The 57,671-nt window shown below is 44.9% G+C and carries 43 protein-coding genes (2 of these 43 cut by a window edge); 16 read left to right on the top strand and 27 right to left on the bottom strand.

From position 1 onward, the window contains the following. A protein-coding gene (locus tag VK179_17800; protein HLO60609.1) for an alpha-amylase family glycosyl hydrolase crosses the window boundary here: on the top strand, positions 1-1,686 show its 3' portion. 42 nt of this gene lie to the left of the window's left edge; 1,686 of the gene's 1,728 nt are visible here — the last part of the coding sequence; its start codon lies off the left edge, out of view; it ends in the stop codon at positions 1,684-1,686. Here the strand turns inward: VK179_17800 and VK179_17805 are convergent. The 10 genes from VK179_17805 to VK179_17850 all read right to left on the bottom strand — a co-directional run bounded on the left by VK179_17805 (position 1,674) and on the right by VK179_17850 (position 16,114). Beyond that, positions 1,674-2,192, bottom strand: a complete 519-nt coding sequence (locus VK179_17805) for a YfiR family protein (GenBank protein ID HLO60610.1) — start codon at positions 2,190-2,192, stop codon at positions 1,674-1,676. The genes VK179_17800 and VK179_17805 overlap by 13 nt on opposite strands. Positions 2,193-2,276: 84 nt before the next feature. Further along, positions 2,277-2,786: a YfiR family protein gene (locus VK179_17810; GenBank protein ID HLO60611.1), complete on the bottom strand. Its 510-nt coding sequence runs from the start codon at positions 2,784-2,786 to the stop codon at positions 2,277-2,279. A 349-nt stretch (positions 2,787-3,135) separates the two neighbouring features. Next, positions 3,136-3,993: an alpha/beta hydrolase family protein gene (locus tag VK179_17815; protein HLO60612.1), complete on the bottom strand. Its 858-nt coding sequence runs from the start codon at positions 3,991-3,993 to the stop codon at positions 3,136-3,138. 43 nt (positions 3,994-4,036) lie between these two features. After that, complete coding sequence (locus VK179_17820; GenBank protein HLO60613.1) at positions 4,037-7,258, bottom strand: M4 family metallopeptidase; 3,222 nt, start codon at positions 7,256-7,258, stop codon at positions 4,037-4,039. A gap of 137 nt (positions 7,259-7,395) precedes the next feature. Then, the gene (locus tag VK179_17825; protein HLO60614.1) at positions 7,396-10,611 is read right to left on the bottom strand and encodes a M4 family metallopeptidase; all 3,216 of its coding nucleotides are present in this window, start codon (positions 10,609-10,611) and stop codon (positions 7,396-7,398) included. A gap of 3 nt (positions 10,612-10,614) precedes the next feature. After that, a complete protein-coding gene (locus tag VK179_17830) occupies positions 10,615-11,028 on the bottom strand; it encodes a hypothetical protein (GenBank protein ID HLO60615.1) in 414 nt (137 codons plus the stop codon). A gap of 191 nt (positions 11,029-11,219) precedes the next feature. After that, on the bottom strand, positions 11,220-12,317 hold the full coding sequence (locus tag VK179_17835) for a VIT1/CCC1 transporter family protein (protein HLO60616.1): 1,098 nt from the start codon (positions 12,315-12,317) through the stop codon (positions 11,220-11,222). 22 nt (positions 12,318-12,339) lie between these two features. Beyond that, entirely contained in the window at positions 12,340-14,127 is a 1,788-nt protein-coding gene (locus tag VK179_17840; protein HLO60617.1) for a cellulase family glycosylhydrolase, read from the bottom strand. Between the two features lie 31 nt (positions 14,128-14,158). Next, on the bottom strand, positions 14,159-14,701 hold the full coding sequence (locus VK179_17845) for a GNAT family protein (GenBank protein HLO60618.1): 543 nt from the start codon (positions 14,699-14,701) through the stop codon (positions 14,159-14,161). A gap of 3 nt (positions 14,702-14,704) precedes the next feature. Then, complete coding sequence (locus VK179_17850) at positions 14,705-16,114, bottom strand: hypothetical protein (GenBank protein ID HLO60619.1); 1,410 nt, start codon at positions 16,112-16,114, stop codon at positions 14,705-14,707. Between the two features lie 172 nt (positions 16,115-16,286). Between VK179_17850 and VK179_17855 the strand changes: the two genes are divergently transcribed. Further along, positions 16,287-17,690 (top strand): Gfo/Idh/MocA family oxidoreductase, encoded by a 1,404-nt coding sequence (locus tag VK179_17855; protein ID HLO60620.1) that lies wholly within the window; start codon positions 16,287-16,289, stop codon positions 17,688-17,690. 109 nt (positions 17,691-17,799) lie between these two features. On the opposite strand, the gene VK179_17860 is transcribed toward VK179_17855, so the two are convergent. Beyond that, on the bottom strand, positions 17,800-18,834 hold the full coding sequence (locus VK179_17860) for an alcohol dehydrogenase catalytic domain-containing protein (protein ID HLO60621.1): 1,035 nt from the start codon (positions 18,832-18,834) through the stop codon (positions 17,800-17,802). Positions 18,835-18,909: 75 nt separating this feature from the next. Between VK179_17860 and VK179_17865 the strand changes: the two genes are divergently transcribed. The 7 genes from VK179_17865 (at position 18,910) to VK179_17895 (ending at position 28,013) form a co-directional block, all read left to right on the top strand. Then, positions 18,910-19,743: a class I SAM-dependent methyltransferase gene (locus VK179_17865; protein HLO60622.1), complete on the top strand. Its 834-nt coding sequence runs from the start codon at positions 18,910-18,912 to the stop codon at positions 19,741-19,743. A gap of 12 nt (positions 19,744-19,755) precedes the next feature. After that, a complete protein-coding gene (locus VK179_17870) occupies positions 19,756-20,982 on the top strand; it encodes a lactate racemase domain-containing protein (GenBank protein HLO60623.1) in 1,227 nt (408 codons plus the stop codon). Between the two features lie 76 nt (positions 20,983-21,058). After that, complete coding sequence (locus VK179_17875; protein ID HLO60624.1) at positions 21,059-22,603, top strand: serine hydrolase; 1,545 nt, start codon at positions 21,059-21,061, stop codon at positions 22,601-22,603. A 137-nt stretch (positions 22,604-22,740) separates the two neighbouring features. Next, entirely contained in the window at positions 22,741-23,883 is a 1,143-nt protein-coding gene (locus VK179_17880; protein HLO60625.1) for a metallophosphoesterase, read from the top strand. Positions 23,884-23,932: 49 nt separating this feature from the next. Further along, positions 23,933-25,387, top strand: a complete 1,455-nt coding sequence (gene cls, locus VK179_17885) for a cardiolipin synthase (GenBank protein HLO60626.1) — start codon at positions 23,933-23,935, stop codon at positions 25,385-25,387. Between the two features lie 9 nt (positions 25,388-25,396). Beyond that, positions 25,397-26,392: a zinc-binding dehydrogenase gene (locus VK179_17890; protein HLO60627.1), complete on the top strand. Its 996-nt coding sequence runs from the start codon at positions 25,397-25,399 to the stop codon at positions 26,390-26,392. Between the two features lie 67 nt (positions 26,393-26,459). After that, positions 26,460-28,013 carry a T9SS type A sorting domain-containing protein gene (locus VK179_17895; protein ID HLO60628.1) on the top strand — a complete coding sequence of 518 codons (1,554 nt, stop codon included), beginning with the start codon at positions 26,460-26,462 and terminating at the stop codon, positions 28,011-28,013. Between the two features lie 25 nt (positions 28,014-28,038). Here the strand turns inward: VK179_17895 and VK179_17900 are convergent, their stop codons facing one another. Together VK179_17900 and VK179_17905 are read right to left on the bottom strand one after the other, a co-directional pair. After that, complete coding sequence (locus VK179_17900; GenBank protein ID HLO60629.1) at positions 28,039-30,825, bottom strand: glycoside hydrolase family 9 protein; 2,787 nt, start codon at positions 30,823-30,825, stop codon at positions 28,039-28,041. Positions 30,826-30,867: 42 nt separating this feature from the next. Then, entirely contained in the window at positions 30,868-31,686 is an 819-nt protein-coding gene (locus VK179_17905; protein HLO60630.1) for a GNAT family N-acetyltransferase, read from the bottom strand. A 91-nt stretch (positions 31,687-31,777) separates the two neighbouring features. Between VK179_17905 and ftcD the strand changes: the two genes are divergently transcribed. Then, a complete protein-coding gene (gene ftcD, locus VK179_17910; GenBank protein ID HLO60631.1) occupies positions 31,778-33,484 on the top strand; it encodes a glutamate formimidoyltransferase in 1,707 nt (568 codons plus the stop codon). Positions 33,485-33,534: 50 nt separating this feature from the next. On the opposite strand, the gene hutI is transcribed toward ftcD, so the two are convergent. From hutI to hutH, 3 genes are read right to left on the bottom strand one after another with little or no spacing between them, the layout of a single operon-like run. Beyond that, the gene (hutI, locus tag VK179_17915) at positions 33,535-34,773 is read right to left on the bottom strand and encodes an imidazolonepropionase (protein HLO60632.1); all 1,239 of its coding nucleotides are present in this window, start codon (positions 34,771-34,773) and stop codon (positions 33,535-33,537) included. After that, on the bottom strand, positions 34,770-36,437 hold the full coding sequence (locus VK179_17920; GenBank protein ID HLO60633.1) for a urocanate hydratase: 1,668 nt from the start codon (positions 36,435-36,437) through the stop codon (positions 34,770-34,772). Before VK179_17920 ends, hutI begins: the two co-directional genes overlap by 4 nt. After that, on the bottom strand, positions 36,415-37,983 hold the full coding sequence (hutH, locus tag VK179_17925; protein ID HLO60634.1) for a histidine ammonia-lyase: 1,569 nt from the start codon (positions 37,981-37,983) through the stop codon (positions 36,415-36,417). The genes VK179_17920 and hutH overlap by 23 nt, the downstream gene beginning before the upstream one ends. A 153-nt stretch (positions 37,984-38,136) precedes the next feature. Between hutH and VK179_17930 the strand changes: the two genes are divergently transcribed. Further along, positions 38,137-39,474, top strand: coding sequence for a cyclic 2,3-diphosphoglycerate synthase (locus tag VK179_17930; protein HLO60635.1), 1,338 nt, complete (start codon positions 38,137-38,139; stop codon positions 39,472-39,474). A 4-nt stretch (positions 39,475-39,478) separates the two neighbouring features. Here the strand turns inward: VK179_17930 and VK179_17935 are convergent, their stop codons facing one another. Continuing rightward, positions 39,479-41,827 carry an ATP-binding protein gene (locus VK179_17935; protein ID HLO60636.1) on the bottom strand — a complete coding sequence of 783 codons (2,349 nt, stop codon included), beginning with the start codon at positions 41,825-41,827 and terminating at the stop codon, positions 39,479-39,481. Positions 41,828-41,938: 111 nt separating this feature from the next. On the opposite strand from VK179_17935, the gene VK179_17940 reads away from it, so the two are divergent. From VK179_17940 to VK179_17955, 4 genes are all read left to right on the top strand, one after another. Further along, positions 41,939-43,054: a glycoside hydrolase family 88 protein gene (locus VK179_17940; protein HLO60637.1), complete on the top strand. Its 1,116-nt coding sequence runs from the start codon at positions 41,939-41,941 to the stop codon at positions 43,052-43,054. A gap of 10 nt (positions 43,055-43,064) precedes the next feature. Further along, positions 43,065-43,901 carry a 5-dehydro-4-deoxy-D-glucuronate isomerase gene (gene kduI / locus VK179_17945; GenBank protein HLO60638.1) on the top strand — a complete coding sequence of 279 codons (837 nt, stop codon included), beginning with the start codon at positions 43,065-43,067 and terminating at the stop codon, positions 43,899-43,901. A gap of 5 nt (positions 43,902-43,906) precedes the next feature. Beyond that, positions 43,907-44,701 (top strand): gluconate 5-dehydrogenase, encoded by a 795-nt coding sequence (locus VK179_17950; protein ID HLO60639.1) that lies wholly within the window; start codon positions 43,907-43,909, stop codon positions 44,699-44,701. A 324-nt stretch (positions 44,702-45,025) separates the two neighbouring features. Further along, the gene (locus VK179_17955; GenBank protein HLO60640.1) at positions 45,026-46,207 is read left to right on the top strand and encodes a DUF4861 domain-containing protein; all 1,182 of its coding nucleotides are present in this window, start codon (positions 45,026-45,028) and stop codon (positions 46,205-46,207) included. Positions 46,208-46,350: 143 nt separating this feature from the next. On the opposite strand, the gene priA is transcribed toward VK179_17955, so the two are convergent. The 5 genes from priA to porQ are packed head-to-tail and all read right to left on the bottom strand — an operon-like array spanning position 46,351 to position 52,059. Next, a complete protein-coding gene (gene priA / locus VK179_17960) occupies positions 46,351-48,372 on the bottom strand; it encodes a primosomal protein N' (protein ID HLO60641.1) in 2,022 nt (673 codons plus the stop codon). After that, on the bottom strand, positions 48,369-49,343 hold the full coding sequence (gene pfkA / locus VK179_17965) for a 6-phosphofructokinase (protein HLO60642.1): 975 nt from the start codon (positions 49,341-49,343) through the stop codon (positions 48,369-48,371). The genes priA and pfkA overlap by 4 nt, the downstream gene beginning before the upstream one ends. 53 nt (positions 49,344-49,396) lie before the next feature. Then, positions 49,397-50,269 carry a 4-hydroxy-3-methylbut-2-enyl diphosphate reductase gene (locus VK179_17970; protein HLO60643.1) on the bottom strand — a complete coding sequence of 291 codons (873 nt, stop codon included), beginning with the start codon at positions 50,267-50,269 and terminating at the stop codon, positions 49,397-49,399. Then, entirely contained in the window at positions 50,253-50,957 is a 705-nt protein-coding gene (gene cmk, locus VK179_17975; protein ID HLO60644.1) for a (d)CMP kinase, read from the bottom strand. The genes VK179_17970 and cmk overlap by 17 nt, the downstream gene beginning before the upstream one ends. 1 nt (position 50,958) lies before the next feature. Beyond that, a complete protein-coding gene (gene porQ, locus VK179_17980) occupies positions 50,959-52,059 on the bottom strand; it encodes a type IX secretion system protein PorQ (protein HLO60645.1) in 1,101 nt (366 codons plus the stop codon). 59 nt (positions 52,060-52,118) lie between these two features. Between porQ and VK179_17985 the strand changes: the two genes are divergently transcribed. Beyond that, positions 52,119-53,066 carry a diacylglycerol kinase family protein gene (locus VK179_17985; protein ID HLO60646.1) on the top strand — a complete coding sequence of 316 codons (948 nt, stop codon included), beginning with the start codon at positions 52,119-52,121 and terminating at the stop codon, positions 53,064-53,066. 2 nt (positions 53,067-53,068) lie between these two features. On the opposite strand, the gene lipB is transcribed toward VK179_17985, so the two are convergent. The 5 genes from lipB to VK179_18010 all read right to left on the bottom strand — a co-directional run. Further along, the gene (gene lipB / locus VK179_17990; protein HLO60647.1) at positions 53,069-53,779 is read right to left on the bottom strand and encodes a lipoyl(octanoyl) transferase LipB; all 711 of its coding nucleotides are present in this window, start codon (positions 53,777-53,779) and stop codon (positions 53,069-53,071) included. 15 nt (positions 53,780-53,794) lie between these two features. Then, a complete protein-coding gene (locus tag VK179_17995) occupies positions 53,795-54,706 on the bottom strand; it encodes a sugar phosphate isomerase/epimerase family protein (GenBank protein ID HLO60648.1) in 912 nt (303 codons plus the stop codon). Between the two features lie 130 nt (positions 54,707-54,836). Further along, on the bottom strand, positions 54,837-55,628 hold the full coding sequence (locus VK179_18000) for a DUF1080 domain-containing protein (protein HLO60649.1): 792 nt from the start codon (positions 55,626-55,628) through the stop codon (positions 54,837-54,839). Between the two features lie 38 nt (positions 55,629-55,666). After that, a complete protein-coding gene (locus tag VK179_18005; GenBank protein HLO60650.1) occupies positions 55,667-57,157 on the bottom strand; it encodes a Gfo/Idh/MocA family oxidoreductase in 1,491 nt (496 codons plus the stop codon). A gap of 154 nt (positions 57,158-57,311) precedes the next feature. Further along, on the bottom strand, positions 57,312-57,671 hold the 3' portion of the coding sequence (locus VK179_18010; protein HLO60651.1) for a Gfo/Idh/MocA family oxidoreductase. It continues 1,224 nt past the right edge of the window; the window shows 360 of its 1,584 coding nt (coding positions 1,225-1,584); the start codon falls outside the window, past its right edge; it ends in the stop codon at positions 57,312-57,314.

The raw sequence follows: 57,671 nt of genomic DNA on the forward strand, positions 1-57,671 counted from the left end.
GCTTCGTTTTCAAGTGTTATCGGCCAACGATTACAGCGGATCTATAAGGAAGAGTTCAGTGAGATTCTTGTAAACAGAATTATGGCCCTCTCTGCTGAACGGTATCCTTCATGGTCACATTGGGACGAAAGGGATATCATGCTTATTACCTATGGCAACAGTGTCCGGAGTGAACAGGAACTGCCTCTGGAGACGCTCAGCCGTTTTGTTTACAGTCATCTCAGGGAAACAATCAATTGTATCCATATTCTACCTTTCTTTCCATATACTTCCGATGATGGTTTTGCAGTAAGCGATTATGAAAAGGTAAACCCGACACTGGGATCGTGGGAACATATCGAAGTGTTGTCTCGCAATTATTACCTGATGGCCGATCTGGTGATCAATCATGTTTCCTCGGCTCATCCCTGGTTTATAAACTACCTGAAACAGGTATCTCCCGGCAGGGATTATTTTATTGAAAATAAAACAGGTTTTGATTACAGTATGGTGGCCAGGCCGAGAACTTCCGCACTTTTTACCGAATTTGAAACCGCTGCGGGACCGAAACAGGTATGGACCACATTCGGACCGGACCAGGTGGATCTTAACTTTTCAAACCCTGATGTGCTTATCGAAATGATAAGGATCATGATCCTTTACATCAGCAAGGGAGTGAGGTTTATACGCCTCGATGCCATTGCATACCTCTGGAAATGCCTTGGTACGGTATGTCTGCATATGGATGAAACACATGAGATTGTAAAGCTTTTAAGAGATGTGGCATCCTATGTGCGTCCCGGCACGATTATCATCACAGAAACCAATGTTCCGAACCGTGAAAACTGGAGCTATTTCGGGAATAACGATGAAGCCCACATGGTGTACCAGTTCAGTCTTCCGCCCCTGTTGCTTCATTCAGTTTTCTTTGGGAATTCGCGGTTTCTTACAGCATGGGCGCAGCAAATTCCTGAGATACCTGCTGATCAAACATTTTTGAATTACACATCATCACATGATGGAATAGGCGTCAGGCCACTTGAAGGACTCGTTCCGGCAAATGAAATTTCAGCTTTGGTTTCCGGAATGGCTTCGTTTGGCGGGTTAACAGGAATGAAAATGAACACGAACGGATCACGGAGCCCTTATGAACTGAACATAACCTGGTACGATGCCATGCAGGGCACTTTCAGGGGCAGGGATGATTATGGCGAACAACGATTTTTGACCACACAGGCCATCATGATGTCAATGAAAGGCATCCCTGCTTTTTACATTCACAGCCTGCTGGCTACGCCGAATAATCTTAAGGGAGTGGCTGTAACGGGCCATCCGCGGACAATAAACAGGGCGGTTCTTGAAGAAAAAGAAGTGCTCCTGGGATGGGAAACCGATTCTCCTCAAAGACGAATATTTTTCGAACTTGTGCGTTTGATAAAAATACGCAGGAATATCAGGGCATTTCATCCCGATTGCCGTCAGGAGATCCTGGAAACGAATAGTAATGCGCTGTTCGGGTTTAGGAGAGCTGATGGTGATTCTAAAGAAATTTACTGCGTATCTAACCTTGGAAGTAAGGAAGTTTCAATGCCTTTCCCTGCAAAGAAAATTAAAAAAGGATATGACCTTATTTCAGAAGAGAAAATAGCTCCCGGGGATCATATCCTTTTCAAACCTTATCAGACCAGGTGGATTCAGTTTCTGTAAGCCATATCTTCGAGCGATTTGCTTACCGTAAGATTGTATTTTTGTGCATTCATCGAATTGATCATAAACTTAAGTTTATTCTGATCCATAAAGAAATCGATCGCCGATCCGAAATTTACCATTCCCTTCTTTTCAGTTATAATCAGGCTGTTTGATCCCTGGCACCGGAGAAGTACATCTTCGAATGCAGAAACTTTACTATTGCCGACAAAAATAATATGGCAGCGTGTAAGACTTTCAGGATTGTCAAATTTCCGGATCACAATGGGCTGTGAACCCACTTTCTTGTTAGAAACATAGGTAATTAGACTGTTGTAAAGTTCATCATTACCAATTACACCAATCACGAAGTCGCCGCTCTGATTGCCTGCCGGCCATTGAATCAACCTTGAAAAATTATAGATGTAAAGCGATTGTGCCTGGTTTACATTAGTAATCTGTGAATATCCATTAACCAGGCAAACACTAAACAAAGTGAAAACAAGTGTAAAAATTCTCTTCCTCATTCCTCAGATTTTTATTTGCTATACTTTACGCAAAGCAGGGCATTTAGGTTTTTTGTGAAGGCATGATTTTTATCACAAAGCCTTTTACATAGCCATATCCATCAACCCTTTGCTAACTGTAAGATCGTATTTTTCAGCGTTTGACGTGTTAAGTACAAACTTTAATTTTGATTGATCGAGGTCAAGATAAAGATCAATAGCCGCACCTGAATTGATCATGCCTTTCTTTTCAGTGATAATAAGGCTGTTGGATCCCTGTAACCGGCTCACTATCTCGGAGAAGTGTTGAACTTTGCTGTTACCTATATAGATAATATTGCACTGGCTGAGCCCTGATGCATCATCAAATTTTTTAACCGTGATAGGCAGGTTACCAACTTTCTTGTTTTTAACGTATGGAACAAGGTATGAATAAACCTCATTTGCCCCGATTACACCGATTGTAAAGCCATTTGAATAACTTTCGGTCGGCCACTGAACCATTCTTGAGAAATTGTAGATATAAATACTTTTCGCCTCGGCAACGGAGTTGATCTGAGAAAAAGCAAAAACGTTCACGAGCAGCAATGCTGCAATAAATAATCCTTTCTTCATTGAGTTTAAGTAGTTATGAAAGTGGTATATACGAAAAATAGGCTAAAAGGTTACCACTGGTACACCAGAAGGGGGTATGGTAAATAAATGGGGGTATTGCAGGATATCTGCCCGTTTTTTTAGGCTATAAAAAGAAAAAAAGGGATTTTTTATCCCTTTTTTTCTTTTTTTTCTTTTTTAGCAGCCCTTTTTTCTTTTAAGCTCAATTTGGGTGCTTTTTTTTCCTTTTCCTTTGACGGTGATTTTTCCTTAGACATCGCTCATTGGTTTTAGTTGTACAAATTTATTAAATGAACGAAAATTCACGAAGCATAGTATAAAAAGTTTTCACCGCAGGTTGTTGATAACCCTAATACTGATGGAAAGCATCGGAGATGAATGCTAAAACCTCCGGAAGTGAAGCTCTCCAGTAAGTCCATGTATGGCCGCCATCACGTATCCTGAATTCATGGGGAATTTCCTTTTTCCTCAATGCAATGTGCACAAGAGAATTCCCTTCATAAAGAAAATCATCATCCCCGCAATCGATATACCATCTGACAGCTTTCCTTTGATCGTCCGTCATTTTGTCGATTAAAGGAAGCACGCTGTATTTATTGTAGTATTCCTGCAGATCCTGGTCAGTTAAGCCCTGGACATCTTTTTGACGTTGTCTTTGTTCTTCAACCGTTAGGGGTCCGACATAGGCGCTCAGCGGACATGCGGATGAGAAAAGTTCGGGATGGTGCAGGGCATAAACAAATGTTCCGCCTCCTCCCATGCTTAATCCTGAAATGGCCCTGTACCGCTTTTCACTCTTAATCCTGTACTGTTTTTCAATAAAGGGCATGAACTCCTGGAAAAAGAAATCCTCATACCGCCATTTGCCCCTGATGTCGTTGAAGTATCCAACCTGGCCGGTATTGGCATCAGGCATCACAATGATCATAGGAGTGGCTTTTCCTGATTTGATTGCTTCATCAGCTATGCGCAGCACTTCACCAAACTGCACCCAACCGGTCTGATCATCACCCATTCCGTGAAGAAGGTACAAAACCGGGTAACTGCGTTGAGATGTTTCATAATCAGGAGGAAGATAAATGGCATATTTCCGGTCCATGTTCAGGACCTTGCTTGTAAGCGAAAGATTGTCCATTACTTTGCCGGTTTGTGCCGGTATGCTCCCTGATAAAAGCATACAGGCAAGAGGAAAAAGTAGTTTTTTCATTCTTGAAATGGAGATTTTAAACATTAAAAATAAGAAAACTTCTCTATTGTTTTACCAGTTTATGCCGTGTAATTGAATTTTCAGATTTAAGCTCCATGATGTATAACCCGGGAACTAACGAAGAGACGTCAATAACAGGGTTGTCGGAAACCCGCACTACAGTATTGCCTCCTGAATCAAATATACTTACAGTATAATGGTTTGCAGAAGACGACACATTCAACTGGTCTGTTACAGGATTCGGATAAATCGCAACGAATCCGGGTTCATAATCCGATGCCTTTACAGGATCAATGGCATGGATGTACTGATACCGTACAAGAGTGTCGGACCCGTATTGATTTGAAGTGATAAGCGTTACATCGTACCATCCGGGATTTTCATAATATACAACAGGATTTTCTGCGGTTGATGAATCCGGTTCGCCTCCTTCAAATAGCCATTGCAGGCTATCCGGTTCATTGGAAGAAAGACTCATAAACCGGGTTTCCAGTGGAAATTTACCGTATTTGTAATCAACTGTAAAATCGGATACAGGTGCAAGACCGAGCGGCCTTTTACCAATTGTGAAAAAAACAGGCCATTTCGCATCAGGTACAAGCACACCGGGTTCACCATCAGCACTCATTTTATCGGCTGACAACCTGACTGATTTAACAACCTGGGTATTGAAGCCGTTGATTGTGGAATAGGCAATACGGTCATCATTGGTTGAAAAAGAGGGATAGCCCAGCCTGTCGTTGCCCGCAATTATCCCTGTGGTTCCGGTTGAAAGGTTTGCGGTGCAAACAGAATATTCTTCAAGTATACCGTCATCATAATAATAATCAAAGGCTATCAGATCAGGCGAATTTTTTGAAAAAACCGGATTCGAAATATTTACATGAGCAGGCAGCATGTTGTATAATTTCGAAATGGCTCCGCTACCGAATTGGTTTGTATGGTTGTCCCACACTTTTATAATTCCTATATCCCAGTAATAAATGTCTTTTTGCGAATTGGAATTAATTATATTGTATGCGCCATAAATTATATACTGACCAGAAATATCAAAGTCAACCGAATAAGCTTTGAGCACACCACCTGAACTGAGGTTGGCATCACTGGTTGTGGGATTGTAAAGGATAAACTGGCGTATTCCTCCGCTTTTCAGATCGATTACATATATTGAACCGTCCGGAAGCATTTTAGTGGCGGCAAGCCTGTTTCCGTCTTTTGAAATGGCCACCCTGTCATAGCCCGAGAACCCTGAAATGATTCGTTCATTTGGTTCGGTTGAATTGGTGTTGATCAATCTCAGCCTTCTATCGCTTGAAACAAATACACCGGTGCTCCCGTCATCCGTAACACTCACTTTTCCTGTCATGGGAGTTTTGGAAAGTGCCCTGTAACTGGTTCCGGCTGATTTGGATACATAAAGGGTAACCGGATCTGCAGGGCTTGTATCATAAGTCAGCAGCATCTGCTCGCCCGGGTTTGGTTTATAATCCCCTGGTATTTTTACAGGCGTTTCCTCGTAAATACCGGCTTTTTCAAATGCCTGTCCTGCAGCAAATACTTCATTTGAGTTTTCACCATACAAATCTTCGGCGGCCTGTACTATTGCAAGGCGCAAATCAATGAACCGGCAGGTTTTGGTGAGGTATTCGGTCAGAGCCCGGTAATAGATCTTTTCTGCTTTTGCTTTCCCTACAGATGATGCAAACAGGTAATACACATAATTACAGATTCCGCTGTTAATATGAACTCCTCCATTGTCTTCCGATCCAAGAAACATTTCGGATGTATGGGCGGGTTGCCAATAGTAGTCCGCACTGTCACCCGAATTATGTGGATCGGATAAATCTCTTATGGCGCCGGAAGGATAATACCCCTCCTTCACAATATCCTCACCGATCTTCCAGTCGTTGCGATCTACCATACAGGCGAAAATATCAGCAAAAGATTCGGCTATTGCACCTGATTGTCCGAAATAATCAAGGTTTGCCGTGGATGTAATCACCCCGTGACTCAGTTCATGGGCTGTTACGTCAAGTGCGGCTGCAAGGGGTCTGAAACGTTCACCACCGTTTCCGTAAAATATAGCCTGGCCGTTCCAGAAAGCATTCTCCATTTCGCTTCCATCATCCATAGCCACATTTACAAGAGATACAATATTGCAGCCATAGTCATTTATTGAATTTCGCTTGAATGTAGTGTCAAAATACGTGTATGTTTTTGTGGCATTACAGTGAGCTGAAATGGCATTTTTTTGTGTCCATGAATTATCAATTGATGTTACATACGTGTAATCCAGGTTCACGGGTGATGTTTGGTTAGCATCCAGCGTTATAATAATTCCTTCATTGGCTAAGGAATTGAACATGGGCTGGGTAATATCATACATGAAATAAATGTCGCCAGCCAGGTACACGTTGAATGTCCTTGTTTGGCCATTAAGGTCTTCTCCTGTGGCTGTCACCGGTCCGTCATAATTTGTATTGTTGTATTTCTGCAAAATATTCCCTCCCGCGGCATCCACAAAGTATTTCCATTCTTCACGGTAATTAGGCCTGATAGTAATCAGCCACGCCAGGGCATGCCGGCTATCAGGTTGCTGATATAAAACAAGGCTGGCAACGGGATCGGTATAATGAAGCAGTTTCTTCCATTCCTGTGACAATACTGAATACGATGTTAACTTTCTGATGTCAGCGATGACAATGTCACAGGCTCTTTCCTCAGTAATTGCCGGTACAACCGTTATGTCCTCCGCAGGCTTTTGATAGGCGCTGTTAAACTGTACTTTTGAACTCTTAATGTGCAGAATGGATTCAGAGCCGTAGACTTCAATTCCTTTATACTGCTGAATTGCCCTCACATGAGTGATGCCAAGATTATCGGTATGGACACCGGTTATTTTAAAATCTTCAACAGGTGACACAATTCCTGTCTGTACTTTAGTATCCTTAAGAAATTCGAAGAATTGTTCCGTGGCTGGTTCCCCGGCAGCAGTTTTTTTATTTGCCCTTTCAATAAACACCCTGCCGGATTTTTTTTCTGATTGTTTTCTTTCGGATCGGGTGGCCGGGACAGCGAATTGCATGCCCGGCAGGACCGGGAATGCTTTATCACCGGTTTTATCAACCCTGCCGTCTATTACAATGAATCCGGAATCGGGAAACAGGATGTTAACCGGCACCGACGAAACTGAATCCGGATTCTGCGGAAATACCGTCATGCAAAGACAAAATACTGTCGTGACGGATAAGAGACAGGGCTTCATACTAAACCTTTAGGTTAAGACCTTTACCAGATTGAAAACCCTATTTGAGGCTGTAGGCTGTAGGCTATAGGCTGCAGGCTATAGGTCATTTAAAACCTTCCTCCTTCTCCTACAGCCTACAGCCTGCAGCCTACAGCCTACTCCTTCACAATCTTATGCCTCGTCGTTCCCTCTTTGGTTTTCAGCTCCATGATATACAAACCCTTGCTTAGTGGAGACAGGTCAACCTGTGATTGATTTTTGGCCGAAAGAATCAATTTCCCGGCTGTGTTGAAAAGGGCAATGGAGAAATCACCGTTGTAATGAATATTCAGCTTGTCCGTTACCGGGTTCGGGTAGAAAATCATTGCTTCCCCAGATACTTCGCCTGAAGGAGTGGCACCTCCTACAACAATATACCCCTCACGGTTCAGTGTATTATTACCTACAGAGTTTGTCGCTTTCAGGGTTACCCGGTATGTGCCGTTGGTACTATATGTAACCTGGGGATTCTGCTGTGTTGAACTTGATGGCGTCCCTCCCTGGAAGGTCCATTGCCATGAAGTCGGTTCATTTTCGGAAAGGTCAACAAATTTCACAACCAGCGGAGCACCACCTGTTTTGTAGTCTGCCGTGAAATTGGCAACGGGCGGAAGACCAAGTACCCTTGTTCCCACTGCATAATATACTGGCCATTTAGCAAATTCCATAAAGAGTTGCGGATCTGCTGCAGGCGTGATCCTGTCATTCTCAAGAGGCACTGTATATATATCTTCCTCATCCGTGTTGAGCACAGTAAAAGCCAGCTTGTCGTCATTCTTTGAAAACGAAGGGAAACCAAGCGTAGTATTTGGAGTGATATATTGAAGGTCACCTGTTTCAAGGTTGGCACCGTAAATTCCGAATTCTTCATTTGTGCCGTCGTAGTAGTAATAATCAAATGCAATGATGTTGCCCGAATTCTTTGAGAATACGGGGTTCCCTACGCTGACATTTTCAGGAAGCGAAGTGAACAGCTTCAGAATGGATCCGTCACCAAAAGAGGATGTATGATTATCCCATACTTTCATAAATCCTACATCCCAGTATGAAATATTATCCTCTGTGCTTGAATAAAGCTGGTTATAGGCATCATAAATGACATATTCACCTGAAGGGTCAAATTCAATGGCATCGGCATACAAAACACCGCCTGCATTTACTTCGCTTGTGGTGGGATTGTAAAGTTTAAACTTATTCCACTTATCCAGTCCAAAATCATATACGTAAATCGATGTGTCCACTTCGGTTGAAATAGCAGCAATCCTGTTTCCGTCGCGTGACACAGCCACGTTGTCGAAGAACTGTTCGTCAGAAAGCGACTGTTCGAGTGGATTTTCCGGATCAAGACTCAGAACGTAAATACGATCGTCAGTTCCCACATACACTCCGACCGATCCATCGTCGGTTACACTCACCTTCCTTTTAATTTCAGCGGAAGAGTAAGGCTGATAGTTAGTACCTGAAGTGGGCCCGGCATAAATTGTAGAAGAATAACCCGGATCGGTGTTATACATAAGGAGGTACTCAGGTCCGGGATTTGTATTGTATTCGTCGGGAACGTCCACAGGGCTGTCCTCCTGTATACCCACCACGTCGAAGGCTTCTCCTGCCTTCACGGCTTCATTTGAGCTGTTGCCGTAAAGATCTTTGGCTGCCTGCACAACGGCTATCCGGAGATCGATGAACTGCGAAGTCTTAGTCAGGTATTCGGCAAGGGCCCTGTAGTAAACCTGCTCGGCTTTATCTTTTCCCACTGCAGTTGCAAACAGGTAAAAGGCACGGTTCGGTATACCGCTGTTGATATGCACACCGCCATTGTCCTGGCTTCCAAGGTACATCTCTGATAAATGGGCCGGTTGCCAGTACATGTCAGTCTGGCTACCGCCATTATGCGGATCTGCCATGCTTCTTAAAGCACCTGAAGGAAAATGCGCCGGTTTAACCACATCTTCACCGATCAGCCAGTCTTCACGGTCAACCATAATTCCGAATATGTCCGCAAAACTTTCATTAATGGCGCCTGATTGGCCCTGGTATTCCAGGTTAGCTGTATTGGATACAACTCCGTGACCTAATTCGTGTGCGGCCACATCAAGACCACCCGCAAGCGATTTAAAATACGATCCTCCGTTACCATAAAAGATTGCCTGCCCGTTCCAAAAAGCGTTTTCCATTGAACCGCCGTCTTCATCGGCTACATTTACAAGCGATATGATGTTGCCTCCCTGGCCGTTAAGCGAATTGCGTCCGAACTTCGAGAGAAAATACGAGTAAGCCAGTTTTGCATTGTAATGCGCAGATACAGCCGACTGTTTCTGCGACCATAAATTATCTGCACATGTTACATAATTGTAATTAAGATTAACAGTGGATGTGTTATTGGCATCAAGCGTCATGATCATTCCTTCACCCGACTGATTGTTATACATGGTTTCAGCCATGTTGATCAGGTAGTATGTTCCCTGTTCAAGGTACACATTGAGTGACCGGTTGACGTTGTTCAGGTCGGTTGAATTGGCTGTTGTAGGGCCGTCCGACTGGGTGTTGTTATATTTCCTGAGAATTTCGCCTGTACGGGCATCAATAAAATATTTCCATTCCTGCACTAAATTAGGCCTTACGCTGATAACCCAGGCGAGCCTGTATTCATTCTGCCCTTTATCAACAATTATAAGTTCAGATGTCGGAGCGTCATAATGTAGCAGTTTTTTCTCATCGGCATTTAAGTCTCTTACAACAGTATTCTTTTTCAGATCAGCCATCACCTTTGAAATGCCGGAGGTCGAGGTTACCAAAGGTTTAACGTCTATGTCGGTTTTTAACTTGAAGAATGAACCTGTAAACCGTTCCTTTTGGGCATCCAGATGCCATGTTGATTCAGTGCCGTATACTTCAATACCCTTGTATTGCTGGACAGAACGGATATGGGTAATGCCGAGATCATCTGTGTGCCGGGCGGTTATTCTGAACGATTCCCTAGGATTCAGAATTCCTGATATATTCTTTGTGCTTTCAAGAAAACGATAAAACTTTTCTTCGGCACTGATTCCGGCCTGTGAATTCATTGGGTTTATAGTTCTTTCAATGTAAACGGGACCGTTTTTGCCTTTGCTCACAAGCGGTCTGTCGGCTTTCTGCCTCAAAGGCAGGGAGAGTTGACGGATAGAAGCCTGAGATGTAACGGCTTTCTGATTGACTGCCGTAGATTTAACAAATTTCAGTTGGGTTTTAACTGTGCCTGCCGGATTTTTCCTTACCTGTTTGAATTGGGACTGCCCGGTTACACCAAATGAAATTAACGTGATTAGTAATCCGAGTAAAAGTTTTTTCATAGATTATTGTTTTACGGTTGACATAAGGGTTTTATATAATTCTTTAAGTTTTTCGTCTTTGGAACCGGATGAAAATTTTATTTCCTTTTCAATTCCGTCTTTCACTGTTTTTATATAATAGGTTATGTTACCGGGTTCATCCAGTGAATATTGACTAAGGTTAAGGTTGCGAATCTGATTCTGAAGGTTTGCGGATTCTTTGCTTGCAAGTTTCTTAACAAATACCGGGTTATTCTGTTCAATTTTATAAACCATGCGGTTGTTAACAAGCAGATAATCAAGCGATGCGTTGGTAAAACCTCCGAAATTGCCGAAGTACAGGCGTTCTGCATTTTTGTCGTTTGCCAGTTTTTTGGGCGAAGTGCAGGTTAATACAATAAGCACGAGAGTTGCCAGCATAAATATTTTCCGAATCATAACAGATTTTTTTAAGTAAAAACACCATCCTTATTTCAATAAAATAAAGATAGTGTTTTTAAAACGAATCAAAAAGCCGGAACTAACGTCCGGCTTTTTAAGTGTGTTCATTGTTGATGACTTATTTTCTCCCGCAGATTTCGCAGATTTCACGGAATTAACCTGCAAGAGATCAATAAAGAATAATCAGATTATCCGGCTATGGACATGCCGATTAATCTGCCGATTCCGAATGTAATGGCTGCTGCCGCAATTCCGAATAATACCTGTCTGAAGCCTGAGAACCATATATTGCGGTTGGTAAACAAAGTTATGGCTGATCCGATAATAAAAAGACCAATGGCGCTTAATACAGTGCTTAAAATAATTGCGGTAAAGCCTGATGTGAAAAAGTAGGGTGTTACCGGAATTACAGCACCGATAAGGAAAAGAAAGAATGATGTCATAGCGGCCTCCATGGCGGATCCCTTCATTTCTTCCACATTAATGCCTAATTCTTCTTTAATCAGGATTTCATGTGCATGGTCTTTGTTTGTAATCACGTCCTTCGCCATCTGTTGTGCCTGGCTTTCCGGAATTCCTTTTGTCATGTATATGATAGCCAGTTCCTTTTCCTCACCTTCGGGATTGGTTTCAAGTTCTTCCATTTCAAGCTCCATTTGGTTTTCATAAAGTTCCTGTGAGCTTTTAACCGATATCCATTCACCCAGCGCCATCGATAATGCTCCGGCCAGCATGCCGGCCAGTCCCGCCAGCAGAACTTCTTTCGACCCGTTTGTTGCTCCGGCTATTCCCATTACCAGGCTGAAATTTGAAACAAGACCGTCATTGCCGCCAAGGACAGCTGCCCTAAGGGCGTTACCTCCCACCGACCTGTGTCTTTTCTCAAAGCGGGCCAGGTCAGAACCTGAAACGCGGGTTTTTGTATTCAGGATGTTTTTTAAAATGGCAACATGCGCGGTATCAGAAAGACTTTCGGTCTGGCTCATATTTTTCCTTGCACGCAGTATGGATGAAGAAAGACTTTTCTCTGTATCCAGCAGCACACCCAGAACATAATCATAACCAATTATTCTCCCGATGCTTTTTAACATTTTTGCCCGTGCCGAAGGAGGAGGCATATGAGATTCATCAAGGTTGATTTTTTTTAAAAAAGCCACTGCATGGCTTTTCTCAATATCACTCATCTGGAAAAAAACCTGTGAAATAGTCTTATCTTCCTCGTTTTCACCCAATATGCGGTAAAGAAAGGATGCATCAACCTCTGTCTGAATATTCGAAAGTTTCATGGTTAACCTTTATATAATCACTTTACTCAATTGCAATCCAGCCCAGCTCAAAGCCGCCCCTGTCAATTATTACACGCATACAGTAAACACCTTTTTCAAGTTTGACTTCTTCAGTTTCTACGGTTTTCCAGTCAGTCTGAGAGCCGGTTGCGCTGATTGTATAAATTCCAGTGGATTCAAGAGGCGCCTCTTCATTAGTAACCGGCGGTTTCCGGAAAAATACAACTTTAAATCGTCCGCCTGAATTGGATGATGCTATGCGAGCCGAAACATGGAAAGTGCCGTTTTTAGGAACGACTACTGTATATTGCAGCCATTCTCCGTTTTCTGTTGATGTTACCTGGTACCCGTTGCTTTTGCTGTCACCATCAGTGCTTTTGACAATATCTACACCGTCATTCCGGTATTGCTCACCTTTATTGCCGTCTTTATGACCTTCCTGGCCTGTGTTATCGTATTCGGCGTCATTGTATGCAAATCCCTGTTTTCCCAGGTCAAAATCAGTGGCATAAATAATACCCGGTACCTGGTTTGCTGAAAAACGCAGGGTTGAGCTTACTTTTCTCTGCCTGAACATGGCATCGATCACATCTTTATTGAACCGGCATTTTGTTGCATTTGTATTTGCGGCAACTGTGAGCAGCACACCGGTAGCCAATTCAGGTGAAGGCCTCGGACCTTCGTTGTTAAAATAATCTGATATCTGTTTGTATTCCGGAGGGGCAACTACCATCAGCGGACAAACCACTGAATTGATCTTTTTAAGGGGCCACCAGCTCCAGCCGATATTGTTCTTTTCGAGCAATGTGATGCAGTCGGTGAACCAGGTGTTTGAATTTTCACCGGTTTCCCCAAGCCATACGGGCATATTGTACTTCTCACGGGCTGATGTTATGTGGCTGATCGATTTCTGGTCGTTCGGATTCCAATACTTGTGAAAACTGAGAACCATGTTGCCATCCCAGGGGCGGACAAAGCCGTTGTAATTATTACCCCAGCCATTACCCTCAATGATGATGATGTGGTTGTTATCAACCTGGCGAATAGCATCTGTAATACGCTGGTACAAATCCCATATGGGTTCATTTTTGGTATCTTCAAGTCCATTCCTGTTTTTGCCTTCGAATGTCCAGTTTGGCTCGTTCACCAGGTCATACCCCGCGATATTCGGTTCTTTGGAATAGCGCTCTGCCAGCTTGCGCCAGAGGGCTATTGTCTTTAGTTTGTTATCTTCGCTTTCCCATAATGAAGGTTTCGATTCATCATAGTCCGAAATGTTTGAATCTTTGCCCTGGCCTCCCGGTGCTGCATGCAGGTCGAGAATCAGGTACATATTGTTTGCCCTGCACCATGAAAGAAGGTTATCCACAAGCTCAAAACCTTTTGGCAGCCATGTATTCTGGCCTTTAACCGGTTCCTCCTCAATGGGCAGTGTAAACAGGTTATAGTGCATGGGCAAGCGTATGCTGTTAAATCCCCATTTGGCCAGTGAGTCCACATCCGGCCGGGTCATGTGATTTTCTAACCACAGTGCATAAAACCTGTCGCAGTTTTCTTTTCCGATCAGATCGGCGATCCGGGCCTTAATGCTGTGCTGGGTGCCGTCGTTGTGGATCTGCAGCATATATCCCTCCTGCAGCATCCATCCGCCAAGGCCCATACCGCGCAGAATGATATTGTTTCCTGAAGCATCCACAATTTGTGTATCCCATGCTTTTAAGTATTGGCAATTTCCATTCTGAATAAACAATAGAAAAAATACCGGAATGAATGATATTATTCTTCCGGCAAGGCTTTTTCGGAATCTCATGAGTTAAAAAATTTTGTGAATCCAAATTTAATTATTCTCCGCTGATCCAGGTACCGTTTTCCACATCCGGGTTAATTTTTGCATAACGTACCTCGTCATGCAGCCGCCCGTTTTTGAAAATATTATTACGGAATACAGCTTCCCTGGCAAAACCGCATTTTTCAAGAACCCGCTGTGATGCCGGGTTATATTCATACACACCGGTATGGATGCGGGCTAGCTTCAATTGTTTAAATCCGAATTCAGTGATCAGGCTGACGGCAGTTGTCATGATGCCTTTATTCCAGTATGGTTCGCCAAGCCAGTATCCTATTTCAGCTGTCTTTCTGTAGACGTTATCGTGCGGCGTAAGGCCTATATTTCCTGCATATTCACCATTGTATTCAATGGCAAAGTAAGATTTGAAATGTTTGAATCGCCTGATGTACATGGCCGCATGCGACAGCGTGTAAGGAAAAGGAAAGCCATCCCGGAGATTAATGCCGATTTTTTCATTATTTGCCAGTTCGGCCAGCCTCATGGCATCCGAATCCCGGAGAGGACGGAGCAGTATGTTACCGGAGCGGAGTTCCATATTTTAAAAGAAACTATAGGTAAACGATATATTCATATTCTGATATAGCGAATTGACCTTTGAATACAGTTTGCTATACGGAATGAAGGTCCTGTCAATATTTGAATAGCTGTATCCTGTATTGTAATAAGCGGATAAACGGAGTTGTGGTGAAACATAATAGTTCGCACGCAGTGAAAGAAAAGGAGAAATTATATATCCGGATGCCTTTTCAACATGATAATCGGAATATTTTGAAAACATAAGAGTACCCTCAAGCCCGAGATCTACATTGAAATTTGTTCTTGAATTCGGATAATAACCAAGTGAATAATCAATATTGCTGTTAATCCAATGCTGATTATAATTATATTTTGAGTCGGTAATCTTCTCATTATCCCATGTTCTACCGAAAGAATACGAAAGATCGGCATCCCAGTCTCTTTGCCAGTAAAGACTTACAGGTTTAGCTGAATTATACTTTACAATGGCACTTATTCCTCCGCCTGTTGTTCGTGAATCCGATTCGTCATCGGGATCTAATTCAAAATCATGGAGAAGGTAATACCGGGAAAAAGAAAACTCGGGAATGACTCCTCCTGAGATTCGCTTACCGCTGTTTCTTATGGGACCATCAGCATATTCCCAGTTGTCATATACTGTTGTGAAATAAGCAGCATCCGGCTTACTGATCCAATTTTTAACCTGCATAAATGAATCGATTTTTTCTATCTCTTCTATTCTTTTCAGCCTGTAGTCAAAATACCGTTCATTCTTCAGAATCGCAATAAAAGAAGCAAATTCGAGGATCTCGCTGTTATCCGGCGTATGAGAAAGTCTTCCCTGTTTGTTAAGATCTTCAAGAATGTAAATGGCCAGTCTTGCATCCTGAACCTGTTCGATTCTGCCTTTACCAATAAGAAGAGGAATCTCTACAGAGGCATAATCGGTTATAGTTTTATCGGTTTGGGTGGTTGATGTAACTTTATCGTTTTCATACGATGCGGAAAATTGAAAATCAGGTTCGAAAAAGAGCTTACCGCTGAAATACTTACGGTTAATGCTGGATATCGAAATATCCGTATTAAGTTGAAAATTGGTATTCTTATAACTTTCGGTTTTTTGTCTTGACCATAAAGGTTCAAAATTTAAGCTGTACGATTGTTCACTCTGCAATTTTGCTGTGTTCTTATATGACCCATAAAAGAAATTATCTGTGTTAGCAAGCCTCCAGACATTGAATTTATCGTGGCTGAGACTTTCGACATGATTATTATCAAAACGGTTGTTCATTGTCAGGTTCAGATTCATATCGAGCCGCTGCCTTTTTATATCCGGCAACTTGAAGTCGGAAAGATTGAATTCTCTAAACTGCGAATACATCATGCCGGAAAATAACAGCATGAAAAAACTGAGAATTAGTGTTTTTTTCATGGGTGAGAGGGTTTATGAAATTGCTTATAGTTTGGGTTGCTGGTTTTAAAGATAATAAAAATCGGGATATGTCCGTTAAAATGCCTGTTTTGTAGATTATCTGCCGTTTAGCGTAATTTATTTTTCTATATTTAATTCCTCATCATTCTAAATTAACTACACTTAATTCAATATGAAAAAATCGAAAAACGGATTGAACCGTCGTGAATTCCTGGGCATGTCGGCGCTCGGACTTACCGGGCTGACCATCTTACCCAGTTATGTGGTGAACGGCGTTCGCATTGCGCCGAGCGACAGGGTTGTCATGGGATTTGTAGGATTGGGCCAGCAGGCTTTGTCCGACTTTGCAGGCTTTGCATCAGTTCCCGGAGTGCAGGTTGCTGCCGGTTGTGATGTCGACAGTATGAAGCAGTTACGCTTTAAAAAACGCATTGAGGCGTGGCAGCAGTCGAAGGGCGTTGCTCCCCGCTGTGACGTTTACGAACAGTATGAAAAATTGCTTGAGCGCACGGATATAGATGCCATTGAGGTGGCCACACCCGACCATTGGCACGCGCTGATCAGCATACATGCCTGCCAGAGCGGCAAGGATGTATATTGCCAGAAGCCGCTTGCCTTCACAATTAAAGAAGGACTTAAAATGGTGCGTGTTTCCCGCGATCTGAAAAAGATAATCCAGGTAGGCAGCCAGCAGCGTTCGAGCAAGGAATTCCAGAAAGCCATTGAACTGGTTCAGAATGGTTCAATCGGACACATAACTAAAATTTATGCGAAAGTGGGCGATCCCCCGAAGCCGCTCGACCTTCCTGAAATGCCGGTTCCGGCTAACCTCAACTGGAACCTGTGGATGGGCCCTCTGAATGATTCCAGGATTCATTATCATCCCGATCTTTGTCCTCCGATATCGCTTGAGCCCGAGGAACGCGAAAAACTTTGGGGTGCATGGCGCTGGTATCGTGAAACCGGGAACGGTTTTACAGCCGACTGGGGTGCCCACATGTTTGATATTTCCCAGGCTGCCATCGGAATGGATGGATCAGGGCCGTCGCTGATTATTCCTAAGGGCTACAACGGTCAGCCTTATCTTACATTCAAATACCTGAATGGTATTGAACTCACTGAGCAGCCGTATCTTGAAGATATGCCCGGGGCACAGGGTATTAAATTCATTGGTACCGACGGCTGGATTGAAGTGGCAAGGGGTTACCTGGCCTGTTCAAAATCAAATCTTGTACCGGCCGAACTCGCAGGACGCCGTCCGAAGCAGATGACCGACGCCGAGCGCAAGAAAATGTTCGAAGAAATGCAGAAGAGTGCCCAGAAGGGCGGGGGAAGCTTCGAGATCAGTTCGCCGCATATGCAGAACTTTATCGATTCGGTAAGATCGCGTCTCGACCCGATTGCCCCTGTTGAAGTGGGATGCAGCACCAATACACTTTGCTGCCTTGGCAACATTGCCACTGAACTCGGCCGTCCGGTAAAATGGAATCCGGCTACGCTGAGTTTCGGCACCGATACCGAAGCGGCCAATCACCGTCTCGTCCAGTACGAATACAGAAGGCCATATACTTTATAATTTTCAAAAAAAGGTTCCGTTTTCGCGGAACCTTTTTTTTGATACCACCTCGACAGGGTCCCCCCACCTCGACAGGGTCCCCCTACCTCGACAGGGTGGGGTAATTCAATTAAAAATTAATCATGGCTTTCATGACGCCGTCACGGTAACGCGCGACGAGGTCGAAGGCTTCCGCAACCTGTGAAAAGGGGAAGGCATGCGTTTGCATGGGATCGGGTTTCAGGCGGCCATCGGAGATCATGGAGAGGGTTTTTACTACGGATTCATTCTGACGGCGGACATTCTGGATATTGATTTCTTTTCGCCGCAGGGCGTCTACATCAAAGCTCCAGCGCGAAAAGGACGGGATGCCGATGATCATCAGTTGTCCTCCTGGCTTGAGCAGCTGAATGGCCTGGTCAGCGGCTTCCTGTTTTCCACAACATTCAAAAACCACATCAAGGGCCAGCGGTTCAAGAGCCAGGATATCTTTTACGACATCTGTTTTATCCGGGTTCCCTGTCCAGTGGGCTCCCATTGTGGATGCAACTTTCAACCGGGCGTCAATTTTATCAGTCATGTACACTTTGGCGGCATCTTCACACAGCGCAGGCAAAAGAACGCTGATCCCGATGGGACCTGAACCCAGGATGCCAACTTTTTTGTTTTTAAGCGCAACCGACAAGCCGGTTGCATACACCCCAATTGCAAGGGGTTCTGACAAGGCTGCCTCATCGAGCGTCATGGCATCACTTATCCTGTAACAGCTGGCCGCCGGCATCACCAGGTACTCGGAAAGACATCCTTCAGCCTGTCCGGGGCATCCGAGAAACCTGAGCCTGCGGCATGTGTGATATCTTTCCTGCCTGCACTGATCGCATTCATAGCAGGGCATCGCCGGGTCAATTGCCACCCTGTCTCCGGGCTTTAGGGTTGTTACTGACGAACCCGTTTTTTCAACTATCCCCGAACCTTCATGTCCAACAGTGAAAGGATATTCAACAACCTGGCTCCCGATTTTACCTTCGGTGTAATAATGAATATCGGAACCGCAAATACCAACAGATTTCATCCGGATCAGCACCTGGTCAGGCTTTGTAATGACCGGTTCAGGTTTATCAATAATCTCGATACGGTTTAAACCGGTAAGTACCATCGCTTTCATAAGGCTTCACTCAATTTACTGTCTAAAGTATGAATAAAATAATTATATATTTGGGTATTCATTCATCTCACGGTCATGAAGAAATTTCCCGACCCCATCGACCTTTCCTCAATCACTGATTTTTACGACGAATTGCCTTTCTGGTCCGCCCCATTCGGACTTAAGCTGCTTGAGAAGGTCAATTACAGGAAAAGCATCACTGCTCTTGATATCGGTTTCGGCGCGGGTTTTCCTCTTGTTGAACTGGCGGAAAGGCTGGGCAACTCATCCAGGGTTTACGGTATCGATCCATGGAAAGATGCTTCTGCAAAGGTAAACAGAAAATCCGGCTATTTCGGAATCAACTCGATCACCCTTATTGAGGGAGTGGCTGAATCGATTCCTCTTGAAAAGGATTCGGTTGATCTTATTGTCAGCAACAACGGGATCAACAACGTCAGTGATATAAACAAAGTTTTTTCAGAATGCGCAAGGGTTCTGAAAGATAGCGGTCAGTTTGTCATGACAATGAATCTTGACAAGAGCATGTTTGAATTTTATCATGTGCTTGAAAAGGTGCTTCTTGAAAATGGAATGGAAAAGGAAGTCAGGGCTATGCACAGCCATATTTATGAAAAAAGGAAACCACTTGAAGAAATGACATTTCTTCTCAGGCAAAACGGCTTTATAATTTCTGACCTGGAGCACAGCCAGTTTAATTACAGGTTTGCCGACGGAACGGCGATGCTCGATCATCATTTTATCCGCCTGGCTTTTATGGGTGCCTGGATGAATTTATTACCGGCCGGACGTGCTGAAAATATATTCAGTGACGTTGAACTTTTACTCAACCGACAGGCTGAGATTTCCGGAGGTCTGAATCTGAGCATTCCTTTCGTAGTGATCAATTCCTTTAACCATAAAGTTTAATACCTTTGTTTCATGGACCTGACATTAAAATACGGAAGAAATACAATGACCTTTGCCTTCCCTGAAGGCACAACCGTTCCTGAATATCATGAACCGGAATACACCATTTCAGCTGAAAAATTCAGGGAGGATCTTGAAAAATTTCTGCCAGCGGATTCCGCCAGATATAATGATGTAGCCATTGTGGTTTCTGATAAAACAAGATTGTGCGGATATCCTGAATTTCTGCCCTGGCTTACCGATTCTCTTTTACAGCATGGGGCCGGGCCGGAAAATATAACATTTTACATTGCCTACGGAACCCATGCCAGGCAAACTGAAGAGGAAAGCGTACAGAGCTATGGAGAATCCTACCGCAAATTCCGGTTTGTTCATCATGATTGTACCGATGTTTCTGTTTTCGAATTGCTCGGAACAACCAAAAGAGGTACTCCTGTGCCTCTTCGGAAAGACATACTGAAAAGCTCACTGCTCATTACATTCGGATCCATATCGCATCATTATTTCGCCGGTTACGGTGGCGGCCGGAAAATGCTTTTCCCCGGGCTCGCTTCAAAGGTGGCAGTTTATCATAATCACAGCCTGTTTCTTGATATGGAAACAAGACGTCTTTCAGAGGGATGCCAGCCAGGCAGGCTCGACGGTAACCCGTTGGCCGAAGATCTTAAGGAAATTGATTCGTATTTCCCTCCGAAAATTTCTATCCACGGAATTCTCAATGCGTCGGGTAAAGTTTGCCGACTAATGATCGGGAATTCCTATGAGCATTTTATTGATGCCTGCACGCTTCACGACAGTTATTACCGCTTCACCGGGAACCAGCTTTTCGATCTTGTAGTTGCCTCAGGCGGGGGTTACCCGAAGGATATCAATTTCATCCAGTCGCACAAAGCCGTTCATCATGCCGCAGCATTTGTAAAGGACGGCGGCCACCTGGTTGTGCTTGTCGAATGCATTGACGGGATCGGATCGAATTATTTCATGAAATACCTTGAGGCAGGCGGATTTGATGCCGCTTTTGCTATTCTCGAAAAAAATTATGAAGGCAACGGGGGAACCGCCTTGTCGATGATGCAAAAATCAAAAAGAATAAACATACACCTTATGACCTCGCTTGATGAGCGCATTTGTGGCATTCTTGGTGCAACAAAAACAGAGCCCGGAGATATTCAGAAATTAGTCAATTCGGCAAAAAGATCCATCGCCGTCATCCGGAATGCCAGCATGCTTGTCAGGTAACAGTAATCAGTAATCGGTGATCGGTAATCGGTAACTGTACATAATAACTAGTAAAGAATATTTCACAAATCATCCAATGAAGAATTTAAAACTTTATGCCCTGCTGATGCTAATGGTAATAGCATTGGCCTGTAAAAACACTCCTGAAAACCAAACCGGATCCTTGCCCCGAAGCACTCCTGAAACAGAAGGTGTATCATCCGGGGCCATTCTTGCCTTTCTTGATTCAGCCGCAGCCAGTGAACATGAGTTTCACAGCATTATGATCATCAGGCATGGCAAGGTGATTGCCGAAGGCTGGTGGTCCCCTTACGATTCAATCCTGAGGCATACGCTTTATTCCACAAGCAAAAGCTTTACATCCACTGCTGTAGGATTTGCCGTGACTGAAAAACTGATCACCGTAAATGATAAAGTCATTTCATTCTTTCCGGAAGATTTACCCGATACGGTAAGTCCATACCTGGCACAGCTCACAATAAAAGACCTGCTTATGATGTCGGCCGGTCAGGATCCGGATCCCACATGGTCTTTAAGGAACGGAAACGATAACTGGGTTAAGGCATTTCTTGCCACACCCATTGTAAATGAACCGGGAAAGAAATTCCTGTATAATTCAATGGCTACGTATATGCTTTCAGCCATTGTTCAGAAAGTTACCGGACAAAAAGTCGTGGATTACCTTACGCCGCGCTTGTTTCAACCTCTGGGTATCAAAGGCATGGATTGGGAAACCGATCCAAAAGGCATCAATACAGGTGGCTGGGGACTCAGGATTAAAACAGAGGACATGGCAAAGTTCGGCCAGTTGCTGCTTCAGAAAGGAAAATGGAATGGAAAAGAGATCATTCCCGAAGCATGGGTGAATGAAGCTACTACAATGAAAATTATGCAGAATCCTGATGCCAGGCAGTCTCAAAAGGATTCAAGCGACTGGCTCCAGGGATACTGCTACCAGTTCTGGCGCTGCAGAAATAATGCCTTCAGGGCTGACGGCGCGTATGGCCAGTATATTATTGTAATGCCGGAAAAAGATGCTGTCGTAGCCATTACCTGCGAATCGCCCAATATGCAATCGGAAATTAATCTCGTATGGGATTACTTGTTGCCGGCTTTTAAAGACGAAGAATTGCCTGAAAACAAACCTGAATCCGACAAGCTGAAGGAACGTCTTGCTTCGCTCAGTCTTGCCCCGGCTTCCGGATCTGCAGCAATCGCTGCTAAGTTTACTAACCCGTCGGAATTTGTCTTTCCTGAAAATCCTTATCATTTCAAATCAATTACCATTTCACTAACTGACACGTGTCATGTGAAATTTGTATTTGATTCCGTTGAATACCCGGTCGATTTCGGTTCAGGAAAATGGCTGAAAGGCGAAACCACAATGCCCGGACCAAGCCTGACAGGTGCTCTCGCTGGACCGCAAAAAGTTGCCGGAAGCTACGCCTGGAAAGATGCACAAACACTTGAGCTTATTCTGCGCTATATCGAAAGTCCCCACCATGCAACTATAACCTGCAAATTTGACAGGGATAAGATTACAGTTGCACTGGATTACGGAAAGGCTTTAGGACGGCCTGTTATAGAATTAAAAGGAAGTGCGTCAAAAATAAAGAATTAAAAGGCACAGTAATTGATCAATTGGCAGGGAGAGGTTTCTCGCTGAAAGGAGGAATCTTTGAACCCGCTCACAACTCTGTTTGTTGTTGTGGCGGGATCATTTATATTGTCCTGATTGATAAATTAAAAATTGAATTCATGAATTTATTCCGGTTTCTCTTCCTTTTAGTCTTTTTCATCTTGCTTAATATTTACCTGTTTAACAGGGGCTGGCAGGCTATGCCTGACAACCGGGTTGTTCATACGGTTTATACCCTTTTGTATATTTTTACTTCCACAGCCATCTTCTTTGCCATTTTTGCCGGGAACCGCCTGCCTGTCGCCACAGGAAGAATATTCGAACTGGTGGGAGGTTACTGGATGATCCTGTTTGTCTTTACGTTAAGCGGGGCCCTGCTTGGTGATATACTCCGGATACTGAACCATTACTTCGGCATTTTTCCGGATTGGGTAACCCGGCATTACGCACAGGCTAAACTGATCTATTTCTTCGCTGTATTAACGGTTCTTGCTTTCATATCGGTTATGGGTTATTACCGGTTTTCTCATCCGAAAATCACCAAAATGAATCTAACCGTCAATCACGGCAAAGTGCTCACCCATGATATGAATATTATTGCTGTGAGCGATATTCATCTCGGCAACCTGATCCGTAAAAAGCAGTTGGGTAAGTGGGTGAACCTTATAAATAAACAGGATCCCGATGTCATCCTGATTGTGGGAGATCTTTTTGATCATAATATTCATGCTGTTGAATTGCAGCATATGAATGATGACCTGTTAAAGCTTAAAGCAACGTATGGTGTTTTCGGCATTCCCGGCAACCACGATTACTATGCCGGAATTGACAAGGCTATTCAATATATGAAGAGCTCCGGTATTAAGGTGCTCAGGGATACGTCAGTTGTGATCGACAAACAGCTTATACTCATCGGACGTGATGACCTCACAAATCGCAACCGGAAACCACTCAATGCCATTATTAACGGATCACCGGATACTTTGCCCAAAATTGTACTGGATCATCAGCCATCAGGCTTCGCCGAATCGGAAGAAAACGGAATTGATGTTCATATATCGGGACATACTCACAATGGTCAGCTGTTCCCTTTCAATAAAGTGGTTTCACGCATCTACAAACTCGGATATGGCTACCTGAAAAGCGGAAACACCCACTTTTATGTTTCATCGGGATTGGGATTATGGGGTGCGCCTATCAGGCTTGGAACGCAATCCGAAATTGTGAATATCGTACTTAAAAGCAGTTTGAACGCAAACTGAAAATTGCTGTAACTTTAGATTCTTAAGTTACCAAACAGCATTATTCCTGATGAAACCTGCAGTCATTATTGATATTGTATATTTCATCATACTGGTACTTGTATGCGTCCGTATTATCTTTGATACGCGCAGTTCATCCAAGACCCTTGCCTACCTGTTGCTTGCCATTTTTGTACCTGTGGGAGGAATGATCTTTTACTTTGTTTTCGGAATCAATTACCATAAAAGACTTATTTACAGTAAAAAACTGGTTGAAGATGAAGTGCAGTTATCCGAGGTCAACCGGAAAACTGTCTCACTGTCAGCCCGTAACCTCAAGCGGAATGCACAGGCAATCGGAAACGGGCAAAGCCTCGTGAGCCTGCTGATGAACGATGGCCTCAGCCCGCTCACTTCAGGAAACAAAGTGACGCTGCTGGTAAACGGTGAAGAGAAATTTCCTGAGCTCTTACGGGCCATTGAAAACGCCACACATCACATCCACCTGGAGTATTATATTTATGAGGATGATAAGATTGGTAATGAGATTAAAAATGCACTGATCCGCAAGGCTTCAGAAGGCGTGGAAGTGCGGATGATCTATGATGATTTTGGCAGCAGCAGCATACGCGGCGACCTGGTGGATGAGTTAAGAGAGGGAGGAGTTGAAGCTTATCCCTTTAACCGGATACGGTGGCTGTATTTTGCCAACCGCATCAACTACAGGAACCACAGGAAAATTGTGATCATTGACGGTGATTCCGGATTTATAGGCGGAATCAATGTAAGCGACCGGTATTTTAACCGTGAGGATGACGGTCCGGAAAAGATCTACTGGCGGGATACCCATTTAAAAATTGACGGTCCCGGTATTCTTTTTTTGCAGCATATTTTTCTGTGCGACTGGAATTTTTGTTCCGGTCAGAAAATGAAGCCTGAAAAGGAATACTTTCATGCCACACCCCTGAAACACTCTAACGTGAGCGTACAGATTGCCGCCAGCGGTCCCGATTCTCCCGCTTCTACAATTAAACTGTCCTTTCTTAAGGCAATAAACCTGGCCAGGGAAGAAATTCTGCTTACAACGCCTTACCTGATCCCCGGCGGAAGCATTATGGATGCTCTGAAAGTGGCCTCCCTCGGTGGCGTGAAAGTGAAGATCCTCGTTCCGGGCACATCTGATTCAAGGCTTGTTAATTTCGCCGCATGGTCAAACTATGGTGAACTTCTGAAAGCAGGAATTGAAATCTACTGCTACCGGAAAGGCTTTATCCATGCTAAAACCATGGTGATTGACGGTGCTATTTCAGTTGTAGGAACTGCAAATATGGATCACCGCAGTTTTGACCTTAATTTTGAGGTCAACGCAATTGTTTACGGTGCCGAATTCGGCGAACAGCTGTGCGATTCCTTTCATACTGATTTGAAGTATGCTATAAGGCTTAATTATGAGGAATGGAAATCGCAGCCGGTATATTTGCGACTTGCAGAAAGAACTGCACGGCTTTTATCTCCCTTGTTATAAATTAATACGATGACTGATACGATACCACAAGAAATGAGGGCTGTATGCCTGAAAGCGGACGGTGGTCTGCAGGTGAAAATGATTCCGGTCCCTATACCCGGTGCAGGACAGGTACTCGTAAAAATTTCAGCGGCACCCATTAATCCTTCTGACCTTGCACGAATCAAGCATCTGCCTGAAGCCGAAAAAAGCAGCTTTATTGCCGGTATCGAAGGGTCTGGTGTTGTTGTGGCCGGCGGTAAGGGAATTATCCCTGCACTCTGGAAAGGAAAGAGGGTGGCCTGTTCATCTGCTTATACATACAGCGGTACATGGGCTGAATACATGGTAACTCCTGCTATGAGTTGCATTCCGCTACCCGATGAAATCAGTGATGAACAGGGAGCGATGCTTCTTGTGAATCCTTTAACGGCAGTAGCTTTTATTCAGATAGCCAGGAAAAAGGGACATAAGGCAATCATTAACACTGCGGCCGCAAGCGCTTTGGGAAGAATGCTTGAATACCTTTCTGATAAGGCAGGATTGCCGCTTATCCAGGTTGTCAGGCGTGATGATCAAGCGCAAAAGCTGTTAAAATCAGGGGCAAAATATGTTCTGAGCAGTACCGCAACGGATTTTGAAAGTTCATTGAAGCAAATGGCAGGAGAGTTAAATGCAACCCTGGCCCTTGATGCCATCGGGGGAGAAATGACCCGGATCCTTCTTGAAGCGGTGCCTTTTGGCGGCAACGTCATGGTTTACGGAAACCTTTCCGGTGAAGATCCACACAGCCATCACAGGGCGCTGGTTTCTGAAAATAAATCGATTTCAGGATTTTACCTTGTAAACTGGCTCAGAGAACAAGGTATCTTAACTACGTTGAAAAGCATCAGTAAGGCAAGAAAACTCATCAGGAACCATGTTACAATAACAATTAGCAGTAAAAAGCCACTGGAACAGGTTGAACCGGCGATAGAAGGATACCTTCAGGCGATGACTGCCGGAAAAATACTGCTGATTCCATAATTGGATATTTCATCAAAACTTACTACCTTACGGTTGATTTTCATGTTATTACATAAATACACCCATCATGAAACCAACCCGTTTAATGCTGGCCTTATTATTGGCTTTTCCTTCCTTTTCTTTGCTGTCAGCCGCTGACTACGTTGATGATTTTTTAATGAAACTCACGGGTACCTGGTACCTTGTCAGTTTTCAGGGAGGTATCACAGGTGGTACTACATACTATCATCCCGCATGCGGCGATTCTGTCACTGTCAGTCGTGTTCCCGGAACTGACAGTCTGCAGATATGCGAATATAAGCAGTCACTCCGTGTTTCAAGGGAAACATACGCTGTATGCTGGAGCAATGTATTCAATAACTGGCAGTTGTGTTATAATGGCCACCAAACACTAATTGAGATCACACCGTATAGTTTTACCACGTACCAGACCGAAAGCGTCCGAAAATACACCCATACTGTTGAGGGCTTAAATCCCTGTAATCCGGCCATAGAAGTCGCCGCAAATACCATGAAGGGCAGGTGGTATCTTACTTCAATGGGAGCGGGTCCCTTTGAGATCAGGATGACGCCGGTTGCAGGTGATTCCATTATCCTGCAAAGAATTGAAGGCACCGATTCAATCCACGGCGATTATTATCATAATTGCCTTGTAAGTTATACTGATTCATACCGGCTTGTAATTGACTCTTCTTACTCAGAACACACGGACGCACTGATGTTTGTCAATCAAAGTGCCGTGAACAGGATGCTGGTGACTGTACTCGACAGGAAGATCATCCTGAAAACCGATTCCCTTCCCGGTCATTTCATGGTTTTTGAACCTGTGGATACGTTTACCATGAAAAGAGCTCCTTTGATTACCGGTGTCACGGGAGATACGGTTTGCGGTTCGGGAGAAATGACGCTTATGGCATCATCGGATCCGGGCGAAATACGCTGGTATTCAGATCCACAAAACGATACCAATATTGCAACCGGAAAAGTATTCTTTCCTCCTGAATTAACAGTAACCACCACGTATTATGTGGATGCAACTTACAATAACTGCGTTACACCTGAACGCAAACCAGTAAAGGCCGTTGTAATTGCTGTTCCTGAAATTACCAATATCACCGGCGGTGCTCGTTGCGGTGAAGGACAGGTTTTACTGGCGGCTGAAGCAAATGCAGGAACTATATACTGGTACGCTGATAGTACTGCAGCTGATGCCATGGCTGAAGGTCCGGAATTTAATACACCGGGATTGACTAATACCACTGTTTATTTCGTCGGGGCAGTGAATGAGGGCTGCTCATCAATTTCCAGATTACCGGTTACGGCCTGCATTTCATATAGTGATACATGTTCGGTTAATTCGGTTAACCAGGCATTAGAACATGTGCTGCAGGTGTATCCTGACCCCACAACCGGCAGGTTTGAAATAAATATCGAAAAAATCAACGAAAATCCCGGTATGATGAGCATTTACAATACATCAGGAATCCTGGTTTATCAAATCCGGCTCGCAGGCCAGAACCATACAATTCAGGCGGATGTCACCGACTTTCCCGGCGGAATATATTTTGTAATACTGCAGGGGGATTCCGAAGTGCATACACTTAAAATTCTGAAGGAATAATACGCTTGATGTATTAAACCGTCAGCTATTCAATTCCTATTTTAACAATGGCTTTCTGATCCAGGTTGTTTTTCAGCATTACCATGTAAAATCCCGGGGGCAGTTTCAAGGGAATGTGCAGGGAGGCCGAATGTAAATATTTTTCACTGAACATGAGTGCCCCCGAAATATTCCGGATTTCAACATAGACTTCATTACATGATTCAGGAAGTTTGATATTGATTACTTCCCTGGCAGGATTAGGATAAACGATGAGGCCCGGTCCCATTTCATTATACCTGATGCCTGTAATTTCAAGATAGTAACATTGCGAAGTATCTTTACAGCCGGTATAAGAAATTTCAACAGCATAATTTCCCGAGACACCAGGTAAAAATGATTCACCGGTTGCCCCTTCAATTTGTTCATAATCGTTGTCACAATTAAGCCAATGGTAGTCAAGGCCTTTCTCTTCGGCTACCAGGGTGTCACCTGATGCGGCTATAAGAGTATTGATAACCGGTATGGTGAGATTAATTGTAATGATACTGTCACAACCTGCGGCATTTGGTATGGTATCGTAATATGTTCCTGAAACGGAATAACGGCTTCCGGCGGGTGATGTATAGGTTGAACAGGAATTTACCGTTATTGTGTTCCCGGTAGGATGATTTACTTTCAGGGTTACTACCAGTATGCTATCGCAGCCATCAGCGGCTGTGAGCGTATCGTTGTAAATGCCCGAAACTGTCCACATGTATTTGCCGCTTGGTGACGTCATTGATTCACATGCAGATGCTTCAATATGAGCTGTTTTACCGTAATCGTGACACTCACAATTTTCGGTTGCCGGTTCCCTTCCGGTATTACCTCCCGAACATATACCGCAAAGGTCAAAGTCAGCGGTTCCTGCAGAATCACCATGACAATCAAACCCGGTGACAAACTTGGATAAAAGCCTGATATAGCTTACCTGGTAACCGCAGCTGTTTTCGGTAACCTCCCAGGAGTTAAGAGGCCAGCTTGTATTGAAATCTTTATACGATTTTTGTTTGGGCTGATCTTTCGGAGGGCTGATGCTTTCGGATATACAAATGGCATTATTACCGGCCGATCCGCAATTCGGGGTATTACAGCAGCCATCCCAGTTGTATGAAGGATTTGGACCCCCTGTCAAAAATCCGGGGGCAGGACCATAAAGCGAGGTTCCGACACGGTCCCATTTAGGGCTGCCATTGGTGAACCAGCTATGATAAAATTCATTCACACAACTGTCACCGCCAAAAGCATACATATTGGATAAATACACCAGGTTTAGCGGATTAACTCCATGAATGTAATGGATATATGCCGCAGCTGCGTTAAGTGCATCCTGATTTTTCAAAGGATCAATGTTATATTGAATCATATTGTAAAACATGCTTCCCACGGCACCTTTCTGGTTATTGCTTCCCCATGTATACGAATCCATATGTGCCTTATAGGGATCGGTTGATGAGTACCATGCCGGAAAATTATCGCCATTGGTAAGCATAGCATTGCGATAGGCCGTCTTAACCTGGTTTGAAATGGCAGGAGAGGCCTTACTGAGTGTTGAATAATAAAGGAGAAGATCCTGTTCGGAGGGCTCATACGGATAGGCATAATTCCACTGGATCAGGTGAACATTCTGGTAGTTTTTACTGAAGTACGAATGATAGCTTTCTTTCCCGGTCACCTCATATAAAAAGCATGATGCCTTCAGGCGGGCGATAAAACGTCCGTAATCCGACGTTTCCTGGTCACCTGCCCCGACACCGGATGACCCGTTGGATGCCGAATTATTGTGAAAGATGACAGCCGGATGAGCTTCAGCCCAATCCCATGCTTTTTCAGCGGCACTGATCAGTGAATCGGAATAGGAAATCCTGTTTACCGAGCGGAATACTTTGGCGCTTATGGCCAACGCTGCTGCCGTGTTCCATGTAGCTGACGAACTGGCTGGTCCGTAAACACTTTGTCCGGTTGCCGATGAGGGTGGACTGGCGTGTGATTCACTTACAATACTGAGTACACCGCCATCATCCTGTTGCATTCGCAGGAGAAAATCGATACCCCACCGGGCTTCATCCAGCAGGTCGGGTATCCCGTTCCCTGATTCGGGCAGGTTATAATTGTCCCCCCACGCGGCCGGGTTCTCAATATACGATTTCATCATTTCCACAATGTAACTGGCAGTCCAGTTTGTATACTTATTATAGTCCCCGGCATCATACCAGCCACCGCTTAGATCCCTTTCTTTAGAGGCATTGGTTTTTTCATTATAAGGCCGGCAGTTTTTATCCTGCAGCGGGCCAATATGGCTGGCCCCGTCGGCCCAGGCCTCACCCGCATACTTTGCTTCTTTTGCACAACCTGCTCGCTGGTAAAAGAATGATCTTACCGCCTGCCTGAGGACCTCATTGTAAATGCCGGGTGCAATTCTGAATTCATAAGAACGGACCTGGTTCACGGAATCAAGTATATAGTAAGAACCGGTATCGGTAACCGTACTAAAATCGAAGTGCCATACCTGGTCCCCTGAAGAAGCATCGGTGGCCCCTGATTTCCATTTTAAGGGCTGTCCCCTGAAAATCCTGGCACCGGTTGCTGCATTTACCAGCACATAGTTTTCACCGGGTGTAAACGACCTCACCGCATCAAATCCTGTTACAGGGTTTTTGATGAGGGCAGTTTTTTCCGATACCGGCAGGTAGCCGAACTGATCAACTATTATAAACCGTTCAACAGGCTGGGATTTCAGAAAGGAGCAGGTAAGGACAAGCAGGGACAGACAAAAGACTTTCCGTTTCATGATTTCATATTAGCTCAACAATATAAGGAAAACTATAGCACATTATACCGGTAACCTGTAATAAGGCAGCGTAAGTGTTGGCCGGAATCCGAGCTTTTTGGCCAGCTCATATGAGGCAGTATTCTGCAGCCGGCATGACCATACAGGTTCATAACCATTCTGAATGCAATAATCAATTAAAGCGGTACAGGCGATAAGTGCCAGCCCTTTTCCCCTGTGTTCAGGAGCTGTTTCAATTCCAATTTCAAGAATACCGTCGAAAATGTAAGCTGAATAGGACATACATACCGGCTTTCCATCTATTATTACAGCGAAACCGGCACCATATTTCATAAAATCTTCAGCAGAGTTCCAGAAATTTTTCGGTACCACAGTGCCTGTCATTTCTTCGTAAAGACCGGCATCAACAGGAACAACAGGATAGGAAGAGACAATACCCCGGCGGATTATTTCATATTTTTTTGAATCAAACCGGAAATTGGCCCTTGTATTCTGAACAACTTTTCCGTCCATCTCAGGTAACCCGGTTATAACAAGCTGATCGCCGAGAATTTCATCAATCATGCTGTTCCATTTGCCAGGCCATGCCTGCAGCCATTCCTGATTTTGCCTTTCCCCTTCTGAATTCAGCAGGTACTTTTTCAGGCTGTCCCGGAACTCCGGTTTAGCCGAAGATCCAAACAGGAGCGACATCCTGTAAGGATGAACCACATAAAATGCGGATGGCGAATGGATATCATCAGCATATACTTTTCCTTTCACGCGTTTCTCAAGTACAAACAGGGCGAACCAGTGATTGACTTTTACTTTACTGAGGGGCAAAAGTGCCTTCCAATAGTCAGTTTCGGGAATCAGGTACATGTTCAGGTTTATGATCGGGTGCTAACATCTGTCATTCAAATATAGAAAATAATGCGCTAACTTTAAATTTCCAAACTGTAACCGTATTATTATGAGTAAATTAATTGAGTGTGTGCCTAATTTCAGTGAAGGGCGTGATATGCAGATTATCGGGTTGATCACCGCAGAAATTGAAAGAGTGAAAGGCGTGAAACTGCTTGATGTAGACCCCGGCAGGGCTACCAACCGCACGGTAGTGACTTTTGTGGGTGACCCGGAATCAGTTTGTGAAGCTGCCTTCCTGGCTGCAAAAAAAGCATCCGAAGTGATTGATATGAGCCGGCATCACGGCGCTCATCCAAGGTTCGGCGCAACCGACGTATGTCCACTTATTCCGGTATCCGGAATTTCGATGGATGAAACTGCGGAATATGCCAGGAAACTTGGTAAAAGGATTGGCGAGGAGCTGGGGATACCTGTATATTGTTACGAATTTGCCGCTTATGAAGAAAAACGCAGGAACCTGGCGAACTGCAGACAGCGTGAGTATGAGGGACTGGCTAAAAAGCTGAGTTCTCCTGACTGGAAGCCTGATTTCGGTCCCGCAGAATGGAATGCCGGGGTTGCAAAACACGGAGCTGTAGCTGTAGGAGCAAGGAATTTTCTGGTTGCCTATAATGTAAATCTGAATACCACTTCTACACGACGTGCCAACGCCGTAGCCTATGATATCCGAGAAAAAGGCCGCATTAAAAGGGAAGGCGACCCGGTGACCGGTAAAATAATCCGTGATGAAAACGGTGAGCCGGTTTACGAGCCGGGTCTTCTGAAAGCCGTTAAGGCCATCGGATGGTATATTGATGAATACGGCGTCGCACAGATATCTATTAATCTTACCGATTTATCAGTAACACCGCTGCATAAGGTATTTGATACGGCCTGTGAAAGGGCTGCAGCAAGGGGATTGCGGGTTACAGGTTCAGAACTGGTAGGATTGATACCCCTGAATGCCATGCTGGATGCTGGGCGGTATTTTCTGCACAAACAAAAGCGATCCACAGGTATCCCGGAAAACGAAATTCTTAAAATAGCGATTCGATCGCTTGGGCTGGACGATCTGGCTCCCTTCGATCCAAAGAAGAAAATAATCGAATACATGCTGGCCGATGAAACTTCGAAGAAACTAACCGACCTTACAGTGACAGATTTTGCCAATGAAACTGCTTCGGAATCACCCGCCCCTGGCGGTGGTTCGGTATCTGCCACTCTTGGAGCCCTTGGGGCGTCCCTGGCAGCCATGGTGGCTAATCTTTCATCCCATAAGGCAGGTTGGGATGAAAGGTGGAAAGAATTCTCAGACTACGCCGAAAAGTGCATGGCCGTTCAGCATGACCTTCTTGTTATGGTGGATGAGGATACAAGGGCATTTGACGGGGTCATGAAAGCAATCGGAATGCCGAAGAGCACGGATGCTGAAAAGGCTGAGCGACAGGCCATGCTCCAGGATGCTACAAAATATGCATTGGAAGTTCCGCTCAAAGTGATGCGCCGTACTCTTGATTCTTTTGAACTCATTAAAGCTATGGCTGAAAAAGGAAACCCCAATTCAGTATCCGATGCCGGGGTTGGGGCATTATGTGCCCGAAGTGCTGTTCTGGGGGCCGGCCTGAATGTGAAGATAAACGCCGAAGGATTGCTGGATAAGGAATTCGTGAAGAAAGTTCTGGATGAGGCCGCCTCGATCGAGGAATCAGCGATAAGGCAGGAAAAAGAAATCCTGGATATTGTAAACCGGAAAATCAGGAAGGAATCCATGTAGAAACGCACGGCTGTGCGTCTCTACGGTTAGAAACGCACGGCTGTGCGTTTCTACGGTTTATCATTCTGCCTTATACCCCTTTTCCACACATACCGTGGTTCCATTGCGCCCTGGTTATAAATAATCTCCCTCCAGTCGGAACCGGGGAAAGCAATAAAATCAGCAAGCATACCGGGTTTAAGCATGCCGCGGTCGGAAAGCCTTAATGCTGGTGCTGCCCTGAATGTAAGGGCTGCCAGTGTTTCGGCCATGGTGAGTTTTTCATAAACACCCAGGATGGCTGCGGCAGTAACCAGTCTTCCCATTGGTGCAGAACCGGGGTTCCAGTCGGATGCAATGACAAGGGTTGCACCTGCATTCAGTATCTTGCGGGCCGGTGTAAAAGATGCTCCCAGCCCCAGCGAAGCAGCAGGCAACGCAACCGGTATTACATCACTGGCTGCCAGCCGTTCAATATCCTTTTCGGGCGTCGCTTCCAGATGGTCGGCACTTACTGCATTCAGCTCAAAGGCAAGTTCGAGGCCGCCGGTGTAAAACTGGTCGGCATGGATTACAATATCGAATCCCATCTTTTTGGCCTCAGCCAGGTAATACCTTCCTTCATTAACTGAAAATGCCCCTTTGTCGATGTAAATATCCACCCTTTGTGCAAGGTTTTGTTCTTTCACAACCGGTAAAAGATGAGCTATGACGAATTCAAGATATTCGATTGCAGAACCTGTAAAATCAGGAGGTTTTATATGTGCGGCGAGACAGGTGGAGATGAGGTCAGAACCCCCTTTGGAAGAGGCGGCCTGAATTGCCCGGAGCATTTTTAGTTCGGATTCCGCCGTGAGACCGTAACCGCTTTTAACTTCAATTGTAGTTATGCCCTGTTTCAAAAGGGCATTGGCATGATCGGCAGTAATACCGGTGAGTTCCGATTCACCGGCGGCTCTTGTATTAGCCACAGTACTTCGGATGCCGCCACCTTCAGCAGCAATTTCAAGATAGGTTCTTCCCGACAGTCTCATGGCATAATCGCCTGCTCTTGATCCGCCCCAGCAAATATGGGTGTGCACATCAATGAAACCCGGCAACACCGTAAGGTGGCCTGAAACCGGTTCAATTGTTTTTTCTGTAAGTTTTAAATCATCAAAGAACCCGATCTGCACGATATTATCCTTTTCAACAACAATCCCTGCATTTTCAATCACTTCAAGCCTGTTGTCGGCCAACGGCCCCTTTAATGGCATTCCTGCCATTGTCAGAAGCTGTGCAAAAGGTCCTATGAGTTTTCTTGTATTCATGAAAGGCCAAATTTTTCCCTGTTCAGCAGGGCTTCATCATACCCGGCATCCGCATGGCGAAATATTCCCATTGCCGGATCATTGTGAAGCACTCTGTGAAGGCATGTTTCTGCCCGTTTTGTTCCGTCGGCCAGAACCACCATGCCTGCATGTTGTGAATAGCCTATACCAACTCCTCCGCCGTGATGAAATGACACCCAGGTGGCACCACCGCTCGTATTGGCCATCAGGTTCAGCAAAGGCCAGTCAGAAACCGCATCACTGCCGTCCTTCATCCCTTCGGTTTCACGGTAAGGTGAGGCCACTGATCCACAATCGAGATGATCGCGGCCGATTACAACAGGGGCCTTTAGTTTACCCGATTTCACAAGCTTATTGAAAACAAGCCCTGCCTTTTCCCTTTCGCCCATTCCCAGCCAGCAGATCCTTGAAGGAAGGCCCTGGCACGAAATTTTCTTTTCCGCCTCATCAAGCCAGTGGATCATATGTGTATTATCAGGGAATGTTTCCCTCAAAGCATCGTCAGTTATAAGAATATCTTCCGGATCGCCCGACAAAGCCGCCCAGCGGAAAGGTCCTTTTCCTTCGCAGAAAAGAGGCCGTATAAATTCAGGAACAAAACCCTGGTAATCGAATGCATTTTTCTCACCGCCCTGTCTTGCAAATTCCCTAAGGTTGTTGCCATAATCAAACACTACACTGCCCCTCTTTTTCATTTCAAGCATAAAACCAACATGACGGGCCATGCTCCTGAGCGACCGCCGGCGGTAATCATCGGGGTTGTTTTTTCTCAGGCTGAGTGCCTCACGGTAAGGAATGCCGGCCGGAACATACCCGTTTACAGGATCGTGGGCGGAAGTCTGGTCGGTAACCACATCCGGAATGATGTTCTCGCTGAGCATCCGTTCCAGGATATCGCCTATATTCCCTGTTAATCCTATTGAAACCGGCTTATGGTTTTGCATTGATTCACGGGCCATTTTTATGGCTTCCTCATAGGAGGATGTCACCCTGTCGATATACCCTGTATGAAGGCGTTTTTTGATCCTTTCTTCATCTACATCCACACCAAGGAAGGTATAACCGGCCATTGTGGCGGCAAGAGGCTGGGCACCGCCCATTCCCCCAAGACCACCGGAGACAAGCAATTTACCGGCTGTTTTATTGCTGAAATATTTCTTTCCGCACTCGGCGAAGGTCTCAAAAGTCCCCTGCAAAATTCCCTGCGAACCTATATAAATCCAGCTTCCTGCTGTCATCTGGCCATACATGATAAGTCCCCTTTCCCTCAGGTTATTGAAATATTCCCAGTTTGCCCATGCGGGCACCAGGTTGCTGTTGGCAATCAGGACACGTGGTGCCTCGGGATGGGAGCGGATAATACCCACCGGCTTTCCCGACTGAATGAGCAGGCTCTGGTCTTCCTTCAGGGTCAGAAGTATTCTGATGATTTCCTGCAATGCTTCAGGATTCCGCGCCGCCTGACCGGTTCCACCGTAAACAATAAGTTCTGCCGGATTTTCCGCTACCTCGCGGTTCAGGTTATTCAGAAGCATCCTTAGAGGAGCCTCTGTCTGCCAGCTTAACGCGTTAAGTTTATTTCCCGTTGGAGAATGGTATTCGGGATGCCGGGCGTATTTATTAATAAATTCCGAATAGTTCATGGAGACTGTTTTTAAAATCGATGTTGAGATCAAGGGCCAGTTCGGTTGTCAGCTTTGTCAGCTCCTGGTTTTTCACCATGGCAACGGCCGAGTTAATATAGTCGCCGAGGTAAACATCCCTGTCGATATGGGGTATTTTAGAACGAACATGAGCATGGCAGGCTTCCATAAGAGGTCCGGATTTGAGAGGTTTTCTGAAATCCATGCCCTGTGCGGCACAGAACAATTCAATTCCCAATATTTTTTCCAGATTGCCAATGATCTGCAAAGCTTTACGCGAACTTACGGAACCCATGCTCACGTGGTCCTCCTGTCCGAGGGATGTAGGTATACTGTCGGCGCTGGCAGGGAAACACAACGACTTGTTTTCACTAACAAGGGCAGCGGTTGTATATTGGGGAATCATGAAACCTGAGTTCAGCCCGGTTTCTTTCATCAGCAGTTTCGGAAGTCCTTCAATAGTGTCCATTAGCGACAGGTAAATGCGCCTGTCGGAAATATTCCCGAGTTCAGCGGCAGAGAATGCTGCGTAATCAATGGGTAAAGCCATAGGCTGCCCGTGAAAATTGCCGCCGCTTATGGATTTGTCTTTACTGAATACAATGGGGTTGTCGGTGACCGAATTCAATTCAATTGTAAGCAACTGTTTAAGGTGTATATAGGCATTACGGGTTGCACCATGCACCTGCGGAATACACCGCAATGAATATGGATCCTGCACCCGATGACAGTTGCGGTGTGATTCGACAATTTCGGACTGCCCGATAATTGTTCTCATTCGCTCTGCCACATAAATTACACCACGGTAGGGCCTCAACTCATGAAGAGCAGGGTCAAAAGCTTTTACCGAGCCCAGCATGGCTTCGAGGTTCATGGCGGCAATGATATCGGCGTTATCCAGGCAGTTCTGCATCCTCGCGACAAAAACTACGGCATGGGCTGCAATGAACTGGGTTCCGTTGATAAGAGCCAATCCTTCTTTAGGTCCCATCTCAAGTGCATTTAAGTTATGCCTGCGGAGTATTTCACCGGCCTTTACGATTCTTCCATCAGAGAAAACGGTGCCGAAACCGATAAGGGGTAGAAATAGATGGGCAAGCGGTGCGAGATCTCCTGATGCGCCTACCGAACCCTGTGAAGGCACGCAGGGTGTAATGTTATTTTCAATATGCCACAAAATGCGCTGAAGGGTTGTCAGCGATATTCCTGAAAATCCCATTGCCAGGGAATGCACTTTCAAAATGAGCATCATCCGGCTGATTTCTTCATCGATGAGATCACCAACTCCAACAGCATGGCTTAACAACAGGTTCATTTGCAGCTTGCGGGTGTCTTCATCGGATATCACCGTGGTACATAGCGGACCAAAACCGGTGTTAATACCATAAACCGTTGTGCCGCCTGCAACTATTTCATCTACTGCCGCACGATTGGCGGAAATTTTTGCCGCTGCTTCCTGTGTGAGTTCACCTTTTATAGTTCCCCTGCAAATATCTACGGCTATACCGGGTGTCATCCTGTCGATGCCGTATCGGAATGTTGTCATGTACTGCTTTTTAGTAAAAATAACATAAAGTTCTCAATTTTTCACCAGCCTGTACACTGCTAAATGTCATGATTATGTATGGCAAAAAGTCACTAACTTTTGATGCCGATTTATGTTTCTTTAACGAACTAATTTTCTAAAAACGATTTATTTATGGCCGCTAAAAATGTAATTATCATTGGTGCTGCAGGAAGAGATTTCCATAATTTCAACACTTGTTTCAGGGATAATCCCGAGTATAACGTAGTCGCATTTACAGCAGCACAGATACCTGACATTGCCGATAGAAAGTACCCTGCCGAACTGGCTGGTAAGTTATATCCCGATGGTATTCCCATCTTTGCCGAGAATGACCTTGAAGATCTGATCCGTAAGCTTAAGGTGGATGAGTGTGTTTTCTCTTACAGCGATATTCCCTATAACCGCGTCATGCATATTGGTGCCCGTGTCAATGCTGCTGGTGCTGATTTTAAACTGGCGGGAACTGCAAAGACCATGCTGAAGAGCACAAAACCTGTGATTGCTGTTGGTGCAGTGAGAACAGGATGCGGAAAATCACAGACATCAAGGAGAGTGATCGAGATCCTGATGCAAAAAGGACTGAAAGTGGTTGCCGTACGTCACCCGATGCCTTACGGCAATATTGCCGAGCAGAAGGTTCAGCGCTACGCCACCCTCGAAGACCTCGTCAAGCATAAATGTACAATTGAGGAAATGGAAGAGTATGAACCGCATGTGGCAAGAGGCAATGTCATTTATGCCGGTGTTGATTACGAGGCTATCCTGCGCGCTGCAGAAAAAGATCCCGATGGTTGCGACGTTATCCTGTGGGATGGCGGAAACAATGATTTCCCGTTTTATAAACCCGATCTTACCATAACAGTCACTGATCCTCATCGCCCGGGTCATGAGCTTTCATACTATCCCGGCGAAATCACCCTCAGGCTGGCCGATGTGGTTGTCATAAACAAAATTGATACGGCTTCACCTGAAAACATTCAGACAGTCCGTGCCAACATTACAATTGCCAATCCCCGTGCCATGGTTATTGATGCAGCTTCCCCGATATCGCTCAATAAACCTGAACTGATCCGTGGTAAATCGGTACTGGCCATCGAAGACGGTCCCACACTCACCCACGGTGAAATGAAGCTTGGTGCCGGTACTGTTGCAGCCATGAAATGGGGCGCCAAAGAACTTGTCGATCCCCGTGCTTATGCGGTTGGTAAAATTAAAGACACATTCAATACTTATCCGAACATCGGCACCTTGTTGCCGGCCATGGGTTATGGGAAACAGCAGATTGCCGACCTCGAAAAAACAATCAATGCAACTCCCTGCGATGTGGTTGTAATTGGTACTCCGATTGATCTTAACCGCATTATTAAGATCAACAAACCGACTGTAACCGTAACCTATGATTTGCAGGAGATCGGTTCACCCAACCTGCAGATTGTGCTGGATGAATTTGTAAAAAAGATGAACCTGTAACACATCATATTTTTAGCAGGTTCCTTATTTTTTCGATAAGGATATCATGCCGGATCGGCTTGGCTATATAGTCGCTGAATCCGGCATTTTTTATTCTCTCAAGGTCTTCAACCATCGCGTAAGCGGTTTGCGCAATTACCGGAATGTCATGATTTATCCCGCGTATCAGTTTATATGCCGTAAACCCGTCCATCACCGGCATTTTGAGGTCCATCAGGACCAGGCTGATCTTTCTTTCTGAATTGTCAGTCATAAACTCAACGATCTCCTTGCCGTTTTTGAAGCAGAGTACTTCTGCCTGGTAATTTTTCAGGATACGGGTGAGCAGATACTGATTGCTTATTTCGTCCTCGGCAATTGCAATTGTCAGATTATTCCAATCATGCGAGGCCCTGGTGACGGGGCCTACGCTGTCAGGCTTTATTTCAGAAGGCAACACTTCAAAATCCGGGAGTGAAAGATAAAAAACCGATCCTTTGTTTAGCACTGACTCCGCCCAGATTTTACCTCCCAATGCCTGTGCCAGGCTTTTGCATATTGAAAGCCCAAGCCCTGTGCCAGATTTAAAACTGCCACTTTCGTCATCCGATTTCCAGAACCTGTTGAAGATATTCAGGAGATTGGTTTCACTTATACCGGAACCAGTGTCCCTGACATAAAAGGTAATATTGTTTTCCGAAATGATATCATACCCGATCTGTACGAATCCTTTCAATGTAAACTTCAGCGCATTCGACACCAGGTTACTGATTATCTGTCTGAACCGGGCACAGTCAGTGCGTAACATGATGTTACTGCTGTTTTTAGCCAGTAGAATGGAAACACCGGGATTAGTCTGTCCCCTGAAACTTTCGGTGAGTTCACCAAGCACATCGTTTACCGGAAATACCTCGGTCAGTATTTTCATCTGGCCTGCCTCAATTCGCGACAGGTCAAGAATGTCCTCAATAATGTGAAGTAGCTGGTTGCTGTTTGAACTGATGATTCTGAAATAGTTCTCACGTTCGTCAGGGTTCAGATTCCAATCGCCAAGCAATGATGAAAATCCGATTATGGCATTAAGCGGCGTTCTTATCTCATGCGACATATTCGCAAGGAAAGCCGATTTCAGCCGGTCGGATTCCTCAGCCTTAAGCTGTGCCCTCCGCAGTTCTTCGATTGTGAACGACAGATGTTCGTTCACTTCTTCGAGCTCGGTATTCATTTCCTTTACCTGTTGATTGGCGGCTGCCAGAACTGCCTCTGCTTTTTTTCTTTTGCTTATGTTTTTGAGCAGATGCATAACGATCGCAAGCAAAAATCCTATGACAACAAGAAGCGGAAGGATAATCCTGAGATACTTTAGCAGGATAATCTGAGGTCGATTGATCACCAAGGATCCATGAGGCAGATTTCTTTCAGGTATTTTGAATCTTTTCAGGATCCTGTAATCGAAATAATAGCTGTTTACCGGTTTCCGGAATCTTTGCTCCGGAATATAGTTTTTATCATCAATGAATTTTAAGGCCATTTGGGCGGCTTCACTTCCGTGTATCCGCCCTTTTATAAAAATACCACCAGCTATGCCCTTGCCAAGGAGGGTTTCGCTTTCCATAAATACCGGAACAGGTGAATGTCGCAATACATTAAGATAAATACTCTCAGGATTCACCGGGTTTCCGTTTATATCCTGCGAGTAATTGATCAGTGCAACGGCGCTTCCTGGTTCAAGGGTTTTTACCTTCTGAATTAAAACGCCAGGATCGTATTTACAGAGGTATGAGAATTCAAATCTGCCCTTAAATAAGGGTTCTAATTTTTTAACGTTTCTTATATTGAGCAAATTGGTTGTGGTTGCACTGTCCGATATGAAATATAACTTACGGGTTACGGGCGATACCATGGCAATCATGTCAATCTCATCCTTTAGGTCAATGCCGTCCAATATTCCGTAATACGGTTTATTGTCAAAATTATAATCGTAAGGGTCATTGATACCGCAAATAACTACAGGGACACCCGGAAACAGGGAGTCACCATAGTCCATCATGAAATCAAGCGCATCGTTATCGCTCACAAGCGCCACGTCGAATTCAATGCTCCTGAACTTCTTTTTATAAAGCTTATAGATTTCGGGAAAGGATTTATTTCCAAACCTCTTGGCGTCAAGGAATTCGACAAATACATTGATGTCGTCCCTCTTTGAGAAAACGCTCAGAACCCCCGAACTCACACTGTCAGCCCATGTATATCCCATGGAGTAAGAGTTCAGATAAAGCACATTATGGTTTCCGGGGTTTGGTTCCTGAGGCTTTGCCTGGACTAGAATCAGGTAGAACAACAAAAATGTGAAATAATAAACTCTACCCTTCATTCAATACATTTTGAATTTTATACGGAAACTTTCAGGAAAGGGTATAGGAATACAGATTAAATAAAGTTTTATATTTATGATATTCTTAAATTTGAGATTAAACATTCAATTATGAATACGACTTTGAGGTTCTTAACCTTTTTTCTGCTTACTTTATGCATCCCGGCTATTGGTGGGGCTCATAGCATAAACAGTGCTTCTGTTAAATCGTTGCTGAAAAAGGTAGCTGATTACCAGGTTTCAACGCCGTTAACGCACACGGAAACCGACTGGACTAATGGTGCACTGTATGCAGGTATGGTTGAATGGGCTTCGATCGCAGATGATGATAAATATTATAACTGGCTTAAGGATATAGCTATACGGAATGGCTGGACATACCTTCACAGAAAGGATGCCAGTGGCCGCTATCATGCCGATGATTATTGTGTAGGCCAGATGTATCTTGAGTTGTACAGGAAGTATAAGGATCCGGCGATGATTAACCCGATGCGGGCATATTTCGATTCAATCCTTGCAAACCCCTCCACCGTTAATCTTGAATTCACGTTCACTGAAACCAACTATCCGACCGAGCGCTGGTCCTGGTGTGACGCCTTGTTCATGGGGCCAACGGTGTGGGCAAAAATGGCAGCCATTACAAAAGAAAAGAAATACCTCGATTTTATGTTTAAAGAGTACAAGGCGACAACCGATTATCTGTATGACAGGCAGAACCACCTGTTTTTCAGGGATTCGAGGTTTTTTACTAAAAAGGAGGAAAACGGGCAACCTGTTTTCTGGGGAAGGGGAAATGGCTGGGTTTTTGCCGGCTTACCGGTTATTATCCGCGAACTGCCTGCCAATTATGAACATCGTGATTTTTTTGTGAATTTATACCGTGAAATGGCAGCTGAAATTGTTTCCCTGCAGGATAAAAAAGGATACTGGCATGCCAGCCTGCTTGACCCCGCCAGTTATACCAATCCTGAAATGAGCGCCACTTCGTTCTTTGTATATGGACTGGCCTGGGGAATCAACAATGGATTCCTGGATAAAAAGACATATTACGCCCCTGTAATGAAAGGCTGGAAATCAATGACCGAAGCTGTGTGGCCCGATGGTAAAGTGGGCTGGATACAGCCTATCGGGGAAGATCCCAAACATGTCACACGTGAAATGACAGAGGTATACGGCGTCGGGGCATTTCTCCTCGCCGGCACTGAAATCAGCAAACTGGTTAAATAATACACACGACATGAAAGCCGAATTGCGTTTTTCTCACCATCCCGGTGATGTAAAAAAATACGATACATCACAAGTAAGAAAGGAGTTTTTAATAGAAAAGATCTTTGTTCCGGGTGAAATTTGTTTCACCTATACATTATACGACCGGTTTATTGCAGGTGGCGCCATGCCGCTTGAGACACCGTTAATACTGTTGCCTTTTTCTGAATTAAAGGCTGATCATTTTTTGCAGCGTCGTGAAATGGGAATAATCAATACAGGAGGCCCGGGAAGTGTAAAAGCCGGGGGAACTGACTACCGGCTGAATTATAAAGAAGCCCTTTATCTCGGGAAGGACACAGCGGATATAAGCTTTCTTTCGGACGACCCTGCAAAACCGGCCAAATTCTATATTAATTCGGCTTCTGCGCATCATGCATACCCGTGCAGGAAAGTCACGCTGAATGACGCCGAGGTAGTTTCAGCAGGATCAGCAGAATCATCCAACCGTCGTACAATTAACAAACTCCTCATTAACAATGTAATTGAAACCTGCGGGCTTCAGATGGGGTTAACGTCATTGCAACCAGGAAGTGTTTGGAACACAATGCCTCCGCATACCCACAGCCGGAGAATGGAAGTGTATTTTTATTTTGAAGTTCCTGCCAAACAGGCTGTATGCCATTTTATGGGAGAACCGGATGAAACCCGCCATATCTGGATGCATAACGAACAGGCTGTGATTTCCCCTCCCTGGAGCATTCATAGTGCGGCCGGAACCTCAAATTATTCCTTTATCTGGGGAATGGCAGGCGAAAATCTTGATTATAGCGACATGGATACCCGTCAACCTGATGAATTAAAATAACCTCTATGAAAGACTTATTCGACCTGTCGGGCAAGGTGGCCCTTGTAACCGGTGGTACGCATGGGATCGGACTGGCTATAGGACTTATTCTTGCCAAATCGGGTGCTAAAGTGTGTGTGAACGACCGTACCCAGGATAAACTGGATGCCTGCAAACAGGAGTTCAATAAGGAAAACCTTTCCGTTTTTACATGCATTTTTGACGTTACAAATGAACAGGATGTCAACACGGGAATTTCAGAGATTGAAAAGAAGGTTGGCCCTGTGGATATCCTTGTCAACAATGCCGGCATCATAAAAAGGATACCGATACTCGATATGGCCATTGACGATTACAAACAGGTGATCGATGTGGATCTTGTCGCCCCGCTTATTGTTTCAAAACGTGTGGTCCGTGGAATGATCCAAAGGCGGCAGGGTAAGATCATCAACATGTGTTCCATGATGAGTGTTTACGGCAGGAATACAGTGTCTGCCTATGCATCAGCTAAAGGGGGACTGAAGCTGCTCACAGCCAATATGACCTGCGAATGGGCGAAATATAATATCCAGATCAATGGAATCGGTCCCGGATATATTGCCACAGCACAGACTGCACCAATCCGTGAAAACGGGCATCCGTTCAATGATCTTGTAATGACCCGCACACCTGCAGGAAGATGGGGACAACCCGAGGATGTAGCATATGCTGCGCTATTCCTGGCTTCAAAAGCAAGTGATTTTGTCAACGGCCATATTCTTTATGTAGACGGTGGTATACTTGCGAATTTCGGGTATGTGAAGGGGGAGAATGAAGTTTAGATTGCAGTCTGTTCGTTATTCTTAAATCGGTGTTCGATGTTCGGTATAGATTATTAGCTATTTAGTAATAAGGGATTGAGGTCTGAACGATTTACGATTTACGATTGAAGTGCTAGGCGAAGTCTGTGACTTCGACTATACATAACTGATAGTTAATAAATTTTGTTCAGACGAAGTTGCAAACTTCGCCTAGCATTTCAGTTCAGACGAAGTTGCAAACTTCGCCTAGCATTTAGGTTCATACAAAGTTGCAAACTTCGCCCAGCATTTAGGTTCATACAAAGTTGCAAACTTCGCCCGGCATTTTATTTAAAAATATTATATATGAAATTTTTTTCTTTCATTCTTGGTTTCATTCTTCTCTCCGCCTGCGGGCAGAAGATGTATGAAGTTACGAATCCTTCAGGTATTGATATCAAAGACAAAGCGTTTGTTCTGTTCAGAAATGAAGTTGCACCATGGATCACCGATTCAATAGGAAATAAAAAGGTTGTAGCCAGGCTGGGTTCAGGTGATCTGCTTCCTTCACAATGTGATGATATTGACGGTGACGGCAGGTGGGATGAGTTTTTGTTTATGTGCGACTTAAAAGCCGGGGCCAGGCAGAAAATACAGTTTGAAACAGTGGATGCCATGCCGGTATTCCCGGTCAGGACCAATATCCGTTTTGGCCGGATGGCAAAACCATTTGAAGAGGTTTCCGGCGACCTGAGGATGAAAACCAATGACACCAAATTTTCGGCACCTGTTTACCAGATGGAGGGTCCTGCCTGGGAAAATGATAAAATTGCCTTCCGGAATTATTATGATGCCCGCAATGGTATTGATATTTTCGGAAAATTGGTGCCTGAAATGGTAATGGACAGCGTAGGCGTTAACGGCAGGGAATACCATACGCTGCATGATTGGGGGATGGACATTCTGAAAGTAGGGAATTCACTGGGCGCCGGTGCTATAGCCATTGCTGTGGGTGATTCTCTGTACCGGGTCGGTCCTTGCGAAGAAGGCACTTATCGCCAGATTAGTGAAGGTCCGGTGCGGTCGTTGCTTGAGCTTACATACAAAAATGTGCCGGCAGGCGACAGGCGATACGATGTGATTCACCGTATTGCCATTTATGCCGGTGATCATTTTTACAGGAGCAGGGTATGGGTTAAGGGACTTAAAGGCGACGAGAACATCGTAACCGGAATTGTTAATCTCCATAATATTAAGGGGGATTCTATTTCATTTGAAAAGCGTAAAATCATGTTTTCATCGGGAAACCAGGGCTTCAGTGGTGAAGTACTGGCCATGGGAGTGATTGTTCCTGATTCGGTTTTTGTCAATTATTCTGAAGCGCCTGATTCAGGCTCCGGTATCGTAAGCACACACCTGGTGTATATGAAGCTTAAGGAAAACCAGCCAACCTGCTGGCGGTTTGCAGCGCTTTGGGAAAACCGCGACCCGATGGTGAAGGACAAAAACTACCTTGTCGGCATTCTTAAGGAATCGGCACTGAGATAAATGAAAAGGAGCCGCCGAAGCGGCTCCCCAAAGCAAACTGTTTGAAAACGCCCTTAAAATCCTAAAACGTGTATTTGCCAGATCAACTTAACTTTTAATATAGATGTTCAGGGATGAAAAAAGGTTGCGTAGGTAGGAAAATTTTAATATGGATCCACATCCAGCGTGTACTGCACACTCCTGAATTCATCTTTTGATTTCATCACCAGGAGAGCTTCTGTCACCATTTTTTTGGTGGCAGCCAGGTTAACGCTTTTTTCAATTTTAATCAGCATGCTTTTCAAATACTGGTTCCTTATTCTTGGTATGAGAGGAAACTCCGGTCCGAGTATCTTTTCTGTAACGTGTTTTCTCAGTAAATCAGCAAGCCAGTCGCCGGCCTGGCTTACGATCTGCTGGTCCCGATGCTTCAGGGTGATCTCAATGAGCCTTGAATAAGGCGGGTAGCTGAAACGCTTTCTTTCTTCAGCCTGACGCGTGAACATTCCCTTATAATCGTTTCTGACCACATCGGCAATTACCGGGTGATCACCCGAAGACGCCTGTATGATCACTTTACCGCGTTTATTCTTTCTGCCGGCCCTCCCGCTAACCTGTGCCATTAGCTGGTAGCTGCGTTCGTGCGCCCTGAAATCGGGATAATTCAGCATGGTATCCGCGTCCATAATGCCAACAAGGCTTACATTATCGAAATCGAGGCCTTTCGAAACCATTTGTGTACCGACAAGAATGTCCGATTCACCTGCTGCAAACCTGGTGATTAGTTGTTCATAGGATTTACGGCTTGCTGCAGCATCCAGGTCAAGCCTTTCAATTTTCGCACCCGGAAAAAAGATGGCAATTTCTTCTTCAATTTTTTCGGTGCCGAAGCCTTTCAATTTCAGGTCGCCTTCATGACAAGCCGGACATTGGTGGGGAACCGGGATACCGTAACCGCAATAATGGCAATACAGGCGGTTTTGCTTTTTATGATAGGTAAGACTCACGTCACAGCGTTTGCACTTTGGAACTTCACCGCATATGTCGCATTCCAGAAAAAGCGAGAAGCCGCGACGGTTCTGGAAAAGAATGACCTGCTCCTTGTTCTGAAGGGCTTCGCCAATTCCATCAAGCAGGGCAGGGGAGAAATGCGATTGCATCTTTTTCTTCCGCCTCAGGTCACGGATGTTTTCAACTTTTACTTCGGGCAGCTGAATTTGCTGATAACGTTCATTAAGCTCTACCAGCCCGAATTTACCGGTAACGCAGTTATGGTATGTTTCGATTGAAGGTGTGGCAGTGCCCAGTAAAACCTTTGCCCCATGATGTTTTGCCATCATAATGGCCGTATCCCGGGCATGGTACCGGGGTGAAGGATCATATTGCTTATAGGTGTTCTCATGTTCTTCATCAATAATGATGAGCCCCGGATTCTTAAAAGGCAGGAATATGGCAGACCTTACACCCAGCACAACGCCCACATTACCGGCATCGGGAAAATCCGGGTCGTAGTCAAGCAGGTTCTTCCAGGTTCTTATCCTGTCGGCATCGCTGTACTTTGAGTGATATACAACAACCCTGTTTCCGAAGGCCGTTCTAAGCCGTTCAATGATCTGCGCGGTAAGCGCTATTTCAGGCAGAAGGTAGAGAACCTGCTTATCCTGGTTAAGGACCTCCCGGATGAGGTGAATGTATATCTCGGTCTTGCCGCTTGATGTAACACCATGAAGCAGGGTAACACCTGTCTTTTCAAATGATGCCTTAATTTCCGCCAATGCCTGTTTCTGGGGCTCATTCAGCTCAGACAGCCTGTTTTCATTTGCTTCAGGAATTGTTTTTTTCCGTAATTTCCTGTAAAGATCAAGACGGGCCGGCATAGCCGCTTTGAATACATCGCCGGGCGGGCACATGTAATATTCGCTTATCCATTGCCATAACAGCAGCTGTGATTCCAGAACCACCGGCCCGGAATCAATAACTTCAAGGATATCCTTTACCCCGTAGGTTTCGGGCTTCTGATGATGAACTTTAAGAATTAAAGCCGTATATATTTTCTTGCTTCCCAGTGGCACTGTGACGCGCATTCCGGGCTTTAACAAAGCAGACTGGTTTTCGTTTACGCCGTACGTAAAGGTACCATAGATAGGAACAGGCAGGAGAACATCTATATAGGTTTGCTCTGTCACCGTATCACTTCAGCGAGCTTTACAAGTTCAGAATTAACGTCTTTGTGAAGTTTTATACTTTTAATAAGAGGAACATGTACAATCTCGTTATTTACAATGCCGATCATAATGCTTTTCTGATCATCAATCAGCGCATCAATGGCAGCAGCTCCCATGCGGCTTGCAGTCACCCTGTCAAATGCCGACGGGTTTCCTCCACGCTGTATATGGCCAAGAATGGTAGTGCGAATGCTTAATTCGGGGAATTCAGTATTGATCTTTTTCGCTATAGTAACAGCCCCTCCTTCTTCTTCACCTTCGGCAACAATGATGATACTTGATTTCCTCTTTTCAATGCGATGGGCCATATGTTCACGCAGTTTGTCATACTGTCCTTTAACTTCAGGAATCATTATGGCTTCAGCCCCGCAGGCAATACCGCTTCTGAGAGCCAAAAACCCGGCTTCACGTCCCATTACCTCAACAAAGAATATCCTCCCGTGTGAACTGGCAGTGTCCCTGAGCTTATCCACGGCTTCGACAACCGTATTGAGAGCTGTGTCATATCCGATTGTATAATCGGTGCCATACAGGTCGTTGTCAATTGTGCCGGGAATGCCTATAATGGGGATATCAAATTCTTTTGTCATGATGCTGGCACCTGTAAATGTGCCATCTCCTCCAATTGCAATTACAGCCTGGATACCGAATTTCACAAGTTGTTCGTAGGCTTTTTTCCGGCCTTCATATTCCATGAATTCCTTACAACGGGCGGTAAGCAGAATGGTTCCGCCTCTTTGTATGATGCCGCTGACCGATTGAGAATTCATCGGGATAATATCACCCTCAATCATGCCCATATAACCCCGCCTGATCCCAAACATTTCAAAACCTGCCTGAAGGCCGGATCTCACTGTGGCTCTTATTGCTGCGTTCATACCGGGTGAATCCCCGCCTGATGTAAGTACACCGATTCTCTTAATCTGTTCCATTGAATTTTGGATATATTATGATATTGACAGGGGTCAAATTTAATTAAAATCGATCAGGGTATATTCAACGCAATTAATTTCCTTTCAAATTCTTCAAGGAGCCAGCGGGGAGTTGAAGTGGCGCCTGTAATGCCCACAGATTCACAACCTGTAAACCATTCTGGTTTCAGATCGGTTGTTTCGGCTACAAAATAGCTTTTCATATTCATCTCAAGGCATTTTGAGTACAATAATTTCCCGTTTGAACTTTCCTTATAACTTACAAACAGGATAACCTGGTGCGCTTTACAAAACTCATTGAGTTGAGGAATTCGTCCTGAAACCTGGCGGCAAATTGAATGGGTACAGTTCAGTCTCTGGGGAGTATAACCTTCGGCTTCAGCTTTTTTGATGAGGTTTTGCTGAAGCTCATCGTAGTTATCCATGCTCATCGTAGTCTGCGAATACAGGTGAACAGGCCTTTCGAAGTTAATTTTATCGATGTCTTCAGCCGACTCAACGATCTGCGCCTGGTACCCGGTTTGACCGGCCAATCCCCTGACTTCAGCATGATTTTTTTTGCCGAAGATCACAATCTGTGCGTTGTTTTCAGAATGATAAGCCTGTTTTATCCGGCTCTGAAGCCGAAGTACTATAGGACAAGTGCCGTCAACAAGTTCAATATTATGAGCGGCAGCGTATTCATATGTTTCCGGAGGTTCTCCGTGAGCCCTGATGAGAACCCGGCAATCCGAAAGTTTCATGAACTCTTCACGGGTAATAGTTTTTAAGCCCAACCCCTCGAGCCGTTCTATTTCCTTTTCATTATGAACGATCTCACCCAGGCAATACAGAATTCCCGATTGCCTGATAATCTCTTCTGCCTTATTCACCACGCGGGTTACTCCAAAACAGAACCCCGCCTTAGGATCAATTTCCGTTTTCATTTTCAAGAATTCTTCTCCACCATTCCCTGAACCAGTCCATCTGCTGAGCAATTGTCATGTGGCTGTTGTCAAGTATAACGGCATCATGCGCTTTACGCAGGGGACTAACCTCACGGTTTTCATCCTCGTAATCGCGCATCTTTATATTTTCAATAACCTTTTGCAAATCCACCGGCGTTCCTTTCTCAACCAGTTCCTTGTAGCGCCTTTCAGCACGTACAACCGGATCGGCTGTCATGAATATTTTGAATGTAGCATCCGGAAATACAGTGGAACCAATGTCCCTGCCGTCCATCACCACATTGCCGCCGTGACCTATTTCCCGCTGTAGTTTCACCAGTTTTTGCCTTACCTCAGGAACCTGGCTTATCTTACTTACAATGGCCGAAACCTCAATGCCTCTGATCTCTTTTTCAATGTTTCGTCCGTTCAGCAGGGTTTCCTGCAAACCGGTATCCCTGTTGAGAACGAATTGTACGGATATTTTATCAAGCTCCCTGTTCAGGGCCGGATCAACAGAATCACCTTTTATCAGGCCGTTTTCAAGGGCATACTGGGCCACCGACCTGTACATGGCCCCGCTGTCGATATATACAAAACCCAGTTCCCTGGCAATCATCCGGGCAAATGTACTTTTACCGCATGATGAATATCCGTCAACAGCAATAATATAAGGGTTGGAGGTCACTTCAGAAATTTTTATTCAATTCATCAAGATTCATGCTGAGCGAAAAATGATTGCTGCCACCGGCAAGATGATAAATGCTTCGGCCATACCCGATTTTGAATTTTTTCAGGTTAAGACCTACTCCCCATGAAAAACCGACTGTGCCCGGCTTGGTATCGACTTTAAGTTCCTGCCGCCTCCTGTAATTATAACCGGCCCTTATTTCAAGGTTTTTTCCAAGGGCTACAGTTGTACCCATTACGACATGGCGCATGAATTTGTCGAAAAATACATCAAAGTCGTTTTTACCTGTCGGCTGGCCATTCTGCAGATCAAGTTCTTCTTTATCTTTATCAGCCTGGGTTACATAGGTGAGGTCCCATTTCTCAAGATGATTCAGTTCAACATGAAAAGTGAAGGGTGAATAGGCAAGACCTTTCGATAACCCGACAGCAATATTGAAAGGAAGAGGTTCCCTGGCATTATCGGCAGTGTACGCATCCACCTGCATTCCCATATTCCGCAGCACAATTCCGGCGGATAACTTCCGTTCAGGATCGGAATAAACGACTCCCACATCCAAAGCAAATGCCGTGGCGTTATATTGTTCGTAATCCGAATATATATTCTTTGCTGTAACGCCCACTGTAAATAGGGAATCGATCTTCCGGGCATACATGATGTTCACAGAATAATCGGCAGCCCTGAATGTTCCTGTTTTAATCCCGTTTTCATCGGCTCCCTGGAAGGTTCCATAATAAAGATAATGAATGCCGCATCCCAGCATGCTTTTCTGGTTAAGCCTGGTAATGGCTGATGCATATCCGAAATTGGCACCGGCAAAATAATTCACATAATTCAGCGCCAGGTGGTGATGCATATCCTGGCTCATCAAAGCGGGGTTATGGTACGGAAGTTCAGCATCGGTACCGCCTATGGCAACCACATCGCCGCCCAGGGAAGCTACCCTGGCCGAGTTTGTAATTTCAAGAAACTGGAATGCCTTTCCTCCGGGTTGTGCTGATATATCTTTGCTGCAGGTGAACAGGAATGCCCCTGCTGCAACAAAAAGCAGTGTTATGTAATGAATATTGTTAATGGCCAGAGTGTGTTTGCATGTCAAACGTTCAAATTTAACAGTTATTATCCACATTTTTATATCTTCGCCTTAAATCTCCTTCCATGCCTGAAGAATCGACACATGTTAATGAGAAATTTGTTTTTATAATTAACCCTGTTGCGGGTACAAAGCAAAAGAACACGATAAGCGATGCAATTAAAAAAGCATTTGCTCACTGCGATTATGAAATCATCTATACTCAGTACCAGGGACACGCTTTTGAAATAGCCACTGAAAAGATTCGGAATGGAATCATTAATATTATAGCCGTAGGAGGCGACGGAACCATTAATGAAGTGGCATCAGCGCTTGTGAAAACACCTGCCAGACTGGGTATAATACCGGTAGGGTCGGGGAACGGACTGGCCCGGCACCTGAAAATACCTGTAATAGTTGCCGAAGCGATTAAAGTAATAGCAAATCCGCGTATTAAGGTGATTGATGTGGGCAGGGTGAATGGACACTATTTTTTCTGCACATGCGGAACCGGTTTTGATGCCAGTGTAGGTAAACAGTTCGCAAATGAAGGAAAGAGGGGTATGATTACTTACGTTAAAACGACCATTCACCAGTACATGAACTACTCTCCCAAAAAATATATTCTGAAAGTGGAGGACAAAAAGGTTGAGCTTAAGGCATTCCTGGTAACTTTTGCAAATTCAGGGCAGTATGGAAATAACGCCTACATCGCCCCCAATGCGCAGATTGACGACGGCTTTCTTGATTTATGCGTGCTGAGGCCGTTTCCAAAAACCTCAACGATTGAAATGGGACTGAGATTATTTTTCAAAAATATTGACCAGAGCCCTTATCTTGAAGTAATGAGGGTAAAGGAAGCGACACTCAAGAGAAAGAACAAGCAAAAGATTTCCATGCATCTCGACGGGGAACCGGTGACGCTGAAAAGGAAGTTAAAGGTTAAGGTAGTTCCGCAGGGATTGCAGGTTATGGTGCCGGCAGCGGGGAGGAAGAAACTGATGGTGCCGGATTTCTCGCTTCGCTCTAAATAACATTAACATGGCCTGTCATTCCGACTGAAAGGAGGAATCTCAATCCCAAACTGCTCCTCCATCCGCCTGATCAATGCCTTTTTCACTACATCCATCGAAACCGGTTGGCCGGTTTCTTTTTCCATGGATGTTACTCCTTTATCGGTGAACCCGCAGGGATTGATCCATGAAAAATAGGTGAGATCGGTGCTTACATTAAGGGCAAAACCGTGCATGGTGACCCCGCGGCTTATTTTAACGCCTATGGCGCATATCTTCTTCTGTTTCGGCATGGGTGACGATTCAATCCATACTCCGGTTGCCCCGTCAAGCCGTCCTGCCGTAATTCCGAAGTCTGACAACATGAGAATGATTGATTCTTCGAGGAGTTGGATGTATTTCTTAACCCCTATTTTCAATGCATCAAGATCAAAAACCGGGTATCCTACCAGTTGTCCCGGCCCATGGTAAGTAATATCTCCGCCCCTGTCGATCTTGTAGTAGGAGGCATTTATCGATTTTATAAAGTCATCATGGATGAGCAGGTTGTTTTCCTTACCGCTTTTACCTAACGTATAAACATGAGGATGCTCCACAAAAATAAGACAGGGCAAAACCGATGACGGATCCTCACCGGTTTTTGCCCTGATTACATTGTTCTGAATTTCCTGCTGAAAATCCCAGGTTTCCTTGTAATCCTTCAATCCAAGATCAATAAAGTTCACCCGGTTCATCGGCAGGAGTTTTAGTTATTTAACAGCTGCAATAGCTCTTTCGAGCAGAGCTTTGGTTGCTTTGATACCTTCGGGCTCGCTCAGCTTGGTACCTTCGTATTCCACATCGATCCAGCCTTTATACCCTGAATCTTTTATAATCTGCAGAATTTTGAAGAAATCAATATTCACCTCGTTGCCCTGGGCGTCGAATTCGTAAGATTTGCCACTCGCGCCCTTTGCAAACTGCATCAACTCAGTCATTCCAAGGTAACGGTCATAATTCTCAGTGGCGCTTACCCTGAAATTTCCAAAATCGGGCAGGGTGCCGCAATTCGGAAGGTTAACCCGTTTCATTATACCCGACAGCCATTTGCCATTTGAAGAAATGCCGCCGTGGTTCTCAATAACGACGTTCATTTTCATGGGAGCTGCAAAGGTGCATAGTTTTGTCATGGAATCGACTACCCTGTTTGCCACCTCGTCATCCGTACCTTTTCCGGCAGCGTTCACACGGATCGATGTACAGCCAAGAAATTTGGCAGCTTCGATCCAGGGTTTGTGATTTTCAATGGCTTTGGTTCGGGCTGCATCATCGGCATCGCCCAGGTTACCCTGTGCATCGATCATGATGAGCACGTTGGTGACTCCGTTATCTTTTGATATTTTCAGCAATTCATTCAGGTAATCCTTGCTCAGGTCTTTGAAGAACGTGCTTACATATTCCACACCGTAAATTCCGTAATCTTTCACAGCCTTAACGGGGAAATCAAGGTTTGTCATTTCTTTTCCCCATAAAGCACGGTGAAGTGACCATTCAGCCAGGGAAATTTTAAACCTGTCCTTTTTAAGCATGGTTTCCGAAGCAAATGAACTTTCGGAAAGCAACGGTATTCCGGCAGCAGCAAGCGCCGCTGTTTGTAAAAATGCTCTTCTGCTTTGTTTCATTGTTTTTGGTATTAAGTTCTTAGCCTTTAAAGGCTGTTGCATCAATTTGTTTTTTGCTGTTTTGAATTCCGGAAAAGAAAAAGGTTGTCTATGAAACAGACAACCTTTCTCTATGTTTAAGATTTCCCGCTTAGAGGGGCCTGATCTTTATATTCCTGAACCATACATCATTGCCATGGTCCTGGAGGGCGATATAACCCTCAATGTATTTTCCGAATTCTTTGAATTCCTTGAATTTGCTTTCTTTGATCATCTTATCCCAATCGGGTGTGCCGATGTGATATTCAAGAACGGTTTCACCATTCTGTTTATGCACAACAGTTCCCTGGTATACCATGATCTCAACCTGGTTCCACTGGCCATAAGGTTTTGCATTCTGAGGAACAGCCGGAATAAGGTCATAAAGCGAACCTGCTTTACGGTTTCCGTTCTTTCCGAGGTTTGCATCCAGATGGTTAACATTGTCCAGGATCTGCATTTCAGGAGCCGATTTCCATACCGGTTCATTGGGCAGTTCCTGTGCAAGGTAGAAAATACCGCTGTTACCGCCTTTTGATATCTTCCACTCGAGTTTAAGATCGAAATCTTTAAACTTCTTGTCATAGATGATATCTCCACCAGCACCGCCGGCTTCACCTTTTCCGGAGCCAACCACGCGAAGCATACCGCTGTCAACTGCCCATCCTGAATCGGGGAAAGCAGTTTTCTCATAACCACGCCAGCCATTTGTAGTCTTGCCGTCGAAGATCAGGGTGAAACCCTGTGCTTTTTCTTCTTCAGTAAGATAATTGTTGGTATCAACAGGTGTGGTGTCTGCCTTTACGGTATCGGCATTCTTACCGGTCGGTTTACATGAATAGAATACCTGGCTGCCCATAATCATCAGGGCGATCAGGCCTAATACAACGATAAAACGTTTCATCTTTTTGAATCAGTTATTTAGTTAATTAATAGATTCAATTAAGCAGGCATTGCAGGCAGGTTCCAGCCATTCCTGTAGGTATGCTTGATCAGTTCTGCAGCAAATGCTTTTGCCGGCATCGGGTCAGTCCATTTCTTGTTGAATGTGGGGTGACCGTTATGAACCGAGAAGTTATCCTCGATACAGATCCTGACTTTGTCGTCATCCTTCAGGTTGGTAAACTGCATGTTTACACCGTCCCATTCGAGTTCCTTATTCAAACCCTGGAGGCGAACAGCGAGAACACCCATAACAACCATTTCGTTGAAAGGACCTGCTTCGCTGAATGGTGATGAAAGCTGAACACGGGTTTCCGGGGTCTGCTTGCAGGCATTTACCCAATCCATTTCATGACTTACATCCACGCGGCGCAGTGTTTTCGGAGTGGTCGGAACTCTTCCTGATAATAACCAGGGATCCTTGCCATAGCAACCGCAAACCAGTGTGTCTTTTGTTCCATGGAACAGAACACCGCCACCGTTGTCATTCATATCTCTTCCTGCAGGCCAGCCTTTGGGCAACATGGGTTTAATACCACCGTCTGACCAGGTTACTTCTACTTCGGGAAATTTAATCTTGTCGGTCTTCAGCGGAGTGCGGGCAGGGAATACAAACTCTACATTCTGTGCATTCGGTGCGCAATCGGTCAGAAGCAGGGTTGAGTTACCCTGTACGCGTGTAGGATAGCCAAGTCTAAGGCCTTTGAATACAGGATGGAGAATATGACAAGCCATATCACCAAGTGCTCCTGTACCAAAATCCCACCAGCCACGCCAGTTCCAGGGATGATATATTGCATTGTAAGGACGCATCGGAGCGGGGCCGATAAACAGATCCCAGTTAAGTGTTTCGGGAACCCACTGACCCTGTGAAGGACGGTTCAAGCCCTGCGGCCAGATCGGACGGTCGGTGAATGCTTCAACTTTCTTTACTTCGCCGATTTCACCAGCCCAGATCCATTCGCAGGTCTGCCTTACGCCTTCGCCTGAGCTTCCCTGGTTACCCATCTGTGTCGCAACTTTATATTTATCAGCCAGCTTCGTAAGCAGGCGTGATTCATAAACTGAATGGGTGAGAGGTTTCTGAACATATACGTGTTTGCCAAGTGTCATTGCAGTGGCGGCAATGATGGCATGGGTATGGTCAGCTGTTGCAACTATAACTGCATCGATGGAATCTTTCATTTCATCGAACATCACGCGCCAGTCCCAGTATCTTTTTGCATTCGGGAAAGCTTTGAATACGCCTGCTGAATAATCCCAGTCAACATCGCACAAGGCTACCATGTTTTCGGTGGGAGCTACAGCCTGAATGTTTGAATTACCCATGCCGCCGATACCCACGGCTGCAATGTTCAACTTATCGCTGGGAGCTCTGTGACCTAAACCGCTCACTACATGGCTAGGTACAATAGTAAAAGCGGCAGCAGCCATTGCCGTATTACCCAGGAAGGCCCTGCGGCTGATTCCTGATTTTTTTTCTTCGTTCATAATGCAGTTTTTAAGTTTGAAGTAAGTTAAGTATAGTATAGTTATTTAGTTCTTAAAGATTTCAGCAATCTTTTAAACAAAGCTCTAAGTTAAATAAAAACAAGCTTAGAATCTATTTCAGGATGCTAAAAAAAATCAGAATGCATGCAGGCTTTTATACAATCTCCTGTTTATCAGCATCCCAGTACACTCTCCTGTTTTCGAGAAGTGCTTTTGTCGACATGTGAGCGCTGATTCCCTCCTGGAATGCCTGGTCGATATTGCAGCTCGGCTGTATACCGGCACGAATGCAATTCAGCCATTCTTTAATATGGAGATGCGTTGTATCAACGCGTTTGCCGTTTCTGTAAGTGTAAAGTAAACCACGGCTTGCAAAATACTGTTCAGTGGCTGTGGCAAATCCGTCAGCACCTTTCTTTCCCGGTGTGAACGCGTAAATCGGCGTTTTCGGATCAATCAGGCCGCTGTCAATCTTTTCTTTATACTGTGTTGATTGAGGATCGGCATAAATAAC

Source organism: Bacteroidales bacterium (genome assembly GCA_035299085.1).
Taxonomy (GTDB): Bacteria; Bacteroidota; Bacteroidia; order Bacteroidales; family UBA10428; genus UBA5072.

Excerpts from the sequence above, each read along its gene's own strand:
- VK179_17805 (HLO60610.1), bottom strand. The coding sequence starts at position 2,192 with ATGAGGAAGAGAATTTTTACACTTGTTTTCACTTTGTTTAGTGTTTGC.
- VK179_17810 (HLO60611.1), bottom strand. The coding sequence starts at position 2,786 with ATGAAGAAAGGATTATTTATTGCAGCATTGCTGCTCGTGAACGTTTTT.
- VK179_17815 (HLO60612.1), bottom strand. The coding sequence starts at position 3,993 with ATGAAAAAACTACTTTTTCCTCTTGCCTGTATGCTTTTATCAGGGAGC.
- VK179_17820 (HLO60613.1), bottom strand. The coding sequence starts at position 7,258 with ATGAAGCCCTGTCTCTTATCCGTCACGACAGTATTTTGTCTTTGCATG.
- VK179_17825 (HLO60614.1), bottom strand. The coding sequence starts at position 10,611 with ATGAAAAAACTTTTACTCGGATTACTAATCACGTTAATTTCATTTGGT.
- VK179_17830 (HLO60615.1), bottom strand. The coding sequence starts at position 11,028 with ATGATTCGGAAAATATTTATGCTGGCAACTCTCGTGCTTATTGTATTA.
- VK179_17835 (HLO60616.1), bottom strand. The coding sequence starts at position 12,317 with ATGAAACTTTCGAATATTCAGACAGAGGTTGATGCATCCTTTCTTTAC.
- VK179_17840 (HLO60617.1), bottom strand. The coding sequence starts at position 14,127 with ATGAGATTCCGAAAAAGCCTTGCCGGAAGAATAATATCATTCATTCCG.
- VK179_17845 (HLO60618.1), bottom strand. The coding sequence starts at position 14,701 with ATGGAACTCCGCTCCGGTAACATACTGCTCCGTCCTCTCCGGGATTCG.
- VK179_17850 (HLO60619.1), bottom strand. The coding sequence starts at position 16,114 with ATGAAAAAAACACTAATTCTCAGTTTTTTCATGCTGTTATTTTCCGGC.
- VK179_17855 (HLO60620.1), top strand. The coding sequence starts at position 16,287 with ATGAAAAAATCGAAAAACGGATTGAACCGTCGTGAATTCCTGGGCATG.
- VK179_17860 (HLO60621.1), bottom strand. The coding sequence starts at position 18,834 with ATGAAAGCGATGGTACTTACCGGTTTAAACCGTATCGAGATTATTGAT.
- VK179_17865 (HLO60622.1), top strand. The coding sequence starts at position 18,910 with ATGAAGAAATTTCCCGACCCCATCGACCTTTCCTCAATCACTGATTTT.
- VK179_17870 (HLO60623.1), top strand. The coding sequence starts at position 19,756 with ATGGACCTGACATTAAAATACGGAAGAAATACAATGACCTTTGCCTTC.
- VK179_17875 (HLO60624.1), top strand. The coding sequence starts at position 21,059 with ATGAAGAATTTAAAACTTTATGCCCTGCTGATGCTAATGGTAATAGCA.
- VK179_17880 (HLO60625.1), top strand. The coding sequence starts at position 22,741 with ATGAATTTATTCCGGTTTCTCTTCCTTTTAGTCTTTTTCATCTTGCTT.
- cls (HLO60626.1), top strand. The coding sequence starts at position 23,933 with ATGAAACCTGCAGTCATTATTGATATTGTATATTTCATCATACTGGTA.
- VK179_17890 (HLO60627.1), top strand. The coding sequence starts at position 25,397 with ATGACTGATACGATACCACAAGAAATGAGGGCTGTATGCCTGAAAGCG.
- VK179_17895 (HLO60628.1), top strand. The coding sequence starts at position 26,460 with ATGAAACCAACCCGTTTAATGCTGGCCTTATTATTGGCTTTTCCTTCC.
- VK179_17900 (HLO60629.1), bottom strand. The coding sequence starts at position 30,825 with ATGAAACGGAAAGTCTTTTGTCTGTCCCTGCTTGTCCTTACCTGCTCC.
- VK179_17905 (HLO60630.1), bottom strand. The coding sequence starts at position 31,686 with ATGTACCTGATTCCCGAAACTGACTATTGGAAGGCACTTTTGCCCCTC.
- ftcD (HLO60631.1), top strand. The coding sequence starts at position 31,778 with ATGAGTAAATTAATTGAGTGTGTGCCTAATTTCAGTGAAGGGCGTGAT.
- hutI (HLO60632.1), bottom strand. The coding sequence starts at position 34,773 with ATGAATACAAGAAAACTCATAGGACCTTTTGCACAGCTTCTGACAATG.
- VK179_17920 (HLO60633.1), bottom strand. The coding sequence starts at position 36,437 with ATGAACTATTCGGAATTTATTAATAAATACGCCCGGCATCCCGAATAC.
- hutH (HLO60634.1), bottom strand. The coding sequence starts at position 37,983 with ATGACAACATTCCGATACGGCATCGACAGGATGACACCCGGTATAGCC.
- VK179_17930 (HLO60635.1), top strand. The coding sequence starts at position 38,137 with ATGGCCGCTAAAAATGTAATTATCATTGGTGCTGCAGGAAGAGATTTC.
- VK179_17935 (HLO60636.1), bottom strand. The coding sequence starts at position 41,827 with ATGAAGGGTAGAGTTTATTATTTCACATTTTTGTTGTTCTACCTGATT.
- VK179_17940 (HLO60637.1), top strand. The coding sequence starts at position 41,939 with ATGAATACGACTTTGAGGTTCTTAACCTTTTTTCTGCTTACTTTATGC.
- kduI (HLO60638.1), top strand. The coding sequence starts at position 43,065 with ATGAAAGCCGAATTGCGTTTTTCTCACCATCCCGGTGATGTAAAAAAA.
- VK179_17950 (HLO60639.1), top strand. The coding sequence starts at position 43,907 with ATGAAAGACTTATTCGACCTGTCGGGCAAGGTGGCCCTTGTAACCGGT.
- VK179_17955 (HLO60640.1), top strand. The coding sequence starts at position 45,026 with ATGAAATTTTTTTCTTTCATTCTTGGTTTCATTCTTCTCTCCGCCTGC.
- pfkA (HLO60642.1), bottom strand. The coding sequence starts at position 49,343 with ATGGAACAGATTAAGAGAATCGGTGTACTTACATCAGGCGGGGATTCA.
- VK179_17970 (HLO60643.1), bottom strand. The coding sequence starts at position 50,269 with ATGAAAACGGAAATTGATCCTAAGGCGGGGTTCTGTTTTGGAGTAACC.
- VK179_17985 (HLO60646.1), top strand. The coding sequence starts at position 52,119 with ATGCCTGAAGAATCGACACATGTTAATGAGAAATTTGTTTTTATAATT.
- lipB (HLO60647.1), bottom strand. The coding sequence starts at position 53,779 with ATGAACCGGGTGAACTTTATTGATCTTGGATTGAAGGATTACAAGGAA.
- VK179_17995 (HLO60648.1), bottom strand. The coding sequence starts at position 54,706 with ATGAAACAAAGCAGAAGAGCATTTTTACAAACAGCGGCGCTTGCTGCT.
- VK179_18000 (HLO60649.1), bottom strand. The coding sequence starts at position 55,628 with ATGAAACGTTTTATCGTTGTATTAGGCCTGATCGCCCTGATGATTATG.
- VK179_18005 (HLO60650.1), bottom strand. The coding sequence starts at position 57,157 with ATGAACGAAGAAAAAAAATCAGGAATCAGCCGCAGGGCCTTCCTGGGT.